At 68.6% G+C, this 56,116-nt stretch carries 60 protein-coding genes; 19 read left to right on the top strand and 41 right to left on the bottom strand.

Going from position 1 to position 56,116, the window contains the following annotated elements:
- Positions 1–144: 144 nt before the first annotated feature.
- The 5 genes from ABFX36_RS06520 to ABFX36_RS06500 form a co-directional block, all read right to left on the bottom strand.
- A complete protein-coding gene (locus ABFX36_RS06520) occupies positions 145–1,404 on the bottom strand; it encodes a deoxyguanosinetriphosphate triphosphohydrolase (protein WP_051999682.1) in 1,260 nt (419 codons plus the stop codon).
- Positions 1,405–1,447: 43 nt separating this feature from the next.
- The gene (locus ABFX36_RS06515) at positions 1,448–1,936 is read right to left on the bottom strand and encodes a cold-shock protein (RefSeq protein WP_346075492.1); all 489 of its coding nucleotides are present in this window, start codon (positions 1,934–1,936) and stop codon (positions 1,448–1,450) included.
- A 151-nt stretch (positions 1,937–2,087) separates the two neighbouring features.
- Entirely contained in the window at positions 2,088–2,918 is an 831-nt protein-coding gene (locus ABFX36_RS06510; protein WP_062367870.1) for a mycofactocin-coupled SDR family oxidoreductase, read from the bottom strand.
- Between the two features lie 84 nt (positions 2,919–3,002).
- Positions 3,003–3,758: a hypothetical protein gene (locus tag ABFX36_RS06505; RefSeq protein ID WP_062367871.1), complete on the bottom strand. Its 756-nt coding sequence runs from the start codon at positions 3,756–3,758 to the stop codon at positions 3,003–3,005.
- 163 nt (positions 3,759–3,921) lie between these two features.
- The gene (locus tag ABFX36_RS06500; RefSeq protein ID WP_006897664.1) at positions 3,922–4,230 is read right to left on the bottom strand and encodes a GlsB/YeaQ/YmgE family stress response membrane protein; all 309 of its coding nucleotides are present in this window, start codon (positions 4,228–4,230) and stop codon (positions 3,922–3,924) included.
- Positions 4,231–4,444: 214 nt separating this feature from the next.
- On the opposite strand from ABFX36_RS06500, the gene ABFX36_RS06495 reads away from it, so the two are divergent.
- The gene (locus ABFX36_RS06495; RefSeq protein WP_052692421.1) at positions 4,445–5,347 is read left to right on the top strand and encodes an alpha/beta fold hydrolase; all 903 of its coding nucleotides are present in this window, start codon (positions 4,445–4,447) and stop codon (positions 5,345–5,347) included.
- A gap of 30 nt (positions 5,348–5,377) precedes the next feature.
- On the opposite strand, the gene ABFX36_RS06490 is transcribed toward ABFX36_RS06495, so the two are convergent.
- Positions 5,378–6,787 carry a WS/DGAT/MGAT family O-acyltransferase gene (locus ABFX36_RS06490; protein WP_222111550.1) on the bottom strand — a complete coding sequence of 470 codons (1,410 nt, stop codon included), beginning with the start codon at positions 6,785–6,787 and terminating at the stop codon, positions 5,378–5,380.
- Between the two features lie 93 nt (positions 6,788–6,880).
- Between ABFX36_RS06490 and ABFX36_RS06485 the strand changes: the two genes are divergently transcribed.
- Both ABFX36_RS06485 and ABFX36_RS06480 read left to right on the top strand, forming a co-directional pair.
- Entirely contained in the window at positions 6,881–7,510 is a 630-nt protein-coding gene (locus ABFX36_RS06485; protein ID WP_062367872.1) for a pyridoxamine 5'-phosphate oxidase family protein, read from the top strand.
- Positions 7,504–8,172 (top strand): phosphoribosyltransferase, encoded by a 669-nt coding sequence (locus ABFX36_RS06480; RefSeq protein WP_006897660.1) that lies wholly within the window; start codon positions 7,504–7,506, stop codon positions 8,170–8,172. The genes ABFX36_RS06485 and ABFX36_RS06480 overlap by 7 nt, the downstream gene beginning before the upstream one ends.
- A 36-nt stretch (positions 8,173–8,208) precedes the next feature.
- On the opposite strand, the gene ABFX36_RS06475 is transcribed toward ABFX36_RS06480, so the two are convergent.
- On the bottom strand, positions 8,209–8,364 hold the full coding sequence (locus ABFX36_RS06475; RefSeq protein ID WP_006897658.1) for a hypothetical protein: 156 nt from the start codon (positions 8,362–8,364) through the stop codon (positions 8,209–8,211).
- Between the two features lie 142 nt (positions 8,365–8,506).
- Between ABFX36_RS06475 and ABFX36_RS06470 the strand changes: the two genes are divergently transcribed.
- Positions 8,507–9,049 (top strand): CG0192-related protein, encoded by a 543-nt coding sequence (locus ABFX36_RS06470; protein WP_006897657.1) that lies wholly within the window; start codon positions 8,507–8,509, stop codon positions 9,047–9,049.
- Positions 9,050–9,064: 15 nt separating this feature from the next.
- Here ABFX36_RS06470 and ABFX36_RS06465 read toward each other — a convergent pair whose 3' ends face one another.
- Positions 9,065–10,456 (bottom strand): glycine--tRNA ligase, encoded by a 1,392-nt coding sequence (locus tag ABFX36_RS06465; protein ID WP_006897656.1) that lies wholly within the window; start codon positions 10,454–10,456, stop codon positions 9,065–9,067.
- 259 nt (positions 10,457–10,715) lie between these two features.
- Between ABFX36_RS06465 and ABFX36_RS06460 the strand changes: the two genes are divergently transcribed.
- Positions 10,716–11,117 carry a hypothetical protein gene (locus ABFX36_RS06460; protein ID WP_045538848.1) on the top strand — a complete coding sequence of 134 codons (402 nt, stop codon included), beginning with the start codon at positions 10,716–10,718 and terminating at the stop codon, positions 11,115–11,117.
- 3 nt (positions 11,118–11,120) lie between these two features.
- Here the strand turns inward: ABFX36_RS06460 and ABFX36_RS06455 are convergent, their stop codons facing one another.
- Complete coding sequence (locus ABFX36_RS06455; RefSeq protein ID WP_045538845.1) at positions 11,121–11,570, bottom strand: nitroreductase family deazaflavin-dependent oxidoreductase; 450 nt, start codon at positions 11,568–11,570, stop codon at positions 11,121–11,123.
- Positions 11,571–11,666: 96 nt separating this feature from the next.
- Between ABFX36_RS06455 and ABFX36_RS06450 the strand changes: the two genes are divergently transcribed.
- The 3 genes from ABFX36_RS06450 to ABFX36_RS06440 are packed head-to-tail and all read left to right on the top strand — an operon-like array spanning position 11,667 to position 13,191.
- Positions 11,667–12,002 carry an ArsR/SmtB family transcription factor gene (locus ABFX36_RS06450; RefSeq protein ID WP_006897653.1) on the top strand — a complete coding sequence of 112 codons (336 nt, stop codon included), beginning with the start codon at positions 11,667–11,669 and terminating at the stop codon, positions 12,000–12,002.
- On the top strand, positions 11,999–12,424 hold the full coding sequence (locus ABFX36_RS06445; RefSeq protein WP_062367873.1) for a Fur family transcriptional regulator: 426 nt from the start codon (positions 11,999–12,001) through the stop codon (positions 12,422–12,424). Before ABFX36_RS06450 ends, ABFX36_RS06445 begins: the two co-directional genes overlap by 4 nt.
- 32 nt (positions 12,425–12,456) lie before the next feature.
- Positions 12,457–13,191 (top strand): Clp protease N-terminal domain-containing protein, encoded by a 735-nt coding sequence (locus tag ABFX36_RS06440; protein WP_045538843.1) that lies wholly within the window; start codon positions 12,457–12,459, stop codon positions 13,189–13,191.
- 10 nt (positions 13,192–13,201) lie between these two features.
- Here ABFX36_RS06440 and ABFX36_RS06435 read toward each other — a convergent pair whose 3' ends face one another.
- Genes ABFX36_RS06435 through ABFX36_RS06425 form a run of 3 tightly spaced genes read right to left on the bottom strand, consistent with a single transcriptional unit; the run spans position 13,202 to position 15,677 of the window.
- Complete coding sequence (locus ABFX36_RS06435) at positions 13,202–13,999, bottom strand: isoprenyl transferase (RefSeq protein ID WP_006897650.1); 798 nt, start codon at positions 13,997–13,999, stop codon at positions 13,202–13,204.
- 13 nt (positions 14,000–14,012) lie between these two features.
- The gene (gene recO / locus ABFX36_RS06430) at positions 14,013–14,834 is read right to left on the bottom strand and encodes a DNA repair protein RecO (RefSeq protein ID WP_006897649.1); all 822 of its coding nucleotides are present in this window, start codon (positions 14,832–14,834) and stop codon (positions 14,013–14,015) included.
- Between the two features lie 12 nt (positions 14,835–14,846).
- The gene (locus ABFX36_RS06425; RefSeq protein ID WP_006897648.1) at positions 14,847–15,677 is read right to left on the bottom strand and encodes an alpha/beta fold hydrolase; all 831 of its coding nucleotides are present in this window, start codon (positions 15,675–15,677) and stop codon (positions 14,847–14,849) included.
- Between the two features lie 104 nt (positions 15,678–15,781).
- Here ABFX36_RS06425 and ABFX36_RS06420 point away from each other — a divergent pair, with 104 nt between their 5' ends.
- Positions 15,782–16,666, top strand: coding sequence for a hypothetical protein (locus ABFX36_RS06420; RefSeq protein ID WP_062367874.1), 885 nt, complete (start codon positions 15,782–15,784; stop codon positions 16,664–16,666).
- 36 nt (positions 16,667–16,702) lie between these two features.
- Here ABFX36_RS06420 and era read toward each other — a convergent pair whose 3' ends face one another.
- The 8 genes from era to hrcA form a co-directional block, all read right to left on the bottom strand.
- On the bottom strand, positions 16,703–17,599 hold the full coding sequence (gene era, locus ABFX36_RS06415; protein ID WP_062367875.1) for a GTPase Era: 897 nt from the start codon (positions 17,597–17,599) through the stop codon (positions 16,703–16,705).
- Positions 17,600–17,601: 2 nt separating this feature from the next.
- A complete protein-coding gene (locus tag ABFX36_RS06410) occupies positions 17,602–18,942 on the bottom strand; it encodes a hemolysin family protein (protein ID WP_039867904.1) in 1,341 nt (446 codons plus the stop codon).
- Positions 18,943–18,954: 12 nt separating this feature from the next.
- Positions 18,955–19,497 (bottom strand): rRNA maturation RNase YbeY, encoded by a 543-nt coding sequence (gene ybeY, locus ABFX36_RS06405; RefSeq protein ID WP_006897644.1) that lies wholly within the window; start codon positions 19,495–19,497, stop codon positions 18,955–18,957.
- On the bottom strand, positions 19,494–20,540 hold the full coding sequence (locus tag ABFX36_RS06400; RefSeq protein ID WP_006897643.1) for a PhoH family protein: 1,047 nt from the start codon (positions 20,538–20,540) through the stop codon (positions 19,494–19,496). Before ABFX36_RS06400 ends, ybeY begins: the two co-directional genes overlap by 4 nt.
- Before the next feature lie 118 nt (positions 20,541–20,658).
- Positions 20,659–21,417 (bottom strand): alpha/beta hydrolase family protein, encoded by a 759-nt coding sequence (locus tag ABFX36_RS06395; protein ID WP_062367876.1) that lies wholly within the window; start codon positions 21,415–21,417, stop codon positions 20,659–20,661.
- Between the two features lie 10 nt (positions 21,418–21,427).
- Positions 21,428–22,180, bottom strand: coding sequence for a 16S rRNA (uracil(1498)-N(3))-methyltransferase (locus ABFX36_RS06390; RefSeq protein ID WP_045540252.1), 753 nt, complete (start codon positions 22,178–22,180; stop codon positions 21,428–21,430).
- Entirely contained in the window at positions 22,177–23,328 is a 1,152-nt protein-coding gene (dnaJ, locus tag ABFX36_RS06385) for a molecular chaperone DnaJ (protein ID WP_006897640.1), read from the bottom strand. The genes ABFX36_RS06390 and dnaJ overlap by 4 nt, the downstream gene beginning before the upstream one ends.
- 33 nt (positions 23,329–23,361) lie before the next feature.
- A complete protein-coding gene (hrcA, locus tag ABFX36_RS06380; protein ID WP_045540250.1) occupies positions 23,362–24,447 on the bottom strand; it encodes a heat-inducible transcriptional repressor HrcA in 1,086 nt (361 codons plus the stop codon).
- Positions 24,448–24,479: 32 nt separating this feature from the next.
- On the opposite strand from hrcA, the gene ABFX36_RS06375 reads away from it, so the two are divergent.
- Complete coding sequence (locus tag ABFX36_RS06375) at positions 24,480–24,890, top strand: type II toxin-antitoxin system VapB family antitoxin (protein WP_006897638.1); 411 nt, start codon at positions 24,480–24,482, stop codon at positions 24,888–24,890.
- A 29-nt stretch (positions 24,891–24,919) separates the two neighbouring features.
- Here the strand turns inward: ABFX36_RS06375 and ABFX36_RS06370 are convergent, their stop codons facing one another.
- Both ABFX36_RS06370 and ABFX36_RS06365 read right to left on the bottom strand, forming a co-directional pair.
- Positions 24,920–25,459: an HD domain-containing protein gene (locus tag ABFX36_RS06370; protein ID WP_231875768.1), complete on the bottom strand. Its 540-nt coding sequence runs from the start codon at positions 25,457–25,459 to the stop codon at positions 24,920–24,922.
- A 50-nt stretch (positions 25,460–25,509) separates the two neighbouring features.
- Positions 25,510–26,130, bottom strand: coding sequence for a TetR/AcrR family transcriptional regulator (locus ABFX36_RS06365; RefSeq protein WP_062367878.1), 621 nt, complete (start codon positions 26,128–26,130; stop codon positions 25,510–25,512).
- Positions 26,131–26,206: 76 nt separating this feature from the next.
- On the opposite strand from ABFX36_RS06365, the gene ABFX36_RS06360 reads away from it, so the two are divergent.
- A complete protein-coding gene (locus ABFX36_RS06360) occupies positions 26,207–26,644 on the top strand; it encodes a PaaI family thioesterase (RefSeq protein WP_006897635.1) in 438 nt (145 codons plus the stop codon).
- 37 nt (positions 26,645–26,681) lie between these two features.
- On the opposite strand, the gene hemW is transcribed toward ABFX36_RS06360, so the two are convergent.
- Positions 26,682–27,908 (bottom strand): radical SAM family heme chaperone HemW, encoded by a 1,227-nt coding sequence (hemW, locus tag ABFX36_RS06355; RefSeq protein WP_428832046.1) that lies wholly within the window; start codon positions 27,906–27,908, stop codon positions 26,682–26,684.
- 315 nt (positions 27,909–28,223) lie between these two features.
- On the opposite strand from hemW, the gene ABFX36_RS06350 reads away from it, so the two are divergent.
- Genes ABFX36_RS06350 through ABFX36_RS06330 form a run of 5 tightly spaced genes read left to right on the top strand, consistent with a single transcriptional unit; the run spans position 28,224 to position 33,689 of the window.
- Positions 28,224–29,945: a nitrite/sulfite reductase gene (locus ABFX36_RS06350; protein ID WP_045539104.1), complete on the top strand. Its 1,722-nt coding sequence runs from the start codon at positions 28,224–28,226 to the stop codon at positions 29,943–29,945.
- A 10-nt stretch (positions 29,946–29,955) separates the two neighbouring features.
- On the top strand, positions 29,956–30,684 hold the full coding sequence (locus tag ABFX36_RS06345; protein ID WP_062367879.1) for a phosphoadenylyl-sulfate reductase: 729 nt from the start codon (positions 29,956–29,958) through the stop codon (positions 30,682–30,684).
- Positions 30,681–31,655, top strand: a complete 975-nt coding sequence (gene cysD, locus ABFX36_RS06340; RefSeq protein ID WP_039867885.1) for a sulfate adenylyltransferase subunit CysD — start codon at positions 30,681–30,683, stop codon at positions 31,653–31,655. The genes ABFX36_RS06345 and cysD overlap by 4 nt, the downstream gene beginning before the upstream one ends.
- Positions 31,655–32,956, top strand: a complete 1,302-nt coding sequence (locus ABFX36_RS06335) for a sulfate adenylyltransferase subunit 1 (protein WP_006897630.1) — start codon at positions 31,655–31,657, stop codon at positions 32,954–32,956. Before cysD ends, ABFX36_RS06335 begins: the two co-directional genes overlap by 1 nt.
- A 13-nt stretch (positions 32,957–32,969) precedes the next feature.
- Complete coding sequence (locus ABFX36_RS06330; RefSeq protein ID WP_006897629.1) at positions 32,970–33,689, top strand: sirohydrochlorin chelatase; 720 nt, start codon at positions 32,970–32,972, stop codon at positions 33,687–33,689.
- Positions 33,690–34,121: 432 nt separating this feature from the next.
- Here the strand turns inward: ABFX36_RS06330 and ABFX36_RS06325 are convergent, their stop codons facing one another.
- From ABFX36_RS06325 to lepA, 8 genes are all read right to left on the bottom strand, one after another.
- Complete coding sequence (locus ABFX36_RS06325) at positions 34,122–35,750, bottom strand: AMP-binding protein (RefSeq protein ID WP_062367880.1); 1,629 nt, start codon at positions 35,748–35,750, stop codon at positions 34,122–34,124.
- 143 nt (positions 35,751–35,893) lie between these two features.
- Positions 35,894–36,889: a sulfate/molybdate ABC transporter ATP-binding protein gene (locus ABFX36_RS06320; RefSeq protein ID WP_006897627.1), complete on the bottom strand. Its 996-nt coding sequence runs from the start codon at positions 36,887–36,889 to the stop codon at positions 35,894–35,896.
- 1 nt (position 36,890) lies between these two features.
- Positions 36,891–37,802 (bottom strand): sulfate ABC transporter permease subunit CysW, encoded by a 912-nt coding sequence (gene cysW / locus ABFX36_RS06315; protein WP_062367881.1) that lies wholly within the window; start codon positions 37,800–37,802, stop codon positions 36,891–36,893.
- A complete protein-coding gene (cysT, locus tag ABFX36_RS06310) occupies positions 37,799–38,641 on the bottom strand; it encodes a sulfate ABC transporter permease subunit CysT (RefSeq protein WP_428832045.1) in 843 nt (280 codons plus the stop codon). The genes cysW and cysT overlap by 4 nt, the downstream gene beginning before the upstream one ends.
- Positions 38,638–39,705, bottom strand: coding sequence for a sulfate ABC transporter substrate-binding protein (locus ABFX36_RS06305; RefSeq protein ID WP_346075470.1), 1,068 nt, complete (start codon positions 39,703–39,705; stop codon positions 38,638–38,640). The genes cysT and ABFX36_RS06305 overlap by 4 nt, the downstream gene beginning before the upstream one ends.
- 168 nt (positions 39,706–39,873) lie before the next feature.
- On the bottom strand, positions 39,874–40,074 hold the full coding sequence (locus tag ABFX36_RS06300; RefSeq protein ID WP_346075468.1) for a hypothetical protein: 201 nt from the start codon (positions 40,072–40,074) through the stop codon (positions 39,874–39,876).
- Positions 40,075–40,188: 114 nt separating this feature from the next.
- Positions 40,189–42,228 carry a M3 family metallopeptidase gene (locus ABFX36_RS06295; RefSeq protein WP_346075466.1) on the bottom strand — a complete coding sequence of 680 codons (2,040 nt, stop codon included), beginning with the start codon at positions 42,226–42,228 and terminating at the stop codon, positions 40,189–40,191.
- Positions 42,228–44,117 (bottom strand): translation elongation factor 4, encoded by a 1,890-nt coding sequence (gene lepA, locus ABFX36_RS06290; RefSeq protein ID WP_428832047.1) that lies wholly within the window; start codon positions 44,115–44,117, stop codon positions 42,228–42,230. The genes ABFX36_RS06295 and lepA overlap by 1 nt, the downstream gene beginning before the upstream one ends.
- A gap of 121 nt (positions 44,118–44,238) precedes the next feature.
- Here lepA and ABFX36_RS06285 point away from each other — a divergent pair, with 121 nt between their 5' ends.
- Positions 44,239–44,910: an alpha/beta hydrolase family protein gene (locus ABFX36_RS06285; protein WP_346075461.1), complete on the top strand. Its 672-nt coding sequence runs from the start codon at positions 44,239–44,241 to the stop codon at positions 44,908–44,910.
- 78 nt (positions 44,911–44,988) lie between these two features.
- On the opposite strand, the gene ABFX36_RS06280 is transcribed toward ABFX36_RS06285, so the two are convergent.
- On the bottom strand, positions 44,989–46,086 hold the full coding sequence (locus tag ABFX36_RS06280; protein ID WP_062367884.1) for a hypothetical protein: 1,098 nt from the start codon (positions 46,084–46,086) through the stop codon (positions 44,989–44,991).
- Between the two features lie 202 nt (positions 46,087–46,288).
- Between ABFX36_RS06280 and rpsT the strand changes: the two genes are divergently transcribed.
- Positions 46,289–46,549: a 30S ribosomal protein S20 gene (rpsT, locus tag ABFX36_RS06275; protein ID WP_006897618.1), complete on the top strand. Its 261-nt coding sequence runs from the start codon at positions 46,289–46,291 to the stop codon at positions 46,547–46,549.
- A gap of 170 nt (positions 46,550–46,719) precedes the next feature.
- On the opposite strand, the gene holA is transcribed toward rpsT, so the two are convergent.
- The 4 genes from holA to ABFX36_RS06255 all read right to left on the bottom strand — a co-directional run bounded on the left by holA (position 46,720) and on the right by ABFX36_RS06255 (position 51,214).
- Complete coding sequence (gene holA / locus ABFX36_RS06270; protein WP_082084083.1) at positions 46,720–47,661, bottom strand: DNA polymerase III subunit delta; 942 nt, start codon at positions 47,659–47,661, stop codon at positions 46,720–46,722.
- Positions 47,549–49,171, bottom strand: coding sequence for a ComEC/Rec2 family competence protein (locus ABFX36_RS06265; protein WP_222111538.1), 1,623 nt, complete (start codon positions 49,169–49,171; stop codon positions 47,549–47,551). Before ABFX36_RS06265 ends, holA begins: the two co-directional genes overlap by 113 nt.
- 4 nt (positions 49,172–49,175) lie before the next feature.
- Complete coding sequence (locus ABFX36_RS06260) at positions 49,176–50,231, bottom strand: helix-hairpin-helix domain-containing protein (protein ID WP_231875694.1); 1,056 nt, start codon at positions 50,229–50,231, stop codon at positions 49,176–49,178.
- 113 nt (positions 50,232–50,344) lie between these two features.
- Positions 50,345–51,214 (bottom strand): GntR family transcriptional regulator, encoded by an 870-nt coding sequence (locus ABFX36_RS06255; protein WP_045540212.1) that lies wholly within the window; start codon positions 51,212–51,214, stop codon positions 50,345–50,347.
- Positions 51,215–51,308: 94 nt separating this feature from the next.
- Between ABFX36_RS06255 and ABFX36_RS06250 the strand changes: the two genes are divergently transcribed.
- Positions 51,309–52,502, top strand: coding sequence for an FAD-dependent monooxygenase (locus ABFX36_RS06250; RefSeq protein ID WP_045540213.1), 1,194 nt, complete (start codon positions 51,309–51,311; stop codon positions 52,500–52,502).
- Here ABFX36_RS06250 and ABFX36_RS06245 read toward each other — a convergent pair whose 3' ends face one another.
- The 5 genes from ABFX36_RS06245 to nadD are packed head-to-tail and all read right to left on the bottom strand — an operon-like array spanning position 52,503 to position 55,902.
- Complete coding sequence (locus tag ABFX36_RS06245; RefSeq protein WP_045540214.1) at positions 52,503–53,351, bottom strand: DegV family protein; 849 nt, start codon at positions 53,349–53,351, stop codon at positions 52,503–52,505.
- A 42-nt stretch (positions 53,352–53,393) separates the two neighbouring features.
- Complete coding sequence (octT, locus tag ABFX36_RS06240; protein WP_006895979.1) at positions 53,394–54,104, bottom strand: diglucosylglycerate octanoyltransferase; 711 nt, start codon at positions 54,102–54,104, stop codon at positions 53,394–53,396.
- 6 nt (positions 54,105–54,110) lie between these two features.
- The gene (locus tag ABFX36_RS06235; protein WP_006895978.1) at positions 54,111–54,824 is read right to left on the bottom strand and encodes a histidine phosphatase family protein; all 714 of its coding nucleotides are present in this window, start codon (positions 54,822–54,824) and stop codon (positions 54,111–54,113) included.
- The gene (rsfS, locus tag ABFX36_RS06230; RefSeq protein ID WP_006895977.1) at positions 54,821–55,252 is read right to left on the bottom strand and encodes a ribosome silencing factor; all 432 of its coding nucleotides are present in this window, start codon (positions 55,250–55,252) and stop codon (positions 54,821–54,823) included. The genes ABFX36_RS06235 and rsfS overlap by 4 nt, the downstream gene beginning before the upstream one ends.
- On the bottom strand, positions 55,249–55,902 hold the full coding sequence (nadD, locus tag ABFX36_RS06225; protein WP_006895976.1) for a nicotinate-nucleotide adenylyltransferase: 654 nt from the start codon (positions 55,900–55,902) through the stop codon (positions 55,249–55,251). Before nadD ends, rsfS begins: the two co-directional genes overlap by 4 nt.
- Between the last annotated feature and the right edge of the window lie 214 nt (positions 55,903–56,116).

The raw sequence follows: 56,116 nt of genomic DNA, 5'->3' as shown, positions 1-56,116 counted from the left end.
CTCGACGAGCCTGCCCGGGTGGAGATCACTCGACGAGCCTGACAGGGAAGACGTGCGAGACTGCGGTCTCGATGCGCGGGGTCGCTGCGCTCCCCCGCTTACTCGACGAGCCTGACAGGAGAAGCGTGGCGGGAGTTCGACGGGCTAGCCCAGGTGTGCCTGGACTTCGGCGCTGGACTTGTCGAGGCGCTCGAGGCGGCCCTCGGTCATGGAGGCGATCTGGTCGATCACCACGCGCATCCGGGCGTCGTCGTCGGCCGCGGCATTCCACGCGGCGGCGAAGATCGGGTCGAGGCCGCCCGGGGCGGTCACCAGCAGCATCTCGGCGACGCGGTGGATGCGCTCGCGCTGACGGTCCTGCTTGGCGCGGTGACTCGGGTCGGAGAAGATGAACCGCAGGGCGAGCGTCTTCAGCACGGCGACCTCGGCCGCCACATCGGCCGGCACCGAGAGATCCGCGTCGTACCGGCGCAGCGGACGTGCGCCCTCCACCCTGCGCGTCCGGGTGATCGCGGCCGAAGCGAAACGCCCGATGAGCTCGCTCGTGAGTCGCTTGAGCCGCGTGTACGCCTCCAACGAACCGTCGAACTCGCCGAGCGAGGCGAAGATCTCCATCTCCGACAACCGCTGCGCCGCCCCGACCAGCGGATCGGCGGTGAGCCCGTCGAAGTACTGCATGCCTAGCTGCGCCAGATCGTGCTGATCGGTGGGCGAACTCAACTGGCGCAGATCGATCCGCCCGCCGATCACTCCGTCTTCGAGGTCGTGCACCGAGTACGCGACATCGTCGGACCAGTCCATCACCTGGGCCTCCAGACAGCGCCGGCCGTCGGGCGCACCGTCACGCACCCAGTCGAGCGCGGGGCGGTCTTCGACGTACGCGCCGTACTTGGTGCCGGGCGCCGTGCGCGACCACGGGTACTTGAGCGTTGCGTCGAGCGCCGCCCGGGTGAGGTTGAGACCGGCGCTGACCCCGTCCGGGCCGACGATCTTCGGTTCCAGCGCCGTCAGGATGCGCAAATTCTGCGCATTGCCTTCGAATCCGCCACGGTCGCGGGCCACTTCTTCAAGAGCCCGCTCGCCGTTGTGCCCGTAGGGCGGGTGGCCGATGTCGTGGGCGAGTCCGGCGAGTTCGACCAGATCCGGGTCGCAGCCCAGACCGACCGCGATACCGCGGCCGATCTGGCCGACCTCGAGCGAATGGGTCAGACGAGTCCGCGGGTTATCGCCCTCCCGCGGACCCACCACCTGCGTCTTGTCCGCGAGTCGCCGCAGGGCCGCGCTATGCAGCACCCGGGCGCGGTCGCGGGCGAAGTCGCTGCGATGGTCGGTCGCGGGATTCGCGCCCGCGGCGATCTTGGGCGCCTCGACGACCATCCGTTCCAGGTCGTGAGCGTCGTACATCGCCACGGGCGGGCCGCCCGCGGACCGATCGGCGTCGGTCAAACTACTCCGACCAGCCGCGCTGGGATGCCATGTCCAGAAGACCGGATCGGATCGCGACGATCTGACGAGCGGTCAGGTCCGGCGAGGCGTCGAGCAGCAGCTCGGTGATCTCGTTGAACAGACGGCCGCCGCCCCGATTGCCGAAGCGTCGCGGTCCGCGGTCATCACGGCCGCCGCGCCGGTCGTCACGGCGGTCGTCACGATCGTGCCGGTCGCCGAAGCGTCCGCGGCCCTCGTCACGGCGCTGAGCGCGCTCGGCGGCGGGCGACTCGCCCTCCGGAGCCTCCTTGGTCACCTTCACGTTCAGTGCCTTCGCGCCACGATCGGTGCTCTCGACGTCGAACTCGACCTCGGCGCCGGGGCGCAGCAGGGTCTCATCGATGCCCACGTCGTTGATGTGCAGGAAGACGTCGTCTCCGCCCTCCGCGGGCGCCAGGAATCCAAAACCACGATTGGTGTCGAAATGCACGACCTTGCCGTTGACAGCCACCACAAACTCTCTCTCCAAAGCACGCCCACACCGCGAACCCCTTGCCCGCGCGACGCACTCCCCTACTACTATGCCTCAAAATCGTCAGCCGACCGAGCTGAAATGCCTGGTAGTGATCGGAATGTCAACCGGTCGACGACCACCGCGGCTCCTACTGACGCGTCGCATTCGTCCCGAGGCTCACCTCGACCACCGTGCCGGTGATGACGCCGGGGTCGTCGACCAGATACATCACCGCGCGGGTGACGTCGGCCGGTGCCAGCCACGGCACGCCCAGCGGACTCCAACCGGCGAAGACCTGAGCGAGATCGTCCTGCGTCGGATGTTCGATCGTCGGACAGAATCTCTTCATCGTCGCGGTGTTCAGCACCATCGGCGTCGCCACCGACGCCGGGCACACCACGTTCGCGGTGATGCCGTACGCACCCACTTCCAGGGCCAACGACTTGATGAATCCGATGATCCCCCACTTGCTCGCGGCGTAATGACTCAGATGCAGCATGCCGCCGCGGCCGGCTCCCGAGGAGATCCCGACGATGCGACCGAACCGGTTCTCCTTCATCAGCGTGAGAACGGCCTGCGCGCAGTTGAACGTACCGGTGAGATTGGTGTCGATGACGTCGGCCCATTGTTGGTGGGTCAGCGACTCGACCGGTTCGAACGAGCAGACGCCGGCATTGCACACGAGGATGTCTAGGCGTCCGCGTTCGTCGCGGATCCGCGAGACGAGCCCGTTCACCGCGGCCCGGTCGCGAACGTCCACCTGCGCCGATGTCACCGAGCCGCCGGTCGACTTGATCTCTCTCGCCGTCTCCGCGAGGTCGTTCGGATCGCTCATCGGGTAGGCGATCGTGTCGACCGGCGCCGCGATGTCGGTGACGACGACGTGCGCGCCCGCCGCCGCCAGGGCCAGTGCGTGCGATCGTCCCTGCCCGCGCGCCGCACCGGTCACCCAGGCCACTTTTCCGGTGAGATCAGTCATTGCCCGCCTCCTCGAATCGTCGACTCCATTGTCTCGCTTCGGCGGAGGGGTGTGCACGCGATCGGGAGACCTTTTCCCGGCCGGCTACTTCACGGTCGCGATGCCCAGCGACGGGAAGAAGTAGCACGTGACCGGCGCGTCCTCACTGCCGCCGGCCTTCTGCATCGTGCCGTAGATCGCGGAGAGAACCGTGCCCGAGCCGGTCTTGACGATGCCGCCTCGAGCGCCGTTGGCCGGAATCGCCGCGACGACCGAGCCGAGCGTCTTCCGGGCGAGGGTCCGCACCAAGGCGCTGACATCCGCTTCCTTCAGGCGTGCGTCCACGGCGTCGACGATCGAGTCGCCGAGCCCCTTCATGGGCTCGCCGAACCCGCCGTCGAGGGTGTTGACGTTGAACCACGCGACACGCATGCCGCTCTTGTCCTTGGTGTCGGAGAACTTGTCGACCGGCACGAAGCCGTAGAGCACCTCACCCTTCTGAATCGCGTTGATGTCCTTGTCCTTGACGCGAAGCGACTTGTTCAGGTCACCGAGGAGCGGAGTGATCGATCCGGGCATCGCGCCGCCGACCGCCGACGGCATCGACAGATCGGTGCACAGTCCCTTGGTCGGCGTGAACGGAGTGATGCCGAGCTTCTTGAGGACCGCGTTGGCCTCGTCGATCGAGTCGATCACCGATGCGGCGTCGTTCGGCTGAGCGGCGACCTCGTGGAGTGCGGCACGGGCGGCAGCCGCGTCGCGGGAGGTGTCGGCGTGTGCGGCGGGTGCGGCGACCGCGCCTCCGACGAGTGCGGCCGACGCGGCGACCGACGCGATCGTGAAACGAAATGACCTGGACAATGTGACCTCCGGGGCTGAAGTGACTGGTGTTTCGACTGAGTATGGGGCCACTTCGCTCCGAAACAGCGCCCTGAGACCGAGTTGAGACCCGCAGATCAGCGCACGAGAACGGCGGCGGGTCCCCGACCGAAGCCGAGGACCCGCCGCCGTTGCGAACTGGCGTTCAACTGCCCGAACTGCCGCGCACCTTCTCCACGATCCACAGCAGGATCACCGAACCGAGCACTGCCGTTAGGAGGGTGAACCACCAGCCGCCGGACGCGGTGTCCAGGAAGAAACTCAAGAGAAAACCGCCGATCAGCGCGCCGATGACGCCGATGACGATGTTCATCAGGATCCCGGCACCGCCGCCCTTGACGATCTTTCCGGCGATCCAGCCCGCGATCGCGCCGATGACCAGATAGCCGATCCATCCGACATTGGTGGTCGTACTCGAGCGCGCCAGGATCTCGCTCACTGCAATTGCGTCCATTTGCCCATCCTTTGTCTCGACTGCTGTGCCTCCACGCTACGAGACAAGGGATAACGGCCGCTCCGATGACATGAAGCGTTATCAGTATGTCATCTGCGCACCACTTCCGAGAAGTGACGGCGCTCGGATGACCGGCCACCGACACCTCATGGCATAGTGATCGCAAATGCAACATGTTCTAGTTCCTGGGGCTCCGGGAACGAAGGGGCGACCGATGAATCCTGCTCGACGAGACCTGACTGCCACGCGCGCACCGCGAGTCCGGCTGCCGAGAGTCGACATACCCGCGGGCCGTCTGATCGAACTGCCCGGACGGGGCTCCACCTACGTCACCGACACCGCCGGTCCCACCGCCGACGCACCGGCGATCGTTCTTCTGCACGCGCTGACGACCACCGGCCTGCTGACCTGGTTTCCGAGCATCCCGGAACTGTCGAAGCGCTTCCGGGTGATCACTCTCGACCTGCGCTGGCACGGTCAGGGCATCAAATCACCCGAGTTCAGCCTCCGCGACTGCGCCGACGACGCCGTGGCACTGCTGGACGTCCTCGGAATCGATGAAGCGATGTTCGCCGGCTTCTCGATGGGATCGCTGGTTGCTCAGCGTGTCTGGCGGCAGCATCCCGACCGGGCGGGCGGGCTGGTGCTCTGCGCCTCCACCGACGCCTTTCAGATGACCGCGACCGAACGGGTCTTCCACAACGGGATGGCGGGCATCACCTCACGCGTTCCCGGATCCGGTTCCCCTCGCCGCGCCGGCCGAGTTCAGGCGTCGCAGGTCGACCCGGCCGTCGACATCAACCGGTGGGCGCTCAACGAGTTCCGCTCCACGTCGCCGATCGCCGTCGGCAAGGCGGTCGGCGCCATCGGCAGGCACCATACGCGACCGTGGATCAGCCAGATCGATGTGCCGACCGCCGTCGTGGTGCCCCTGCGCGACCGCGCGATACCGCCGGCCCGGCAGATCGCGATGGCCCGCCGCATCCCCGGCGCCACGGTGCACGAGGTGGACGGCGGTCACTCGTGCTGCGTGATCGATGCCGACAAATTCGTGCCGGTGTTCGCGCACGCCTGCAGCGTGGTGCGGGCGCGGTGGCGCGAGCGCGCCGAGTCGTGATGCCCGCCGCGCTATTCGCCCACTTCGCGTCTACCCCGCGGGCGCGACCTGTTCTTTGAGCCGCGCGAGTTCCTCCGGGAAGTGGGCGACGAGCTTCTCCGGGCTGCGCATGCTGTCCTCACACGCGATGACGCCCACGTGGACGACACCGTTGTTCGACAGCACCGTGATGTTGACGCCCGCTCCGTGGAAGACCGGGCCCAGCGGGTACATCCCGTCCATCCGTGCCCCCATGAAGTACAGCGGGATCGGCGGACCGGGGACGTTCGAGATGACCAGGTTGTGCACCACCGGATGCCGGTCGGCCAGGCGCAGTCCCGCATACGCGCGCACGGCGAGCCCGAACGTGCGCGGCGCGGCGAACTCGGCCCAGTCCTGCAGGGTGTCCGCGGAGATCGCGTTGTGATGGTCCTTCGCGTGCTTGTTCGCCTCGGTCATCGCGGTCAGCCGCTCGAGCGGGTCGGCGATGTCGGTCCCGAGCCGGGTGAACAGCGCCGAGACCTTGTTCGCCCCCTCGTCACGCTTGGACTCTCCGCGCACCGAGACCGGCACGGTGGCCAGCAGCGACGAGTCGGGCAGCTCGTCGCGTTCCAGGAGATAGTCGCGCAGAGCGCCGCCGGCGATGCTCAGCACGATGTCGTTGACCGTCGCACCGGTCGCGCGCCGGACCGCCTTGACGTCCTCGAGGTCCATATCGCCCACCGCGATGGTGCGGTGACCGGTGATGGTGCCGTTGAACGAGGTCCGCGGCGCGGTGAGCGGAGGCGCCATCGCGGTGCCGTGCTGGGCGCGGCTCACCGTCTCGGTGATCAGCCCCAGGGTCGGACTCAGCATCTTCGGGATCGACAGCGGTCGCGACAGCGTGCTCACGATGCCGCGGCCGAAGAGTTCGAGCGACCCCGGCGACCGTCCGTCCATGGGGATCTCGTCGGTGGCCAGCGGTGGCGCGTCCGGTTCGAGACTGCACAGGTATGAGATCAGATTGGCGCCCGACGCGCCGTCGACCGTGGCGTGATGCATCTTCGTGAAGACGACCAGTTTCTCCTCGCCGTCCTCGCCGCGGTATCCCTCGATGACGTTCATCTCCCACAGCGGGCGGCCGCGGTCCATCGGGAGTCCGGCCAGATGACCGCACATCTCCATGAGTTCGGCGTGGCCGGCGGGTGCGGGCAGTGCCATCCGGTGCAGGTGGTGGTCGATAGCGAAGTGCTCGTCCTTGACCCACACGGGGTGGCCGAGATCGAGCGGAACGCGTCGCACCCGCCGAGTGAACTGGGGAACTCGGCGCACACGCTCGTCGAGTGTGGCTCGGAAGGTCGCGAACGAATACCCGCCGGGAACCGTGGACTTGTCCATGACCATCACCGAGCAGACGTGCATCAACTGCTCGGGTGTCTCGAGGTAGAGGAAGCTGGCATCCAGGCCGCTCAATCGTTCCATGACCATGGAGAATAGCGGAGAATTAGAACCTGTTCTAATTACTGACGAGTATCGGATGACGCGGTTCCGGTGGCCCCGCCTAGCCTGGAGACCGTGGGAGATCGGTATCAGCACATCGCGTTCGGCGACGCAGCCGTTGCGCGGCAACGCATCACCGGCAGCGTGGTGGCCTACGGCGCGGGTCTCGACACACCCGATTCGGGCCCGCAGCAGGTGACGCCGCGGGAGGTTCGGATGCTCACCGGGGTGTTCGCCTTCCACATGGCGACGGTGACCCCCTCGGGGTGGCCTTACGTCCAGTACCGCAGCGGGCCGACCGGATTCGTCCACCACCTCGGCGGCAATCGCTTCGGATTCGCCGATTTCCGCGGCAATCAGCAGTTCGTGTCGGTCGGCAACCTGGAGACCGACGGTCGTGTCGCGCTCTTCGTCGCCGATCATCCGAAGAAGATGCGGCTCAAGGTCTTCGGGCGTGCCACTGTGATCGACGGCGACGCCGATCCCGAACTGCTCGAACGCCTGTCCCAGGTCGCGGACGGCCGGATCGCCGCACGATGCGAGCGCAGCATCGTCATCGACGTCGAGGCCTTCGACTGGAACTGTGCGCGGTCGATGGTGCCCTTGTACACCTCCGAACAGGTCCGTGAACGGGTGCAGCCGTATATCGATCAGATCCACCAGTTGCAGGACCGGGTCGACGAACTGGAACGGCGACTGTGGTGATATCGCGGAGGTTCTCGACTCGCCGGTACCGCGACCGCGCGCACGCCGGGCGGGTCCTGGCCGAGAGGCTGTCGTCCGATCTCCGCGGGCGCGACGACACGATCGTGCTCGCACTCCCCCGCGGCGGAGTGGACGTGGCCGCACCGATCGCCGAGGACCTGCGGGCGCCGTTGGACGTCTACCTGGTGCACAAGATCGGCGTGCCGTGGGAGCCGGAAGTGGCGGCCGGCGCCATCGGCGCCGACGATTCGGTGGTGATGAACGACGACGTCCTGCGCGCCACCGGCCTGACCCCGGCGAGGCTGGCCGAGGCCGTCGACGCGGCTCGCACCGAACTCCGGCGACGTGACGCCGCCTATCGGGACCGACGCCCGCAACCCGTCGTGGCCGGCCGCACCGTGGTGCTCGTCGACGACGGTGTCGCCACCGGCGCGACGATGAACGTGGCCGTCCGCGCGCTCCGAAGCCGCGGGGCCGGACGGATCGTGGTGGCAGTGCCCGCCGGCCCGGTCGGCACCGCGGACATGTTTCCCGAGGCCGACTCCGTCGTCTGTCCGTACACGCCGGAGGACTTCATCGGAGTCGGCGGCGCGTACGACGATTTCGCACAGCTCACCGACGCCCGCGTGCGTTCGGTTCTGGATCAGTTCACGGACCGCTGAGCCGGAAGCCCGGTGTGGGGTATGAGGATCGAGGCACTACCGACTCCGCTGGCGATGCCACCACACGCCGAGGATGATCAGCCAGATCGGCAGGACCACGGCGAGCATCACCCACTGCTTCTGCCCCACCATCAACCCCAACGCGATGATCATCAGGACACCGCTGAACAACATGATGAGCCTCGGGTTCACTGCGGTCCTCTCGTCGGGGGTTGCACTACAGATACCCGATGGCGCGGACATCCATCACGCGACCCACCGGAACAGGACTTCCCGCCCACGTCGATCGCCGACGGCGCGAGACAGTCCGCACATCGCGCACTAGGGTCGTCACATGGCACTCGTTCACCAGGCGACCCTCTCGCCCACCAAGCTCGAACTGGTCACCGCCTACCTCGACAGCGTCCCGTGGGGCGGGACCGGAGAGGTGGAGATGATCGGCGGCTACCGCTTCGACGATCCTGCGGGCGAGGTCGGTGTCGAAGCTCTGCTGGTCTCGCGCGACGACCGCAGCCTGCACATCCCGCTGACCTACCGTGGCGCTCCGCTGCCGGAGGCCGACGAGTTCCTCGTCTCCACGATGACTCACTCGGTGCTCGGCGATCGCTGGATCTACGAGGCCGCCGCCGATCCCGTCGCCGTCGACTGCTTCGTGCGGGCATTGCGCGGGCGACAGGAACAGGCACGTCTCGAGATCCAGAGCAGCGACGGGTCCGTGACGATCCAGGAACCGCCGGTGCGCATCCGCCTCGAAGGCGCACCGGCCGACGCGACGGCGCTCGCCCTCAGCGACGACCTCGCCTCCCCGGTGTCGGGTGCGGCGTGGCTCGTCGCCGAATGGGACGGCGGCGCCGGCGTCGTGGCGGCACTGCGGTAGCGCCGCCCGCGCCCGTCAGACGCCGATCAGTTTGCCGCCGAGGTACTCCACGACCTTGTCGAGCGCGACCCGCTCCTGGCTCATGCTGTCGCGCTCGCGGATGGTGACCGCCTGATCGTCGAGGGTGTCGAAATCGACCGTGACGCAGAACGGCGTGCCGATCTCGTCCTGGCGGCGGTAGCGCTTGCCGATACCCTGCGCGTCGTCGAACTCGATGTTCCAGTGCTTGCGCAGGTCCGCGGCGAGGTCGCGCGCCTTCGGGGACAGCTTCTCGTTGCGGGACAGCGGGAGCACCGCCGCCTTCACCGGCGCGAGCCGACGGTCGAGCTTGAGCATGGTTCGGGTGTCGGTGCCGCCCTTCGCGTTGGGCACCTCCTCCTCGGTGTAGGCATCGCACAGGAAGGCCATCATCGACCGGCCCAGTCCCGCCGCGGGCTCGATGACGTACGGGGTGTATCGCTCACCCGAGGCCTGGTCGAAGAACGACAGGTCCTCACCCGAAGCCTTGCTGTGGGTCGACAGATCGTAGTCCGTGCGGTTCGCGACGCCCTCGAGCTCACCCCACGGGTTGCCGCCGAAGCCGAACTTGTACTCGACGTCCACCGTGCTCTTGGAGTAGTGCGAGAGCTTCTCCTTGGGGTGCTCGTACAGCCGCAGGTTCTCGGGATCGATCCCGAGGTCGATGTACCAGTTGTGCCGCGCGTCGATCCAGTACTTGTGCCACTGCTCGTCCTCGCCGGGCTTGACGAAGAACTCCATCTCCATCTGCTCGAACTCGCGGGTGCGGAAGATGAAGTTGCCGGGCGTGATCTCGTTGCGGAAGCTCTTGCCGATCTGCGCGATGCCGAACGGGGGCTTGCGGCGCGCCGTGGTCATCACGTTCTTGAAGTTGATGAAGATGCCCTGCGCGGTCTCGGGACGGAGGTAGTGCAGCCCCTCCTGGTCGTCGACCGGCCCGAGGAAGGTCTTGAGCAGCCCGGAGAAGGCCTTGGGCTCGGTCCACTGCCCCTTCGCGCCGCACTCGGGGCACGCGATCTCCGACATCGGGACCGAGTCGGGATCGTCGATCCCCTTCTTGAGCGCGTACGCCTCCTGCAGGTGATCCTGGCGCTGACGCTTGTGGCAGTTGGTGCACTCCACCAGCGGATCGGTGAAGACCTCGACGTGCCCGGAGGCCTCCCACACCCGCCGCGGCAGGATCACCGACGAGTCCAGTCCGACGACGTCCTCGCGCGAGGTCACCATCGTCCGCCACCACTGCCTCTTGATGTTGTCCTTCAGCTCCACGCCGAGCGGACCGTAGTCCCATGCGGAGCGTGTTCCGCCGTAGATCTCACCGCAGGGATACACCAGACCCCGCCGCTTGGCGAGGTTGACGACGGCATCGACTTTGGACTGCACAGCCACGGTTTTCTGATCTCCACGACGTAGGGGGTCGGACTTCTGTCACGGTGCTCGACGGTGGTCGTGCACGTCGCAGTACAGCGTAGTCGGTGCCGGGACGAGTGCGCCGGTCACCCGCACGGGGAGGCTCGGCGCGGGACTGCGCCGGAACCACCGCGGTATCGCCGGGTCAGTCGCACTGGCCGGAATTGTCGTAGGTGCCGCGTACGTTCGCAGCACCCGATGAGGCGCAGCGCCTCATCGCCGACTACGAGGAGCAACCATGAAACTCACCAAGCGAAGCGCCGTCGCCGGAGCCGTCGTGGCCGCCGCGGCCACCGCCTGTGCGATCGCTGCCGGCCCGGCCGCCGCCGATTCGGCGGATCCGACCGTCGGCGACACCGTGAGGTACGTCTTCTTCAGCGACACGCAGGTGAATGAGTCGCTGGCCTGGTACGACGCCTACGACGACATGCAGACCATGTCGCGCCCGTCGCTCCCGACCCGATCCAAGGACCGGAAGACGTGGTCCGGGAGCATCACCGTCACGTCGCGGTCGACGTATCAGTTCACCGGCAGTTCTTTCCAGACCAGCGGCCACTACGCCGCCTGCCGCACCTATGTGAACGGGGTCCTCGTCTCCGAGGACAGCAGCACCGGCCGATACGCGATGGCCGTCTGCTGATCGTCAGCGATCCAGGGTCAGTTCGAGATAGGGGATCTGGTCGATCGGCAGACCGGTCGACTCCTCTATCACTCCCGCCAGTTCCGCGTACGCCTTCGGGTGCTCGCGGCGGTAGCGGTCCAGGACCGCGACCGACTCCTGCGGGGTGAGAACTCGCGCGGTCGCCGGTCGATCGCGGTCGAAACCGATCCAGACGCGGCACCGCGGATCGGCCTGAAGGTTGCGGAACCACTGGGAGCTACGACCGAAGCCCGACGCGATGATCACTCGGTTCCGGTCCGGCCGCTCCACTGTTTCCAGGGCGACGTATCGAGGCTCACCGGACTTGCGGCCCGTGTGCTGCAACAGCAGCAGCCGACCGCCGAAGAGGAACCCGAGTCCCGCGCGGAAGAGCGGTATCGGTGAACGCACGAACCACCGGGTCCGCAGCGCCCGCGCACCGATGCTGGTCATACCCAGGCACGCTACGCTGCGCCGGCCGAGGCCACAGGCAAATGAAAATCAGTTCCTTTAGGATGGAGGTGTTGAATCCCTTTCGAAGGAGCAGTCATGAGTCAGTCGGTGATGTCGCCGGCACTGACCGCCGACCGCCGGGCGCACGGCGCCGCCAGCGAGTTGCTGCGGGCGCTGGCCTCGCCCGCCCGGGTGTCGATCGTCATGACACTGCGCGACCGGCCGATGTGCGTCCACGAACTGGTCGACGCCCTCGCACTGAACCAGCCGCAGGTGAGCCAGCACCTCCGCGTCCTGAAGCAGTCGGGCGTGGTGGTCGGAAGCCGGCGCGGCCGGGAGGTCGAGTACTCGCTGGCCGACGATCACGTCGCACACATCGTGGTCGACGCAGTCCTGCACGCCGCTGAACATCGGACGGAGGCGCAGACATGAGCGACACGGCGAACAAGCCGGTCACCGGCCAGCGGTCCACCAAGCAGCGGGCGGCGATCGCCGATGTGCTGTCGGACACCGACGACTTCCTGTCGGCCCAGCAGCTCCACGACAAACTGCGTGAGCGGGGCGAGTCGATCGGACTGACCACGGTGTACCGCAACCTCCAGGCGCTCACCGCAGCCAGGCAGATCGACGCGATCTGGGACGGATCAGGCGAGACCCGCTATCGGCACTGCTCCACCGGACACCACCATCACCTGGTATGCCGCGAGTGCGGAACCACCGTGGAGATCAAAGCCGACAAGGTGGAGCGATGGGCCGACTCGGTGGCCTCGGAGAACGGCTTCGCCGACATCTCGCACACCGTCGAGATCTTCGGGACGTGCAGAGACTGCACACCAGCGTCAACCAACCGTTGACGAGAGCGCCTGCGTCAACTTAAGGTTGACTCATGGCTGAGAAGACCTCCCTGACTCCCACCGTCCGACTCGACGACCTGATCGACACGATCAAGAAGGTGCACGACGATCCGCTCGATCAACTGTCCGACGCGGTGCTGGCCGCCGACCACCTCGGCGAGGTGGCCGACCACCTGATCGGCCACTTCGTCGATCAGGCACGCCGCAGCGGTGCGTCCTGGACCCAGATCGGGACCAGCATGGGCGTCAGCAAACAGGCCGTGCAGAAGCGGTTCACACCGAAGGACCCGGGTACGGCGGCCGATCTGAACCCGGCTCAGGGGTTCAATCAGTTCACCCCTCGTGCGCGCAATGTCGCGGCCGCCGCACACAACGCCGCCGAAGCGGCGGGCAACAGCGAGGTATCCCCCGCGCATCTGCTGCTCGGGCTGCTCGACGACCGCGAGTCGCTGGCGGTGACGCTGCTGGCCGCGCTGCGCGTCGACGTCGACGCGCTGGCCGCCGGGGCGTCCGAGGCCCTGCCCGAACCGGGTGAGGCACCGGAGGTGATTCCGTACGACGCCGCCGCACGCAAGGTGCTGGAACTGACTTTCCGCCATGCGCTGCGTCTGGGGCACAACTACATCGGCACCGAGCACATCGTGCTCGCTCTGCTGGAGGTGGAGGACGGTCGCGGTCCGCTCAGCGACGCCGGTGTGACGCCCGAAGCCTTTGAAGAGCGGCTGACGGAGGCGCTCGCGCAGTTCACGTCGGCGACGCCGGACTGACGTCGCGGCCTCAGGCGCTCCCGAATCGTCGGTCGCGCTTGGCATACTCCAGGCAGGCGGCCCAGAGGTCCCGGCGGTCGAAGTCGGGAAACAACTTCTCCTGATAGACCATCTCGGCGTACGCGCTCTGCCACAGCAGGAAGTTCGACAGCCGCTGCTCCCCCGACGGACGAAGGAACAGGTCCACGTCGGGCATGTCGGGCTCGTCGAGGTACTTGGCGAAACTCGCCTCGGTGATCCGTTCGGGATCGATCTCCCCCCGCGCCGCCCGGCGGGCGATCTCTCTCGCCGCATCGGCGATCTCGGCCCGGCCGCCGTAATTGACGCACATGGTCAAGGTCATGACGGTGTTGTTCCGGGTGAGTTCCTCGGCGACCTCGAGTTCTTTGATCACGCTGCGCCACAGCTTCGGCCGTCGCCCGGCCCACCGCACGCGGACGCCCATCTCGTTCATCTCGTCGCGGCGGCGCCGGATCACGTCGCGGTTGAAACCCATGAGGAACTTGACCTCTTCCGGGCTGCGCGACCAGTTCTCTGTGGAGAACGCGTAGGCGGACAGATGGGTGACGCCCAGCTCGATGCAGCCGCAGACACTGTCCATCAACACGGCCTCACCGCGCTTGTGCCCCTCGGTGCGCGGCAGGCCGCGTTCCTTGGCCCACCGGCCGTTGCCGTCCATCACCAGCGCGATGTGTCTCGGTATCAGCTCGGCGGGGATCTCCGGCGGTGTGGCTCCGGACGGATGCGGATCGGGCGGGCGCACCTCGACGGGTGCGGACGCCTGGGCGCGGCGGGTGAGACGAGCCATCAGCTCCGGCCTTTCATGCGGTTTCGGTGACTGCGACGCCGGCGCCCGGGACGTCGGTCCGGGCGGCGCCTTCGCTCGCGGGTCGCTCGATCAGACTATGCGGCGCCTGCCGTTCGATGAGCGGCAAGGTGCGCAGTTGCCGTTCCAGATGCCACTGCAGATGCGCGGCGGTGAGACCGGTCGCCTGACGGCGCTGCGACGGCGTCGCGAGCAGGACGTGATCCCACTCTCCGCGCGCCAGCGCCTCCATCAGATCGAGCACCCCGACCGACGGGGTGGCCGCACCGGCCGGGCGGCAATGCACGCACACCGCGCCACCGGCCGCGACGTGGAACGCGCGGTGCGGTCCCGGTGAAGCGCACCGCGCACACACCGACAGCGCGGGCATCCAGCCGGCCGACGACATCGCACGCAGGAGGAAGGCGTCCAGAATGAGCTGACGGTCTCGGCGGTCCTCGGCGAGCGCTTCGAGGGCGCCGACGGTGAGCCGGTGCAGATGCTGTGCCGGCGCCCGCTCCTCACCGGCCAGACGCTCGGCGGTCTCCAGTACCGCGCACGCGGTGGTGTACCGGCCGTAATCGGCGACGATGAGATCGCTGAAAGCGTTCAGGCTGTGCACCTGGGTGATGACGTCGAGATTGCGACCGGGATAGAAATGGACGTCGACGTGTGCGAACGGCTCGAGCCGCGCACCGAATTTCGAGCGCGTGCGCCGCACGCCCTTCGCGACCGCGCGCACCAGACCATGCTCGGCGGTGAGAAAGGTGATGATGCGATCGGCTTCGCCCAGCTTGTGCTGGCGCAGCACGACGGCCTCATCCTGGTAGAACCTCACCCGACCATTGTGTCACCGGGCACCGACGAATTCGCGCAGCGCCGCGGCGACCTGCTCCGGCTGGTCCTCGGGCAGCAGAGTCCAGGAGTCGGCGATCTCCACCAGCCGCGCATCGGGGAACTCGTCGACCATCCGGCGGGCGTGCTCCACCGGCATCATCCGATCTTCGGTGGCCCAGAGCAGCAGCACGGGTCGATCGAAGGACACCACCTTGCGGTGCCAGTCGAGCAGTACTTGCTTGGGCGGTGTACCCGTGACGAACTTGCGCAGGTCACGGCGGACGCCGGGATCGGCCAGCGCATGGCCGAACCAGTCGTCCATCACCGCGTCGGGTATCCGGTTCTTGGCCAGCCCGCCGTAGCCCGCCCGCCCGTGCCGGAACACCGACAACTGAGTCAGTCGGGTCAGCAACCACGTCCCGCCGGGCACGCGGCACAGCTGGGCGGCCGGCCGGGCCGGCCGCGGCGGAAAGTTGTCGTACGCCTCGCACGAGGCGAGGACCAGCCGCGCCAGCCGTTCGTCGCGGCCCTCCGAGATGATGAACTGCCCACCGCCCCAGTCGTTCAGCACGAGGGTGACCGCGCGCAGATCGAGTGCTTCGAGGAAATCGGCGATGATGTTCGCCTGCCCCGACTGCGTCAGATCGGCGGAAGCGTTCATCGGCTGCCGCTGGGCGCCGAGCGGCCACGTCGGCGCGATGCACCGGAAGTCGTCGAGAAGGGGGATCACCCGGCGCCACTGAGTCCGGTTCATCAGGAGCCCGTGGCCGAAGAGCAGCACCGGCCCGTCACCTCCGGTGTCGAGGTAGTCGATGGGTCCGGCAGGCAGATCGATGCTCCCCATTCCTCGACGGTCCCGCAGCCCGCGCGGGATGTCAACGGCTCAGCCGCCAGCGGCGCCGGGATTCGGCGTCTACTCTCGGAACCGACCCGGCGAGAAGGAGACTCATGACCGCACTGCTGGCACTCGGACTCGCCACCCGCACCATCTTCCGCGTCGACGTCGCCGACGGCCGGACGAGCGTCGTCCACAAGGACACCGCGTACTCACCGGACGGCGTGGTCGTCGTCGGCGACACCGTCTACTGGACGACGATGGGCCGTCCCGAACGGATCCCCGGCGTCGACGGCGAGGCGGCGTTCGACTACACGGCACCGACCGGCGGCCTCCACGCCATGCGCCTCGACGGGACCGACCGACGCGACCTGCTGCCGCCCGGAGCGCTGACCACCGGGAAACAACTCGCGACCGACGGCCGCGAGCGGCTGTACTGGGGTGATCGGGAGGGGCTGCGCGTGTCCTCGTGCAGACTCGACGGCTCCGACCGGATCGACCTGGTGGTCAACGCGCAGACCGGGGACGGCACCGCCGAATGCGTCGGCGTCGCCGTCGACCGCGATCACCTGTACTGGACCCAGAAGGGGCCGTCGAAAGGCGGTCTCGGCCGGATCTTCCGGGCCGGACTGTCCGTTCCCGAGGGCGAGTCCGCCGACCGTCGCTCCGATGTCGAGACGCTGTGGAGCGGACTCCCCGAGCCCATCGATCTCGAGGTGGTCGACGGTGTCCTGTACTGGACCGACCGCGGCGCCGAACCCGACGGCAACACGCTCAACCGGGCGCCGCTGCCCGGTCCCGGCGAGCCCGGAACGCCTCCGGAGATCCTGGCCCGCGGACTGCACGAGGCGGTCGGCATCGCCGTCGACACGCGGGCCGGCCTGGCGTACGTGTCCGATCTGGGCGGCACCATCCTGGCCGTCGCCCTGGACGGCACGGGCGATCGCGTCGTGGCCGACATGGGGCAGATGATCACGGGTCTGGCACTGGTGCGGTGAGCCGGGCCGACTCGCGATCAACCGCCCGTGCGCTGCTCAGAAGCCGAGGCGTCCGAGCTGCTTCGGGTCGCGCTGCCAGTCCTTCGCGACCTTGACGTGCAGGTCGAGATAGATGCGGGTGCCGAGGAGCCGCTCGATCTGGGCGCGCGCGGTGATGCCGACCTCCTTCAGTCGGGACCCCTTGTGGCCGATCACGATCCCCTTCTGGGAATCGCGTTCGACGTAGAGGATGGCGTGCACGTCGACGACCTCGGAGTCCTCGCGGGGAATCACCTCTTCGATGACCACCGCCAGCGAATGCGGAAGCTCGTCCCGGACTCCTTCCAGCGCGGCCTCGCGGATGAACTCCGCCATCAGCACCTGCTCCGGTTCGTCGGTGAGCTCGCCGTCCGGGTAGAACGCCGGGCCCTCCTCGCAGAGCGAGACGAGGACGTCGCCCAGCACGTCGAGTTGCTTGCCCGACTTCGCCGAGCACGGCACCACCTCGGCGTCGGGGCCCATCAGCTTCGACAGCTCCATCAACTGCATGGCCACCTTCTCGGGCCCCACGCGGTCGATCTTGGTCACGATGCCGACCTTGCGCGTACGCGGCGAGGTCGCCTTGATCTCGTCGATGATGCGCCGGTCGCCGGGTCCGATCGCCTCGTCGGCGGGGATGCACACGCAGATGATGTCGACGTCGGCGTAGGTCTCCCGGACGAGGTCGTTGAGCCGCTGGCCGAGCAGGGTGCGAGGACGGTGCAGGCCGGGGGTGTCGACCAGGATCAGCTGCGCATCGGGCCGGTTCACGATGCCGCGGATGGTGTGCCGCGTGGTCTGCGGACGATTGGAGGTGATCGCCACCTTGTCACCGACGAGCGCGTTGGTGAGCGTCGACTTGCCGGTGTTCGGCCTTCCGACGAAACACACGAAGCCGGATCGGAATTCGGTCACTGTCAGTTCTCCTTCAGGTCGTTCGTCTCGCCGGACCCCTCGCTCGCCGGGACGGCGGGAGCTGACTTCTTGGACCGCCGTACGACGACGGAGGTGATGCGCTGGCGGCCGAGCCGGTTGGGACCGCCTTCGGCGATCATCCGCAGTCCGTCGACCTTCACCTTGGCGCCGGGCAGCGGCACCCGGCCCAGGCGCAGGGCCAGCAGCCCGCCCACGGTGTCGACGTCGTCGAGATCGAGGTCGATCTCGGTGCCGAACAGTTCTTCGAGATCCTCCACCGGCAGCCGCGAGGACACTCGGTACACGTCGTCGCCCAGCTTCTCGATGGGGGCGACCTCGTCCGTGTCGTACTCGTCGGTGATCTCGCCGACGATCTCCTCCAGGACGTCCTCGATCGTGACGAGCCCGGCGATGCCGCCGTACTCGTCCACCAGCAGCGCCATGTGATTACGGTTGGCCTGCATGTCCGAGAGGACGTCGTCGAGCGGTTTGGAGTCCGGCACGAACTCGGCGTCGCGCATCACCTCCTCGACGGAGACTCCGCGCGCCGCGCTCGACAGCTGCGGCAGCAGGCGTTCTACGACGTCCTTGAGATACACCACGCCGAGGACGTCGTCGGGGTTCTCACCGATCACCGGGATCCGCGAGTGGCCCGACCGGACCGCGAGACTCATCGCCTGAGCCGCCGACTTGTCGTGCTCGATCCACACCATCTCGGGCCGGGGGACCATCACCTCGCGGGCGTCGGTGTCGCCGAACTCGAACACGGACTGGATCATGCGTCGCTCGTCGGCGTCGACCACGCCCCGCTGCTGAGCCATGTCGACCACCTCGCGCACCTCGACCTCCGTCGCGAACGGCCCGTTCCGGTAGCCCTTGCCGGGGGTCAGCGCGTTGCCCATGAGGATCAGCAGCCGCGTCACCGGACGCAGCAGGACTCCGACCGCCGTCAGGATCGGTCCGGCGACGAGCGAGATGGAGTACGCGTTCTGACGGCCCAGGGTGCGGGGGCCCACGCCCACGGCCACGTACGAGACGACGGTCATCGCGGCGACGGTGACGGCGATGCCCCATCCGGTGCCGAGCGCGTCGACCGCGACCACCGCGACCATCGTCGTCGCGGCCACCTCGCAGAGAACGCGCAGCAGAACCGCGAGTCCCACGTAGGTGCCGCGCTGTTCCACCACGGTGTGCAGGCGCCGGGCCCCCGCCCGACCCTCTTTCACGAGGTCGTCGACGCGTGCGACCGAGACGGTCGCCAGCGCGGCGTCGGTGGCGGCGAAGCCGCCCGCGAGCACGGTCAGCAGCGCGGCAACGCACAGAAACACGATGTCGCTGAGCAGAGGAGACACCCGTCAGCGCCCTTCCGGGCCGGCGAATCCGATGTCGTTGAGCAGCCGGGCGTCGCGCTGCGCCTGCTGAAGCAGCCGCGCGCGGTCGTCGCGGGCCGAGTACCAATCGGTGATGATCTGGCCCTGCAGCCCGAACATCTCGCGCTCCTCGTCCGGCTCGGCGTGGTCGAATCCGAGCAGGTGCAGCACGCCGTGAACGGTGAGTACGGCGAGTTCGTGCTCGAAGCTGTGGTGCTGCGACTTGGCCTGCTCGGCGGCGAACTCCGGACACAGCACGATGTCGCCGAGCATCGCCGGGCCGGGCTCGTCCGCGTCGGGGCGCCCGCCGGGCGTCAGCTCATCCATCGGGAAGCTCATCACGTCGGTGGGCCCCGGCAGATCCATCCACTGCATGTGCAGTTCGGCCATCGAATCGGAGTCGATCAGCTGAATCGACAGTTCAGCACCCGGATGCACCTCCATCCGGCGCATCGCGAACCGTGCCGCCTCGATGATCAGCTGCTCGGGTACGTCGACGCCCGACTCATTGAACAGTTCGACGCTCACCGGCGACGCCCTCCGCTCGTGTGGCGCAGCCCTTCGCGTCGAGCCGCGCGATTGCCCTCGTGAGCCTCGGCCCTGCCGTACGCGTCGACGATGTCGGCCACCAACCGGTGCCGCACCACGTCCGCGCTGGTCAGGTTCGCGAAATGGATGTCGTCGATCCCGTCGAGGATGCGGGCCGCAGCGCGCAGGCCCGACTGGGCCCCGCCCGGGAGGTCGATCTGCGTCGTATCGCCGGTGACGACGATCTTGGCGCCGAAGCCCAGGCGGGTGAGGAACATCTTCATCTGCTCGCCCGTGGTGTTCTGAGCCTCGTCGAGAATGATGAAGGCGTCGTTGATCGTCCGGCCGCGCATGTAGGCCAGCGGCGCCACCTCGATGACGCCGGCCTCCATCAGCTTGGGGATGGCCTCCGGATCCATCATGTCGTGAAGCGCGTCGTAGAGCGGGCGCAGGTACGGGTCGATCTTCTGATGGAGCGTGCCGGGCAGGAAGCCGAGCCGTTCTCCCGCCTCCACCGCGGGACGGGTCAGGATGATGCGACTGACCTGCTTGGTCTGCAGTGCCTGCACCGCCTTGGCCATCGCGAGGTAGGTCTTGCCCGTGCCCGCGGGTCCGATTCCGAAGACGATCGTGTTCTCGTCGATCGCGTCGACGTACCGCTTCTGATTGAGCGTCTTGGGGCGGATCACCTTGCCGCGCCGCGAGATGATGTCGAGGCTCAGCACATCGGCGGGGGTCTCCGAATCGCTCGTGGCCAGGATCGACAGGCTCTGACGCACCAGGTCGGGGGTGAGTGTGGTCCCTCCGCGCACCACGCGGACCAGTTCGGCGATCACCCGTTCGGACGCGGCCACGTCGGCGGGTACGCCGGTGAGCGTGATCAGATTGCCGCGGACGTGGATGTCGGCGGGCAGCTGCACCTCCAGGGTGCGGAGGTTGACGTCGGCCGCGCCGAGCAGCCCCACCGCCAGGTCCTGGGGAACCTCGATATTCGAACTGGTCACCGCCGCGGCCGTCGGGTCGTCGCGGTTGTCGTCAGTCACTGAGTTTCGTCTCCCCGGGGTCGGTCGGCGGGCGGTCGCACGCTTGTGTGGATTCGCTCAAGTCTATCGCCGGTGATCGCCGGGTGCGAGCGAGTACGCCCGCGGCCGCCGTCGCCGGTCAGATGCCGAGCACCCGCAGGGTCTGCCTGTGCGCCGCGCTGCGCGGATCGACGAAGGCGTCGTGCCCCTCCCCCGGCACCTCGTAGAGCACCGCCCGCTGACCGCGCGCGGCGGCCCCCTCCACGTAGCGGCGGCTCAGCTCGATCGGCACCGAGGCGTCGTCGGCCGTGTGCACGGCGGCCACCAGCGCGTCGAAGGGCGGCTGGCAGGCGGGCGACGCCGCCGCGTAGCGGTCCGGCGCCTCCTCGAACGAGACGCCCATCAACCGACGGACCGACGTGCGGTCGGAGGCGCCGCCGGTGAAGTCGAGGACCGCGGACTGCGGAACCACCGTCGCGATGCGGAAGCCGCCCGCCCTCGCGTCGGTCTGCGCGACCGCCCAGACCGCGAGTTGTCCGCCCGCCGAGTGTCCGACGACGGCGACGTTCTTGCGATCGACCTTGACGCCGTCGATCGCCAGTTGTTCGGCGACCGGACCCTCGAGGGCACGGATCGCCGCGACCACATCGCGCCCGGTACCCGGCCAGCCGCCGCCGGTCTCTTCCACCCTGCGGTACTCGATGTTCCAGACCGCCGCCCCGCGCTGCGCCAGGTCGCGGGCGACCGGTGTGTTGATCACCAGCGAGTACTCGGTGGACCAGTATCCGCCGTGCACCAGGACGACGAGCGGCGCGCACTCGGCCGGCCCCCGTTCCGGAAGATACAGGTGGCCGAACTGGCTTGGCTGATCGCCATAGTGAATCTTCTTGCGACGCAACAGATGTCCTTTATCGAGTCCAGCGGTCGGTGACCGCGCCGAGGGCGCCGAGCGCCACCGCTCCGGCGGCGACGGTACGCAGCACCTCCGGACCCAGCACCACCGGCACCGCACCCAGGGCGGTGAGGTCGGCGATCTCCGCCTCCGCCAGTCCGCCTTCGGGCCCCACCACGAGAAGCACCTCGGGCACCTCGGCGAAATCCAGCGAACGGAACGCGACCGCGCCGGCCTCATGAAGCAGCGCGACGATCCCGCCGTCGGCGGCCACCCGTGCCGCCAGCTCGCGCACGTCGGTGGTGCCGGCCAGATCGGCGACCTCGGGGATCCACGCCCGGCGCGCCTGCTTGGCCGCGGTGGCCGCGGTGGCACGCCACTTCTCCACACCCTTGACGGCCTTCACGCCGCTCCAGCGGGCGATGGTGCGCGCCGACTGCCACGGCACGATCGCGTCGACCCCGGCCTCAGTCATCAGGTCGACGGCGAGATCGCTGCGTTCAGCCTTCGGCAGCGCCTGCACGACCGTCACCAGCGGCTTGGGACGGGGGTGGACCTGTACCCGGCCGACGCGGACGGTGAGCCGGTCCTTTCCGCCGACCTCGATCACCTCGCACTCGGCGGTGGTTCCGCGTCCGTCGCCGAGGGTCACCGTCTCACCGGCACCGATCCGCGTGACGGTCACCGCATGTCTGCCCTCCGGGCCGGACAGCACCGTGGTGTCGCCGGCGCGCGGCACCTCGTCGACCCAGAAGAGCGGCGGCGTCATCGGCCGGCGAAGGCGTTACGCAGCTTGGAGAAGAGTCCGCCGTTGGCGGCGGCCTTGGAGGTGGCGGTCACAAGTTCCACTTCCTCGCCGGAGACCTCGCGGAGTTCGCGGAGCAGGTCGCTCTGGCGTCCGTCGATCCGCTTCGGCACCACCACGTCCAGATGTGCGTGCAGGTCGCCGCGCACACCTGAGTTCAGATGCGGCAGACCCTGGCCGCGCACCCGGACGACGGTGCCGGGCTGGGTGCCGGGTTCGACGGTGAGGGTCGCGGAGCCGCCGAGCACGGTGTCGACGGTGAGTTCGGTGCCCAGCGCCGCGTCGACCATCGGCACCCGGACGGTGCAGTGCAGATCGTCGCCGTCACGGACGAAGACGTCGTCGGCCTGCTCGGAGACCTCCACGTAGAGATCGCCCGCCGGGCCTCCGCCGGGTCCCACCTCGCCCTGCCCGGCCAGTCGCACGCGCATCCCGTCCTGGACGCCGGCCGGGATCTTCACGGTCATCGTGCGGCGCGAACGGACGCGGCCGTCGCCGCCGCACTTGAGGCACGGATCGGGGATGGTCTCTCCGACGCCGTGGCACTCCGGGCATTCGCGCACCGTCATCACCTGGCCGAGGAAGGACCGCTGCACGGCCTGGATCTCACCGGCACCCTTGCACGTCGCGCAGGTCACCGGCTTCGAATCGTCGCGGGTGCCCGATCCCTTGCACGTATCGCACAGGACCGCGGTGTCGACCGTGATCTCCTTGCGTGCGCCCGCCGCGATCTCCTCCAGGGTCAGACTGACGCCCACCAGTGCGGGTTCACCGGGGCGCACCCGTCCCCGGGGACCGCGGCCGCCCCCGAAGCCGCCAGTGGCCCCACCGAAGAAAGTCTGGAAGATGTCGCCGAGCCCGCCCGCACCGAACGGATCGCCTCCGAAGCCGCCGCTCGGGCCCGCCAGGGGGTCGCCGCCCGCGTCGACGATGCGCCGGCGCTCGGGATCGGAGAGCACCTCGTAGGCGGTCGTGACCTCTTTGAACTTATCCTCGGCGTCGGGGTTGACATCGGGGTGCAGTTCGCGAGCCAGCTTGCGGTACGCACGCTTGATCTCCTGGTCCGACGCGCCTGCAGACACGCCCAGAATTCCGTAGTAGTCACGAGCCACGGTGAATTAGGTCCTTCGCAATCAAGACATCAACTAACGGTCGGCGAGGACTTCGCCGACGTATTTCGCAACCGCCGCCACCGATGCGATTGTTCCCGGATAGTCCATTCGGGTGGGTCCAACCACACCGACACTGCCGAAGACGGTGCCCGAAGCACCGTACCCGGTCGAGACCACCGAGGTGCTCCGGAGGTTCTCGGTGTTGGTCTCCTCGCCGATCTGGACGGTGACCTTTCCGGTTCGCTGCGTGTGCGCGAGCAGCTTGAGGACCACCACCTGCTCTTCGAGCGCGTCGAGCACGATGTCCATGCCGCCCATGTTCGAGGAGAAGTCGGCCGCCGACCGCGCCAGGTTCGACGTGCCGCCGAGGACGAGCCGGTCGTCTCCGCGTTCCACGAGGGTCTCGACCAACACGGTGGCGATGGTGATGACCGCCTCGCGCAGGTCCGCGGGCGCGGTGGTCGCCAGTTCGGCGACCGCCACCGAGGCGTCTTCGAGCCGCTTGCCGTCCAGGGCAGTGGAGAACATGTCGCGCACCCGCACCAGGTTGTCCTCGTCGATCTCCTCGGAGAGGGTCACCATCCGCTGCTCCACCCGGCCGGTGTCGGTGATGACCACCAGCAGCAATCGGGTGGGCGAGAGTGAGACCACTTCGAGGTGCCGCACGCGGGCGGTGGAGAGCACCGGGTACTGGATCACGGCGACCTGGCGAGTGAGTTGCGCGAGCAGGCGGACCGAGCGGCGCAGTACGTCGTCGAGGTCGACCCCGTTGTCGAGCACCGACAGGATCGCGCGGCGTTCGGCGGCCGACAGCGGTTTGATCTCGCTGATGCGGTCGACGAACATCCGGTAGCCCTTGTCGGTCGGGATCCGACCCGAGCTGGTGTGCGGCTGGGCGATGTACCCCTCGGCTTCGAGCGCCGCCATATCGTTGCGGACGGTGGCGCTCGAGACGCCCAGGTGGTGGCGCTCCACGAGCGCTTTCGACCCGATCGGCTCCTGCGTGGAGACGTAGTCGGTGACGATCGCACGCAAGATCTCGAAACGCCGGTCATCCGTCGACGACGACAAGTCCGTACCTCCCGATGCCACGACTTTGCCTACAGTGGATACGACCATTCTACGTAACCGACGGAAAGACCAGGACCGCGATGATCTTCAAGGGCGTGCGCGAGGGCAGACCCTACGTCGATCACGGTCTCACCGCGCGCGAGTGGGCGCAGATCCCGCCGCGCCAGTTCCGGCTCGATCAGCTCACCACCGTCACCACCGTCCTCGCACTCGACAAGCTGCTGTCGGAGGATTCGACTTTCTACGGCGACCTGTTCGCCCACGTGGTGCTGTTCGAAGGAAACCTGTATCTCGAGGACGGGCTGCACCGGGCCGTGCGCTCGGCGTTGCGGAACCGCACGATCATCCACGCCCGGATGCTCGATCTGGACGAGCGCATCGCCGCGGGCCGCGTCGCACCCGAGTCCGGCGAGCTGGAGATCACTGCGCCGATCGCCCCGGTCACCGGCAGGCGCCGCCGCTCGGTAGGCGCGCATCGGCTGCCCGACTGATCCGGCCGACGCGCCGGCGACCGGATCGATCAACGCGCGAGCGGGTTCAATGCCATCGGAACGCGCGCGCCGGCGCGCCACAGCACTGCCGCGCTCGAGTGCGGTCGCAGTCTCGCCTCGGTTCTCATCGCAGTCGTGAACACCTCGCCGAACCCGGCGCACGGATGCGCGCTCTCGGTGGCCGTGACGAGCCCTCCGTCGACCTCCCTCAGCCGGTATCCGACGACGTCGAGTTCGACCGCCGAGTGCAGGCATCGCGCGACCGGCTCCGCCGGAACGGCCGGGTGGAAGTGTCCGGCGATCGCCGCGCGCACCACCTCGGCCTGCGCCTGGCCTCGGTGTGCCGCGACGAGTCGGGCCGCATGATCGGCGCCGAGCGCGGCGAAACAGCCGTAGTCGGGGTGATCGGGCGCACCGAGCGCCAGATCGTGCAGCATCGTCGCCGCCCACAACTGCTCGGCATCGACGTCCAGGCCGTCGACCTCGGCGAACGCGATCGCCCACTGGCAGCATCGGAGGCTGTGCTGATGCACCGGGCCGGAGAGTTCGTCGGCTGCACGCTCAGCCACCTCGCGAGCGAACCGGGAGTCAGGCGGCGGGGTCAGGTGTTCGCCCGCCCTCATCGCGCGCCGATCCGGTGCGCGCCGTCGACGCGGTCGGCCAGCTCACCGCGGATCGACGCGAGCAAGTCGTCGAACTCGGCCGAGTCGGTGAACCCCTGTGCACGCAGGGAGATCATGCCGTTCGCCGTACCCCAGAGCCGCAGCGCCTCGAGTCTCGCCGCGCGGGGCGGCAGGGCCGACGCTCCGACCACCTGCTCGACGAGCCCGCCGAGCAGCCCGCGGATCATCGCCCGCGCCTGGTCGACGAGCTCGGAATCGTCCGGACCGACGTCGACCAGTCCCAGCGCCCGGAAGGCCAGCGGGTTGTCGGCGTGGAAGAGCAGGTACTCGTCGAAGACGGCGAGTTCCACGGCCTCTTCCGCGGAAGCGATCGCCGCCTCCATCCGCTCGACGTGGTCGCGGGCGATTCGGCATGCCAGCGCCACGTACACGTCGGCTTTGCCGCCCGGGAAGTTCGAGTAGATAGAACTCAGCGCCACGTCGGCCGCGTGGGCGAGCTGGTCGACGGACGTGCGGCGGAACCCCTGGTCGGCGAAGAGTTCTGCGGCTGCGTCGAGCACCGCGTCATGTGTTCGGCGGCGTCGCTTGTCGGACGGCGGGGTCAAGGGAACTGTCATATCAATAACGTAGTAACACTACGATTTCGTAGTCAAATTATGGTTTCATAGTATTACTACGAAAAGGAGCATTCAGATGACGACCACCGCCGACCGACAGCCGGCCACCGGCTCGGACGCCATGCGCGCGTTCTTCCCCACATCACCGTTCATCGACACACTCGGCGTCGAGTTGATCGACATCGGCGAGGGCACCGCACACCTGCGCCTCCCGTTCGCCGAGTCCAACACCACGGTCGGGCCGATGGTCCACGGCGGAGCCATCGGAGCATGCGTGGATCTGGGCATCATGGCGGCCGCATGGGCGGGTGACGACCCGGTACCCGAGAAGCTGCGCGGGGTCACCGTCAGCATGTCCGTCAGCTTCATCGCACCCGCCATGAACGACGACATCGAGATCGTCGCGACCCGGCTTCGCAAGGGCCGGAGACTCAACCATTGCGCGGTCGAGATCCGGACCCGGGCCGACGACGGGCTCGTCGCGACGGGCAGCGGGGTCTACCAGACGGGATGACCGCCCTTCTCAGCCGCGACCGCACGGCCGAGGTCCGCTACTGCGCGACGAGGATGTCGCGGACCACGCCGTCGGCGAGCAGGCGTCCGCGATCGGTCAGCACATAGGCGCCCGCGACCGTCCGCAGCAGCCCCTGGGCCACCGCGGCGTCGGCTCGAATCCGTTCCGCGCCCGAGAGCACGTTCACGTCGAGCCCCTGGTGCATGCGCAGACGCAGCATCACCGCCTCGGTGTGCCGGTCGTCCGCGGTGAGGATCTCGTGGCCGCCGATCGGGAGCGAGCCGGAGGCCAGCGACGCCGAATAGGTGGCCGGATGCTTCTGATTCCACCAGCGCACCCCGTCCACATGCGAGTGCGCACCCGGGCCGATCCCCCACCAGTCGTCGCTGCGCCAATACGCCTCGTTGTGGCGGCACACCGAATCCGGGTCGGGCGACGCATCCGGGCGAGCGCGCGCCCAGTTCGACACCTCGTACCAGGCCATTCCCGCGGCGCGCAGACGCGAGTCGATCATCTCGTAGCGCGCCGCGAGCACATCGTCGTCGGGCATGGGGATCTCCCCGCGGCGCACCTTGCGGGCGAACCGCGTTCCGTCCTCCACGATCAGCGCGTAGGCCGAGACGTGGTCGACGGGGACCGACAGGACGGCGTCGAGCGAGGCGTCGAGATCCTCGTCGCGCTCACCCGGTGTCCCGTAGATCAGATCCAGATTGAGGTGCTCGAAGCCCGCCGCCGCGGCCTCGCGCGCGGCGTCGAGGGCACAGCCGGGCGTGTGCGTGCGTTCGAGTACCGCGAGTACGTGCCGCGCGGCCGACTGCATCCCGAGCGAGACGCGGGTGAACCCCGCGGCCCGCAGCCCTTCGAAGAACTCCGGCGACGTCGACTCCGGATTCGACTCCGTCGTCACCTCGGCGCCGGGCGCGAGGACGAACGAGTCGCGCACGGCCCCCAGCAGGTCGGCGAGCCCGTCGGCGCCGAGCAGCGACGGGGTGCCGCCGCCGACGAACACGGTGCCGACGCGCCGGCCCGGGGCCAGGAGCGCGGCGGCCTGATCGAGTTCGGCGCGCACCCCCTCCATCCAGCTCTGCGGGGACGACGACGAACCGAGTTCACCGGCCGTATACGTGTTGAAATCGCAGTATCCGCAGCGCGTGGCGCAGAACGGCACATGGAGGTAGAGGCTCAGCGGCCGACTGGGGTCGGCGGTCGCCACTGTGGTGCGTGCCTGTGCGGAGAGCGCCTCCGGAGCACGTCGGTCAATCACCTATCCATCATGACTCACGCCGTGTCAAGGATATTAATCTCACGCTGAGGAAAAATAACCCCAAGTAGACTGACCTCGTCGGACGTGGCACTATGGCAGTCGTGACTTCCTCAGGAGTGTGGCTCGCCGAACGGCGGCACATCGATCTCAAGCGCGTCTGCAGCGCTTTCTGTCGGCACTAGCCGACGTCTCGGCCTTTCGAGAAGTCCCGACCCGCCAGCCCATCGCGGGTCTCTGAGGATGCCGATCTTCGTCACATTCTGATTTCAGCCCAATCGTCGTGCCGTGCTGTGCGCTGCACGCTCAGGAGAACTGATGACGCTCACGTCCCCCACCACCGCGGAGCCGACGGAGACGCCCACCGAGGCGCCCCGCAAGCGCGCGCGTCCCACCAAGCGCCGATCCGAAGGCCAGTGGGCCCTCGGCTATCGCACCCCGCTCAACGCGAACGAGCAGAGCAAGCGCGACGACAACCCGCTCAATGTGCGGCGTCGCATCATCGACAGCTACCAGTACGTCGGCTTCGACGGCATCGACAAGGCCGACCTGCGGGGCCGTTTCCGCTGGATGGGCCTCTACACCCAGCGGGCCGAAGGATTCGACGGAACGTACTCGGGCGAAGCCCACATCGACGAGATCGAGGCGCCGTACTTCATGATGCGGGTCCGCACCGACGGCGGACAGCTGAACCTGGCGCAGGTGCGCACGCTGGCGTCGATCTCTCGCGACTTCGCCCGCGGTACCGCCGACGTCACCGACCGCCAGAACCTGCAATACCACTGGATCGAGATCGAGAACGTCCCGGAGATCTGGCGCCGGCTCGAAGAGGTCGGCCTGGAGACCACCGAGGCCTGCGGCGACTGCCCGCGCGGCATGCTCGGCTCTCCCCTGGCAGGGCTCTCCACCGACGAGGTCCTCGACGCCAGTCCGGCCCTCGCCGAGATCAAGCGCCGCTACATCGGCAACCCCGAGTACTCGAACCTGCCGCGCAAGTTCAAGACCGCCGTCTCGGGTCTGCAGGACGTGGTGCACGAGATCAACGACGTCTCGTTCGTCGGCGTCGAGCACCCCGAACACGGCCCCGGACTGGACCTCTGGGTCGGCGGCGGGCTCTCGACCAACCCGATGCTGGCCAAGCGGCTCGGTGTCTGGGTGCCGCTCGACGAGGTCCCCGACGTCTGGGAGGGCGTAGTCGCGATCTTCCGCGACTACGGCTACCGGCGCCTGCGTTCCAAGGCCCGGCTGAAGTTCCTGATGAAGGACTGGGGGCCGGAGAAGTTCCGCCAGGTCCTCGAAGACGAGTACCTGCACCGCAAGCTCATCGACGGCCCGGCGCCGACTCCGCCGAAGCAGCCAATCGACCACGTCGGCGTCACCAAGCAGAAGAACGGCCTGTACGCGGTCGGGTTCTCCGCCGTCTCCGGCCGACTGTCGGACGACGTGCTGTACGCGATCGCCGATGCCGCGGAGAAGGCAGGCAGCGACAGCGTCCGCTTCACGCCGTACCAGAAGCTGGTCGTGGTGAACGTCCCCGAGGACCGGATCGCCCAACTCGACGCGGACCTGACCGCCGTCGGCCTGCAGTCGAAGCCGTCGGTGTGGCGCCGGAACCTGATCGCGTGCACCGGTCTGGAGTACTGCAAGCTCTCGTTCACCGAGACCCGCAGCCGGTCGCAGGCTCTGGTTCCGGAGTTGGAGAAGCGTCTGGCCGAACTCAACGAGCAGCTCGACGTGCCGATCACCATCAACTTCAACGGCTGCCCCAACTCCTGCGCCCGCGTGCAGGTCGCCGACATCGGCCTCAAGGGTCAGCTGATCGACGACGACGGCACCCCGGTGGAGGGCTTCCAGGTGCATCTCGGCGGAAGCCTGGGCTTCGACAGCGGCTTCGGCCGAAAGCTGCGCCAGCACAAGATCTACGCCAGTGAGGCCACCGAGTACATCGAACGTCTCGTCCGCAATTTCATCGCAGGCCGCAACCCCGGCGAACGCTTCGCCGAATGGGCGGTCCGCGCCGACGACGCCGAACTGCAGTGAGGGAAAGACGATGACCATCACCACAGATGATCTGGACGAACTGAAGGCGATCGCGGAGGCCGGTGCCGAGCAGCTCGGACCCGACGCCACCGCCGAGGAACTGCTGCGCTGGACCGCCGAGACCTTCGGCCCGCACTTCGTCATCGCGGCGAACATGCAGGACGCCGTACTGATCGACGTCGCCGACAAGGCGATCGAGGACAAGGAGGCCGTCGGCGGCAGGCTCAAGGCGCTGTTCCTCGACACCGGCTACCACTTCGCCGAGACCCTCGGCACCCGGGACGCCGTCGAGCAGGTCTACGACCTCGAACTGCTCAACATCACGCCCGAGCAGACGGTGCAGGAGCAGGACGAGCTGGTCGGCAGAAATCTGTTCGCCACCGACGCGGCCGAATGCTGCCGGCTGCGCAAGGTGGTCCCGCTGCGCGGTGCCCTGGCACCCTTCCGCGCATGGGTCACCGGTATCCGCCGAGTGGAGGCGCCCACCCGCGCGAACGCACCGTTGATCTCCTTCGACGAGGGCTTCGGCCTGGTCAAGATCAATCCGCTCGCCGCATGGAGCGACGAGCAGTTCCAGGACTACATCGACAGCCACGGCGTCCTGGTGAATCCGCTGGTCGACGAGGGCTATCCCTCGATCGGGTGCGAACCGTGCACCGTCAAACCAGCCGCCGGAGCCGATCCGCGCAGCGGCCGTTGGGCCGGCAGCGCCAAGACAGAATGCGGGTTGCACGCATGAGCATCATCGAATCGACAGACGTCCAGTCCGCCGTCGCGGACCGTGACGAACACCGTCCTGAGCGAGCGCAGCGAGACGAGGGATTCACCACGCTCGACGCCCTCGAGTCCGAGGCCATCCACATCTTCCGCGAGGTGGCGGGCGAGTTCGAGCGGCCGGTGATCCTGTTCTCCGGCGGCAAGGACTCGACGTTGCTGCTGCACCTGGCGCTCAAGGCCTTCTGGCCCGCGCCGCTGCCGTTCTCGCTGCTGCACGTGGACACCGGCCACAACCTGCCGGAGATCATCGAGTTCCGCGACGAGATCGTCGAACGTCACGGCCTGCGCCTGCACGTCGCGAGCGTCGACGAGTATCTGGCCGACGGCCGTCTCACCGAGCGGCCGGACGGCATCCGCAACCCGCTGCAGACCATCCCGCTGCTGGACGGCATCAGCGAGAACCGCTTCGACGCCGTGTTCGGCGGCGCCCGGCGCGACGAAGAGCGGGCCCGCGCGAAGGAACGCATCTTCTCGCTGCGCAACGCCTTCGGCCAGTGGGACCCGAAGCGTCAGCGTCCCGAACTGTGGAACCTCTACAACGGCAGGCACGCTCCGGGCGAGCACGTGCGCGTGTTCCCGCTGAGCAACTGGACCGAGCTGGACGTGTGGCGTTACATCGCCCGCGAGCAGGTGCTGCTGGCGCCGCTGTACTACGCGCATGAGCGCGAGGTGTACCAGCGCGACGGCATGTGGATGACCGCCGGGCCGTGGGGAGGACCGCGCGAGGACGAGACCGTCGAGACCCGGATGGTGCGCTACCGCACCGTCGGCGACGGCTCCACCACCGGTGCGGTGCTGTCCGAGGCCACCGACAACGAAGCCGTTCTGGCCGAGGTCGCCGCATCGCGGCTGACCGAACGCGGAGCCACCCGCGGCGACGACCGCGTCTCCGAGGCCGCCATGGAAGACCGCAAGCGCGAAGGATATTTCTGATGAAGCACTCCCCCGACCTTCTGCGCATCGCCACGGCCGGTTCCGTGGACGACGGCAAGTCGACCCTCGTCGGCCGCCTGCTGTACGACACCAAGTCGGTGCTCGCCGACCAGATCGACGCCGTCACCAAGGCCTCGGTGGACCGCGGCATGGACACCCCGGACCTGTCGCTCCTGGTCGACGGCCTGCGCGCCGAGCGCGAGCAGGGCATCACCATCGACGTCGCGTACCGCTACTTCGCGACCCCCGCCCGGTCGTTCGTCCTCGCCGACACCCCCGGCCACGTGCAGTACACGCGCAACACCGTCTCCGGAGCGTCTACCGCGCAGCTGGTGATCCTGCTGGTCGACGCCCGCAGCGGCGTCGTCGCCCAGACGCGTCGGCACGCCGCCGTGATGGCCCTGCTCGGCGTTCCGCGGCTGGTGCTCGCAGTCAACAAGATCGACCTCGTGGAGAACGCCGCCGAGGTGTTCGCCGAGATCTCGGCCGAGTTCAACCAGATCACCGCTTCGCTCGGCTACTCGCCCGAGCAGGTCCAGGAGATCCCGGTCTCGGCGCTCCACGGCGACAATGTCGCGATCCGCTCGGAGAACACGCCGTACTACGACGGTCCGACTCTGATCGAGCATCTGGAGACGGTGCCGAACGAGCTCGACCGCGGGCAGGTCGGACTCCGGTTCCCCGTGCAGTACGTGATCCGGCCGCGCACCCCCGAGTACCCGGATTACCGCGGCTACGCCGGTCTGGTGGCCGCGGGAAGCGTGTCGGTCGGCGACGAGATCGTCGTCCAGCCGTCCGGTCTGCGCTCGACGATCGCGAAGATCGACACCCCCGACGGCGAGCTGGACACGGCGCACGCCGGCCGGAGCGTCACGCTGCTGTTGACCGACGACATCGACATCTCGCGCGGCGATCTGATCGCCTCGGCGGCCGATGCGCCGGAGCCCGCGCAGCAGTTCACCACCACGGTGTGCTGGCTGTCGGAGAAGCCGCTGCGTGCCGGTGCCCGCCTGCTGTTGAAGCACGGCGCCAAGACCACGCAGGTGATCGTCGGCGGCCTCGACGCGCTCTTCGACGAGCAGAACCTCGCCCTGGTCGAGGCACCGGAGTCGATCGAGTTGAACCAGATCGGACGGGTCTCGCTGATGACCGCCGAGCCGATCCCGGCCGACGACTACTCGCGCAGCCGCGAGTCGGGCAGCTTCCTGTTGATCGATCCGCAGGGCGGCAACACCCTCGGTGCCGGCCTGGTCGGCGACGCGCTGGCGGCGCTCGAGCTGCCGTCGCCGGCCTTGGCGTGACCGCCCGGTCCGGATGACCACGCTCGTTCTCGCCGCGCACGGCAGTCGTGATCCGCGCTTCAGCGTCACCGCGCGCCGGGTGGCCGATGCGGTGCGCATCGCGCTGCCCGGCGTGACGGTGGAGCTGGCATACCTCGACCTGACCGCTCCGCTGCTCACCGATGTTCTCGGGTCCGTGTCCGGCGAAGTGGTGGTCGTTCCGTTGCTGTTCGGCGACGGCTACCACAGCAAGGTGGATCTGCCCGCGCTGATCGACGCGGCCCACGCCGCGAATCCCGCCGCGACCATCGTCCAGACTCCGGTCGTGGGCCGGCACTCCCCGGTTCCGGCGCTGGTCGAGCGGCTGTCGGAGGCCGGTGCCGGCCCTCGCGACGGCGTGCTGATGCTCGCCGTCGGATCGTCGGACGCCGGCAGCGACGCTTCGGTGATCGGACGCGGCCGCGAGCTCTCCGCAGCGCTCGGCCGGCCGGTACGCACGCTCTTCGCCACCCGTCTGGGCCGTGACGGCGCCGCCGTTCGGGAGACGGTCGACGCACTCCTGGCCGACGGCGCCGACCGCGTCGCGGTCAGTCCGTTGTTCCTATCGGCGGGCCTGTTGACCGATCGGGTGGAGCGGTATCTCGACGCGATGGACGTACCGATGGTCGTGGCCGGTCCTGTCGCCGACCACCCGTGTCTGGTGGACGCAGTCGCTCGCCTGTACACAGCCGCCGCGGTCGTCGTCGCGAGCTGACTCCCGAGTTCGCTTCCTCCGGGCCCCGGGAGTCTCGACACGCACACTCACTGCGTTCGCGCGCTGCTCGACAACCCTGCGAAGCCCGAGGCAACCCTGCGAGACCAGCCCGAGACAACCCTGCCAAACCCAGCCCGAGGCCACCCTGCCAAACCCAGCCCAAGGCCCGTCGAGTCGCGAGGAACGAAGTGACGAAGCGAATCGAGACATACGCACACGTCTCGACACGCACACTCACTACGTTCGCGCGCTGCTCGACAACCCTGCGAGGCCCGAGGCCACCCTGCGAGACCCAGCCCGAGGCCCGTCGAGTCGCGAGGAACGAAGTGACGAAGCGAATCGAGACATACGCGCGTCTCGACACGCACACTCACTGCGTTCGCGCGCTGCTCGACAACCCTGCAGACCCAGCCCGAGACAACCCTCAAACGGTCAGCCTTGGATGCGCATGGTCGAGTCGCCCCAGGCGGCGTCGCGGAGTTCGTTCTTGCGGATCTTGCCGGTCGACGTCTTCGGCAGATCGTCGACGAACTCCACCTCGCGCGGAGCCTTGTAGCCCGCGATCCGGCTCTTCACGTGTGCGATCACCTCGGCCTCGGTGAGCTGTTCGCCCGGCTTGCGCACCGCGTAGGCCTTCGGGCGCTCGCCCCACTTGTCGTCCGGCACGCCGACCACCGCGACGTCGACGATCGCGGGATGGCTCACCACCGCCTGCTCCACCTCGATGGTCGAGATGTTCTCACCGCCGGAGATGATGACGTCCTTGGCCCGGTCGAGGAGCTGCACGTAGCCGTCGGGATGCATCACGCCGAGATCGCCCGAGTGGAACCAGCCTCCGGCGAAGGCCTCGGCGGTGCGCTCCGGATCCTCGAAGTAACCCTTCATCACCACATTGCCGCGCATCACGATCTCGCCCATCATCACACCGTCGGGCTCCACATCCACCAGGGTCCCGTCCTCGGCGGGCTCCGGGAGAACGACGCGGAGCCGATCGGCGGTGATCATCCCGACGCCCTGCCGTGCCATGCGCACGGCCAGTTCCTCGCCCGACAGCGACGACCAGCTCGCGCTGGGCTCGCACACCGAGTACGGGCCGTAGGTCTCGGTGAGACCGTAGACGTGCACGAGCTCGATCCCCAGATTGCGGATCGCGCGAATGATCGTGGGGCTCGGCGGCGCCCCCGCGGTCGCGATGGTCAGGGGCCGGTCCATCCGGTGGGCCTCGCCCGCGGTGGCGAGTGTGGTCAGCACCGTCGGCGCGCCACTCATCTGGGTCACCAGTTCGGTGTCGATGAGACGCCACATGTCGTCGCCGCGAACCGCCCGCAGGCACACGTGCGTGCCCGCGACCGCCGTCACCGACCAGGGGCCGCACCAGCCGTTGCAGTGGAACATCGGCAGGGTCCACAGGTAGCGGGTGTCGATGCCGAATCCTTGGGTGAGCACGTTGCCCAGCGAGGCCAGGTACGCACCGCGATGGGTGTACATCACGCCCTTGGGCTCGCCGGTGGTGCCCGAGGTGTAGTTGATGCTGATCAGCGAGTTCTCGTCGTCGACCTCCCACGGGATCGGGCTGTCGGAGCCGCGTGCCGTCAGCTCGTCGTACCGCAGATCGCCCGCACCGGTGTACTCGCCGTCGACGCTCGGGGTCTCGACCACCTCGCGCACGGTCTCGAATTCCACGCCCGCGAGCGCCTCGAGGAACGGCGCGTCGCCGACCAGCAGACGTGCTCCCGAGTGATTGCAGATGTAGCGGACCTCGGCGGGTGCGAGACGGGTGTTGACCGCCACCAGCACGCCGCCGGCGAGCGGCACCGCGAAGTGCGCGACCAGCATCTCCAGCGAATTGGTCGCCAGATACGCCACTCGGTCGCCCTCTCCGATCCCAGAGGCACGCAGGGCTTGGGCCAGACGGGTCACCTCAGCCGCCAGCTCGCGGTACGTGCGTCGCCGACCGCCGTCGACGGCCGCCTCCTTGTCCGGATGCACCTCGACGGCACGGTCGAGGAATCGCAGGGGCGTCAGCGGGCTGTCGAGTCCGGATCGGGCGGGAAGCGTCATGGTGTGACCCCTTCGGGGAGTGGTGGTGCAGTGTGACCCGACCACCATAGTCCAATGACACTCAGTGCCACCATAGGTCCGAAGTCTTTGCGCCGAACGGTCGAACCCCTGCGATCTACGGCACTTCGTGCCGTACCGAATCCCTAGTCGGCCGAGAGTTGCGGCACTTTCGTGGCGCGCGCGAAGATGTCCTCGCCGGCCACCAGACGCAGGGCGTTCTGGTCACCGCGCGTGATCTGCGCGACGAACTCCTCGCCCGACGCCGCCGAGACCAGTTCCACGCGGGTCTCGAAGCCGAGATTCACCACGCGCTTCACCCGCGCCTTGATCACGCCGGTGTCCAGCGCGGTCTCGGCGGGCGGATAGACCATCTCGGCCGAGCGGCCGAGCCGGATGTCGTGCGGACGCACCAGTTCGCCGTTCAACCGCGAAATCGATCCGAGGAACGACGCGACGAAGACGTTGTCCGGCCGGTCGTACAGATCGTCGGGCTTGCCGACCTGCTCGATGCGCCCCTTGTTCAGCACCGCGATCCGGTCGGAGACGTCGAGCGCCTCCTGCTGGTCGTGTGTCACGAGGACCGTCGTCACGTGCACTTCATCGTGCAGCTGACGCAGCCATTTGCGCAGGTCCTCACGCACTTTGGCGTCGAGGGCGCCGAAGGGCTCGTCGAGCAGGAGCACCTGCGGATCAACGGCCAGAGCGCGGGCCAACGCCATCCGCTGACGCTGACCGCCCGAGAGCTGAGCCGGATAGCGCTTCTGAAAGACGGTGAGTCCGACGATGTCGAGCAGCTCGTCGACCTTCGCCTTGATCTCGTGCTTGGGACGCTTGCGGATCTTCAGGCCGAAGGCGATGTTGTCGCGGACAGTGAGGTGCTTGAACGCGGCGTAGTGCTGGAAGACGAACCCGATGTCGCGCTGCTGCGGCGACGCACCCGAGACGTCGACGCCGTTGATCCGTACCGTTCCCGAATCGAGCCGATCCAGACCCGCGATGGCGCGCAGGAGCGTCGACTTGCCCGATCCCGACGGGCCGAGCAGGGAGGTCAGGGATCCCTCCGGGATGTCGATGGAGACGTCGTCGAGGGCCGCGAAGTCGCCGTAGCGCTTGTTGGCGCCGATCACCGAGATGGACATGTCAGTTGTTCTCCTCGCCCGCGCCGACGGCCGTCGGCGCGTGGGCAGCCTCGTGTTCGTTCCGGTCCGCGGACACGGCCTTCATCGTCTCCGCGCTCGCATCCGCGAGCTTGCCCTTGGCCCGGCGCTCGATGAGCGTCATCACGACCAGGACGAGAATGGCGACCATCATGAGCAGGGTCGCCGCGGCGTACGCCCCGTACTCGTTGTAGTCGTCGGTGTACCTCGAGTTCACCAGCAGCGTCAGCGTCTGCGAGACTCCCGGGAAGTTCGACGACACCATCGTGACCGCGCCGAATTCGCCGAGCGCGCGGGCGATCGTCAGGACCACACCGTAGGTGAGACCCCATCGGACGGCGGGCAGTGTGATCCGGCTGAACGTCTGCCAGCCGGTGGCGCCGAGCGTCGCGGCGGCCTCCTCCTGCTCGGTGCCGATCTCGCGCAGCACCGGCTCCACCTCGCGGACGACGAAAGGCAGGGTGACGAAGATCGTGGCGAGCACCATGCCCGGGATCCCGAAGATGACGCGGAATCCGAGCGACTCGATGCCGCCGAACCAGCCCTCGGCGCCCCACAGGGCGATCAGCGCCACGCCGACCACCACCGGCGACACCGCGAACGGCAGATCGACCACCGCCTGCAGCACGCCCTTGCCCCGGAACCGGCCGCGCGCGAGGGCGAGAGCGGTCAGGACTCCGAAGATCACGTTGAGCGGCACCACGATCGCCACGATGAGCAATGTGAGCTGGAGCGCCGAGATGGCCGCCGGCGTGGTGATCCACTCCCAGAACTGCCCCAGCCCGTGCTCGAACGATCGCCAGAAGATCAGTCCGACGGGTACGACGAGCAGCACCGTCAGGTACAGCAGTGCGATGGATCGCAGCGTCAATCTGGTGAGACGAGAGACGATCATTCCGAGCCCTCCCGGCGGGTCTGGATCTTGGCCACGACACGCAGCAGGAACAGGACGACGAAGGCGATGACCAGCAATGCCACGGACACTGCGGCCGCGTTCACCGGCTCGTCGACCTCGATCTGCTGCTGGATGTACTGCGAAGCGACCTGCGTCTTGCCCGGGATGTTGCCGCCGATCAGAACCACCGAACCGAACTCGCCGATCGCGCGGGTGAACGCCAGTCCGGCACCGCTGAGGATCGCGGGCAGCAGCGCGGGCAGCACGATCCGCGACCAGATCACCCGATTGCCGGCGCCCAGGACCGCGGCCGCCTCCTCCACCGAGGTGTCGAGTTCCATCAAGACCGGCTGCACCTGCCGGACGACGAAGGGCAGCGTCACGAAGGTCAGCGCGAGGACGACGCCCGGCTGAGTGGCCGCCAGGTGGATGTCGAAGGGACTGTTGGGCCCGTAGAGGGCGAGCAGCACCAGGCTGGCGACGATGGTGGGCAGCGCGAAGGGCAGATCGATGATGGCGTTGACGACACCCTTGCCTGGGAACTCGTCACGCACCAGCACCCAGGCGATGACGGTGCCGAACACCACGTTGACGACGCCGACGATCAGCGACACCACGACGGTGATGCCCAGCGCCTGCAGCGCCGCCGGATCGGTGATGCCGTCCCAGAATCCGCCCGCGCCGTCGTCGAAGGCCTGAGCGGCGATCGCGGCCAGCGGAAGCAGCACGATGATGCTGAGCCACAGCCCGGTGATCCCGAGCGAGAGCGGTCCGTCAGGCCGCCATCCGCGGCGCGGCGCGAAGTCCTGTGTCTCGTGAGAGACGCGCTCGGTGGTCACCGTCCGGCCTCCCTCGCGTAGATCTCACTGATGTCGCCGCCGTCGCCGAACAACTGCTTGTCGACCTTCTTCCAGCCGCCGAGATCGGCGACGGTCCACTCCTTGCGGATGTCTCCGGGGAAAAGGCGGGCGGTCTCCCGTGCGACGTCCGGATCCACCGGCCGGAATCCCGCCTCGGCCCACAGCTTCTGGCCCGGGGTCGAGAACAGGTACCTGACGAAGGCCCGCGCGGCGGCCGGATCGGTGCTCGTGTTGACCACCGCGACCGGATTCTCGATCTTGAAGGTGACCGAGGGCACGATGTAGTCGATGCGGTCGGCCGGCGGCGAACTCGCATTCTTGCGGGACAGCATGATGGCCTCGTTCTCATAGCTGATGAGGACGTCGCCCTGCCCCTGCTGGAAGGCCGAGGTGGCCTCACGTCCGGACTTCGGCAGCACCTTCACGTGATCGCGGACCAAGGCGCTGACGTAGTCCAGCCCGGCCTGCGGGTTCCGGCCGCCGTCGCTCTTGGCCGCGTACGGAGCGAGCAGGTTCCACTTCGCGGACCCGGAACTGCCCGGGTTCGGCGTCACCACTTCGATGCCTGGCCGCAGGAGATCGTCCCACGTATGGATGTTCTTGGGGTTGCCCTGGCGGACGACGAGCGCGACCACCGACCCGAAGGGAATCGAATCGTTCGGCGCTTGCTGCTGCCAGTCCTCATCGACGACACCGGCGTCGACCAGCCGGGTGATGTCGGGCTCCACGGAGAAGTTGACGACGTCGGCCGGCAGCCCGCGGGCCACCTTCCGCGACTGATCGCCGGACGCGCCGTACGACTGGGAGAAGCCGATGTCGTGACCTTCCGGCGTCGCGCGGAAACCGGGAATCACCACGTCGAAGCCCACTTTGGGGGTCGCGTAGGCCACCAGGTTGAGATGCCTGCTGCCCGAGGAGATGTCGATGCCGTCGGGACGGTCGGTGGATCCGCCGCTGCACCCGGCCAGCGCGGCGACGAGTGCCAGCGCGACCGTCACGCATGCCGCCTTGAGGGCTGCGCGCTGAAGAGTTCCCGTGCTCACCCGAAGAACCTAACCACCGCGCCGGGCCGCTCTCAACGCCGCGATTCGTGTCTCCGCAAGGGTGGTGACTCGGCGTCGAGGTTGTGCTAGCGGAGGATCAGCCAGGCGAGCAACACGAGAACGAGCAGTGCCACCAGAGCAATCGTGACCTTGGAACGAAACATCGCGTCAGATACCCAATCCGTGATCGTCGTCGGCCTCCGCGCGGCCGAGCTTCGAGAAGAGTCGTCCGACCAGGTAGTTCACCCCGGACGCGGCGAGCGTGGCCAACGGCACCAGCACCACGGCGGTGACGATGAGCTGCGGGACGAAGGGCAGACCGGTGAGCCACTCCTCGACCCCGTCCCACCAGGACAGAACGCCGTTCACCGCTCGATCACCTCATCTGCACTCGCACTCGCGCGGTTTCGCCCACACTGATTTGAAACCCTACTCGCCGGGTGCCTGCGACGGGGGTCACGCCACCGTCCCGGCACCGCCGCGCTAGGCGAGCCCACGTCGACGCAGCAGCGGTTCGATCCGGGCACTGTGGCCGATCATGGCGGCATGCGCGGCGACCGGATCGACGCTGTCGCCGCGCGACAGCACCGCCTCGGCGAACGCCGCTCCCAGTTCCGGCCTGAGACCGCCGCCCGCCAGGAACCACTGCTCGGTCTCGGCGTCGAGGATCTCCGCCCAGATGTACGAGTAGTACGCCGACGAGTAGCCGCCGCCGAAGACGTGGTTGAAGTACGTGCTGCGGTACCGGGGCGGGATCAGGTCGGCGGCCAGCCCGGCATCGGAGAGTGCGCGGCGTTCGAACTCCAGGACGTCGTCGGGGATCTCGTCCTCGGCGAGCCGGTGCCATGCGAGGTCGAGCGCAGCGGCGGCGAGGTACTCGACGGTGGAGTGCGCCGATTCGGTTCCGGTCGCGCCGCGGACGGCGTCGATGAGCTCGGCCGGCGCGGGTTCACCGGTGAGGTGGTGCCGCGCATAGCGTGCCACCACCTCCGGGTGCAGCGCCCACATCTCGTTGACCTGCGACGGGAATTCAACGAAGTCCCGCGGCACGCTGGTTCCAGACTGGGAGACGTAGTCGACCGCCGACAGCAACCCGTGGATCGCATGTCCGAACTCGTGGAACAGCGTCGTGAGCTGGTCGAGGGAGAGCAGACACGGACGGCCCGGCTCGGGACGGGTGAGGTTCAGGACGTTGACCACGATCGGCGCCGTGCCCAGTTGCCGGGACTGATCGACGATGTTGTTCATCCAAGCGCCGCCCCGCTTGGACGGCCGAGCGAAGTAGTCGCCGAGGAACAGCCCGATCCCGGTGCCGTTGCGGCTCACCTCCCACACCCGGACGTCGGGGTGGTAACCGGCGAGGTCGTCGCGCTCGGCGAAGCTCAACCCGTAGAGGCGTCCGGCCGCGGCGAAGACTCCGTCGGTGATGACGGTGTCCAGCTCGCAGTAGTCCGCGAAGCCGTCGATGTCGATCGACTCGGCGGAGCCGGCGGCACGGGCCCGCTGATCAGCGGCGAGCCAATAGGTCACATCGGCCGCACCGAGCGGACCGCCGGCGAGTGCGGCCAGACGCGCGAGCTCAGCGTCGGCGGCCTTCATCGCCGCGGCGCCGAGCCGAGCCAGGAGTTCGGCGACTGACTGCGGCGACGGTGCCGTCTCTTCGGCGATCACGTATTCGGCGTGGTTCGCGTAGCCGAGCAGGGCCGCGCGCCGAGCGCGCAGCCGGACGATCTCGAGGATCGACTCCCGGGTGTCGTGCGCGTTGCCGCGGGCACAGCGGACCGCGGAGGCGTCGAAGACGCGGCGACGCGCGGCGGGGTCGGTGAGCTTGGCGACCGTCGCCTGACTGGTCGGGAGTTCGAGGGCCACCAGGTAGCCGTCTCGACCGGCGTTCGCCGCAGCGCGGGCAGCCGCGGCGATCTCCGAGGGCGACAGCCCGTCGAGGTCCGCGGCGTCCTCGAAATGCACGGCCGAATCGTTGGTGTCGTCGAGCAGGTGCTGGCCGAAGTCGGTGGTCAGCGTCGCCAGTCGGGCGGAGATCTCCCGCATCTGTTCCTGACCCGACTCGTCGAGGGCCGCGCCGGACCGAATCGCGTCGCGGTACCGCTGCTCCAGCAGGCGCGTCTGCGCCTCGTCGAGGTCGAGTTCGGCGCGACGCTCGTACAGCTCGGCGATGCGCGCGAAGAGCGCGGGGTTCAGCGCGATCGCGTTGGCGTGCTCAGTAAGGCGCACCGCGAGGACCTGCGCGATCTTCGCGCGCTGCGGATTGCTGTCGGGCCCCTCGAGATTGAAGAAGATCCCGTTCACCCGGGCCAGCGACCGACCCGACGCCTCCAGCGCGGCCACCGTGTTGTCGAAGGTCGGGGCCTGCGTCGAGTCCGCGATCGCGTCCACCTCGGCGCGATGCTCGGCGAGCGCGATGTCGTACGCGGGCAGGAAGTCGTCGTCGGAGATCGACGCGAAATCCGGAAGCCCGTACGGCAGCGGCGAGTCGGCGAGAACCGGCGACGTCGTGGCCGCCACTACTTGCCCTTCGGCTTATCGCCGAGTTCGTCGGTGGACAGCGCCGCGACGAAGGCCTCCTGCGGAACCTCGACCCGCCCGATCGTCTTCATCCGCTTCTTGCCCTCCTTCTGCTTCTCGAGCAGTTTGCGCTTGCGGCTGATGTCGCCGCCGTAGCACTTGGCCAGCACGTCCTTGCGGATCGCGCGGATGTTCTCGCGGGCGATGACCTTCGACCCGATGGCGGCCTGAATCGGCACCTCGAACTGCTGGCGCGGGATCAGGTCCTTGAGCTTGAGCGCCATCCGGTTGCCGTAGGAGTACGCCGAGTCCTTGTGGACGATCGCGCTGAACGCGTCGACGGCTTCGCCCTGCAGCAGGATGTCGACCTTCACCAGATCGGCCTGCGCCTCTCCCGACTCCTCGTAGTCGAGGCTGGCGTAACCGCGGGTGCGCGACTTGAGCGAGTCGAAGAAGTCGAAGATGATCTCCGCCATCGGCATCGTGTAGCGCAGTTCGACGCGGGTCTCCGACAGGTAGTCCATGCCGCCGAGTTCGCCGCGGCGCGACTGGCACAGCTCCATGATCGCGCCGATGAACTCACTGGGCGCGATCACCGTCGTCTTGACCATCGGCTCGAAGATCTGGCTGGTCTTGCCGGTGGGCCAGTCGGACGGATTGGTCACGATGTGCTCGGTGCCGTCGTCCATCACCACGCGGTACACCACGTTGGGCGCAGTGGAGATCAGGTTGAGATCGAACTCCCGCTCCAGCCGCTCGCGGGTGATCTCCATATGCAGCAGGCCGAGGAAGCCGCAGCGGAAACCGAAGCCGAGCGCCACCGACGTCTCGGGCTCGTACGTCAGGGCCGCATCGTTGAGCTGAAGCTTCTCGAGTGCCTCGCGCAGGACCGGGTAGTCGGACCCGTCGACGGGATACAGACCCGAGTAGACCATCGGTCGCGGCTCGCGGTAACCGGTGAGCGGCTCGTCGGCGCCGCCCTTCGCAGTGGTGACGGTGTCACCGACCTTCGACTGCCGGACGTCCTTGACGCCGGTGATGAGATAGCCCACCTCGCCGACGCCGAGACCCGCGCTGGCCTTCGGCTCCGGCGAGACGATGCCGACTTCGAGCAGCTCGTGCGTCGCGCCGGTCGACATCATCGCGATCTTCTCGCGCGGGACGATGCGTCCGTCCACCACGCGGACGTACGTGACCACACCGCGGTAGGTGTCGTACACCGAGTCGAAGATCATCGCCCGGGCCGGCGCATCGGGGTCGCCGACGGGGGCGGGGATCAGACGGACCGCCTCGTCGAGCAGTTCCGGCACGCCCACACCGGTCTTGCCGGAGACGCGGAGCACCTCCTCGGGTTCGCAGCCGACGATGTGCGCGATCTCCGCCGCGTAGCGGTCGGGGTCGGCCGCGGGCAGGTCGATCTTGTTGAGCACCGGGATGATGGTGAGGTCGTTCTCCATCGCCAGGTACAGGTTCGCCAGCGTCTGCGCCTCGATCCCCTGGGCGGCGTCCACCAGCAGGATCGCACCCTCGCACGCTTCGAGCGCGCGGGAGACCTCGTAGGTGAAGTCGACGTGGCCGGGGGTGTCGATGAGGTGCAGCACGTACTCCTCGTCGCCCACCTTCCACGGCAGCCGGACGTTCTGCGCCTTGATGGTGATGCCGCGCTCGCGCTCGATGTCCATGCGGTCGAGGTACTGCGCGCGCATCTGCCGTTCCTCGACGACGCCCGTCAGCTGCAGCATCCGATCGGCGAGGGTGGACTTGCCGTGGTCGATGTGCGCGATGATGCAGAAGTTGCGAATCTTTGCGGGATCGGTGAACGTCTTGTCGGCGAAGCTGGGAATCTCACTCACTCCTTGCGCGGCGGGCCCGGGTGAAGCCCGGTGCAGATCACCCTCCAGTTTCGCACGACACCGGCCGGCAGTTCACCTCGCCGCCCCGCGCGAGGCGGGCCGCCGCAGGCCCGACGGCCCGCGGCGCGCCCGCACCACCGATTAGGCTCGACGCATCATGGGTAGGGACAGCGAGTTCACGGTGGAGACGGCGACGGTCGCGGCGGACGTGACGTGCCCGGACGAATCCCGCGGACTGGTGATCCTCGCGCACGGAGCGGGCGGCGACCGCCGGGCCGCGATCCTGCGGGCGGTCGGCGGCGCCCTGGCCGCCCGAGGACTGGCGGTCGCGCGCATCGATCTGCCGTACCGGCAGGACCGGCCCAAGGGGCCGCCGTCACCGTCGAAGGCGGCCCGAGACCGCGACGGCATCCGCGAGGCGGTGGCCGAGCTGCGGTCCGCGGCTCCCGGCCCGCTGATCGTCGGCGGACACTCGTACGGCGGACGTCAGGCGTCGATGGTGGCGGCCGAGGACCCGGATCTGTTCGACGGGCTGTTGCTCACTTCGTACCCACTGCATCCGCCCGGGAAACCCGACCGCATGCGGACCGACCATCTCCCCGCGATCACCGTGCCGACGCTGATCGTGCACGGCCGCAGCGACGCCTTCGGAACGTCGCAGGAGTTCGCCGAGGCGATAGACCTGTTCGGCGGTCCGGTGCGAGTGCTCGAAGTGGAGCGGGCCGATCACAGCCTCAAACCCGACCGGAGCGGCGTCGCCGACCTGACGGCCGATGCGGTCGACGCATGGCTCCTGCCCGCGGCCGCCGAGCGCGCGGAACGACGATGAGCAGCGCACCGCGGCACCCGGCCCGCTGCCGTCGACCGGACGTTCCCACTGCGCCGGCGAAGTCCGCTTCCTGACCGGTCAGCGCATCAGCCGGCGCCGCACCCGCCGCACGAGATCAGCCGCGCGGGTGGTCAACGCGGGACTGCGGTCGGGCACCGGACCGGTCTTCGCCCACAGTGCGATCGCATCGAGCGCGGCGTCGACGACGTCGCCGTCGGTGACAGCGGCGAACTCGTCCCCCGCGGTGGCGGTCACTCGAAGGTCCTGAACTGTTCCGGAGACCGGATGTCCGCGCCGGACGAGTTCGGCGACCATCTCCTCCGACTTCCTCGCGGCCCAGGCCGCCTGCGGCCCGGTCAGCCCCTCAGGCCGGCCGTCGCGCGTCGCGAACAGGTAGTCGCCGATCAGAACGCCTTTGACGAGACGCTCGTACCGGCGCCATTCGATGTCCTCGGGCTGCAGCCGGCCGTTCAGCCTGCGCAGCAGTTCGGTCTGCGCCGCCGACAGTGACTTGTTGCTGCTGGGCACCTCCTCGGGCAGGTCGGCCGGATCCATGCCGAGCGCGCGGACGAAGCGCTCCCACAGACCGTCGCCGTCGCTCGCGGTTCCGGGCGCCGGAACGGTGACGATGTGAACGCGTTCGGGACCGACCACCTCCGACCAGTCCGCAGTGATCCGCCGGTAGTCCTGGAACTCCCAGAACGGTTCCTGATCGGGGCCGGCGTGGTCGTCGGAGATCGACTCGACGAACTCGTCGAGCGTCGCCTGTCGCTGATTCTTGACGTTCTCCTGCCAGACCGATGGGACCTGTCTGGCCAGATCGCGCACCGTGAGCACGGCGTGCACCTCGTCTGCGAAGCTCAGGTCGGCCACCAGGCGCCGGATGTGCTCCGGACCGGCGTTGGCGAACAGCTCGTGCGAGACGAGGGACGAGCCGCGCCAGGCCCGCATCTGTGCGACCATCGACGGCCACACGCCGGCGTGTGCGGGATCGGCCCAGTCGAGGTAGCGCTCGGGCTGCAGGTGGGCCGCGGCGTGGAAGTGGTCGTCGATCCGGTTGCCCGGATAGAGCAGCCCGGCCCGGGCGAGGGCGTGGTCGCGGTTGCGCCACAGCCGATCCTGAACGTGCGTGGTTCCGGTCTTCGGCAGACCTACGTGGACATAGACGACTGACATAGTGCTTCCACTGTAGGCAGCGGTGCGGACCGCCGGATGACGCTCGCACCTCGGGTGCGGGCGATTTTGGCGCTTCCTGCGACGCTGGTATCGTTGACCGCTGTTGCGATGGACGCTGGCCGATGACCGGACCGCTCTGTCGCCGATGGGTACAAACGACAGTCGGCCGAGGGCCGCACAGGACGCCAGAAGAGGACATCGCGTGGCTAATATCAAGTCTCAGATCAAGCGGAACAAGACCAACGAGAAGGCACGTCAGCGCAACCAGTCGATCAAGTCGGCCCTGCGTACCGCCATCCGCAACTTCCGCGAGACGGTCGCCTCGGGCGACAAGGACAAGGCCGCCGAGCTGCTCGTCACGACCAGCCGTCAGCTGGACAAGGCTGCGTCGAAGGGCGTCATCCACAAGAACCAGGCCGCCAACAAGAAGTCGGCCATGGCTCTCGCGGTCAACAAGCTCTGACGCCGGGCGGCCTTCGGGCCGCTCCGCTTCGTTCTGCTGAGCGAGGCCACAACAGAATCACACTTTCGCAAACACCTCGATGACGGGCCACGGAGTCATCGAGGTGTTTGTCGTCGCACGCTTCCGGGTCCCGATCTCGCGCGACGGTGGCCGACGCGGAGACACACCGCCTATCGCCGGCGCGGACGCAGACGCGCCACAGTGGCGACCGCGTGCTCCAATGCGTAATCGGGATCGGCGGCCTGTCCCTTGACGGCACCGTTGAGGTCGGCGACCACGAGCACCGCCTCGCCGATCGACGCCGAATCCCAGGCTCGAGCCTGGGTCTGGATCTTCCCGACCCGGCCGGGCGACATCCCGAGCTCCGAGGCGAGGGAGTACTTGTCGCCGCCGCCCATCGACCGGACCCGCGCGATGGCGTGCACCGCCTCCGCGAGCGCGTCCGCGAGCAGAACACGCGCGGTGCCGTGGTGTTCGGCCCAGGCGAGCGATTCGAGCGCGCCGGCGAGGTCACCGGTCACGGCCTTGTCCGCGACCTCGAAGCCCGTCACCTCGGGACGCCCGGTGTAGTAGAGCCGAACGGCGGCGGCGTCGACCTTGTTGCCGGTGTCGGCGACCAACTGGTGGCAGGCGGCCGAGAGCTCCCGCAGATCCGACCCCACCATTTCGGTGACCAGTTCCACCACCTCGGCGCTGACCCGGGCGCCGAGCGCGCGGAACTCCGCGCGCACGAAGTCCATCCGCTCCGACGGCCACTTGGGCGCCGCGCACGCGAACTCCTGGGCCCCGGCCTTCTTCAGTTCACCCACCATCGACTTCTGCCTGCCGCCGCCGGTGTGCACCACCATCAGCGTGATGCCCTCGGGCAGCGCCTTGGCGGACGCGGTGATGAGCGCCGCGGGCTCCTTGCCCGCATCCGCGGCGGACTGCACCACGACGATGCGTTCCTCGGCGAACAGCGACGGACTCAACAGTTCAGCCAACTCCGGCGCGGTGACTTCACCGGCGCGGACGCGGGTGACCGGTACGTCGACCCCCGCCTCGCGACTGCGCTCGGCCGAGACCTTCGAGATGACGCGCCCGGTCAGGAAGTCGTCGTCTCCGAGTAGCAAGTACAGCCGATCGCTCACATCGAACATGGTGCCAGACACCCCGGACACGACCGCGGCTGCGCCACCCCAGCACGCCGGCCGCGCCGAGGACCAGCACCGTGACCGCGGTCGGTCCCGGCACGGTCAGCGTGGACCACCGCGGCCCTCCCAGCCAGTCGGCGACCGCGATCAACCACCTCGTCGGCGGACCCGCGGCGCGCACCAGCAGTTCGGCGAGAACGGTGGTCGGTCCGTAGCGCGGTCCGAGCCCGCCGATCACCGCCGCCGCCGTGCCCAGCAGTCCGGCGATGCCCACGACCGGCACCGCCAGCAGATTCGCCGGAACCGACAGGAGGTTCACCGTGTCGGTGACGGCGATCAGCAACGGCGTGGTGAGCACCTGTGCGGCGAGGGTCATCGACAACAGCGTCGCCGGCGCTTCGGGGACCCCGCGACGCACGAGCGCCGAGCGGATCGGCACCGACCACAGCACCAGCCCGAGCGTCGCGACCACCGACAGCGCGAACCCGGGAGCGAGCGCCATCTGAGGCCACAGCAGGGTCACCACGATCACCGCCGTCCCGAGAGCGGGGAGCGCCTGAGCCCGTCGCGAGCCCAGACCCGCAGCCAGGCCCACCGACCCCATCACCGCCGCTCGCAGCACACTGTCGGTGGGGCGGACCAGGATCACGAAACCGATGATCGCGAGGCCGCCCAGTATCGCCACCGTGCGCTCGGACGCTCCGCACGACCGGACGCCGAGAATCACGGCGCCGCACACGAGCGCGAAATTGCTGCCGGAGACAGCAATGAGATGTGCCAGACCGGCGGCCCGGAAGTCGGCGGCCGTGCGTTCGTCGAGTCCGCTCACATCGCCGAGGACGAGTCCCGGCAGCAATCCCGCCGACCGCTCGGGCAAGGCCCGCAGCGAGACATCTCGCAACCGCTCCCGGACGGTACCGGCAGCGCGCTGCCACCACGGCGGTCCCCGCAGCCCGGTCATCGGACCGGTCGCGGTCAACTGCGCGGCCTGCAACCGGTCGGCCGCACGGTCACGCGGTGGCCGGACGCGGACTCGTACGCGGTACCGCTCGCCGGGCAGCACATCCGGGCCGTCCACCGGCGCGGTCAGCTGTGCCGCGACCGGTCGCTGGCGGAGGCCGCTCAGCGCACGGACGGTGACCGGAACGCGCATGCGTCCGCCGGTGAGGAACACCGGGTCGCCGGTGGTCTCCACCTCGACGGTCGGCTTGCCCTCAGCGGTTCGGATCGGTGCGGAGTCGACGGCGATCACTCGCAGGACGACGGCCAGAGTGGACGCCGCGATCAATCCGCACGCCGCTGCGGCCGAGACGCCGATCGCGCGACGCAGGCCCGCGTTCCGCCTGCTCCACACCGCTGCGGCGATTCCGGCAGCCCCGAATCCGGCGCTTATCGACGCGCTCACCGCGACCGGCGCCGCGAGCGCCGTCGCCGCGGCCGCCCAGCATCCCGCGGCGGGTGCCGCGAGCCGCAGGTCGGACGTGCGCACCTCGCTAACCGACCGTCACCAGTGGCTTGAGCTTGGCCAGCCTGCCCGGTCCGATGCCGTCCACCTCCGCGAGCCGGTCAACCGAGTCGAACCGGCCGTGAGCCTGCCGCCAGGCCAGAATCGAGGCTGCCGTCACCGGGCCCACTCCGGGCAGCGCGTCCAATTGCTCGGCGGTGGCCGTATTCAGATCGACGAGGCCGGTGCCCGCCGCCGGCGCACTGCCGCCGGGAACCGATGGCGACTCCCCCGCCGGCGCCGAACCCGCCGCCACCACCGCGCTGCGGACCGTCGCCTCCTCCCCGCCCCTGCCGATGAGGATCTGGTCTCCGTCGTGCAGCGGCTGCGCCATGTTCAGGCTCAGCAGATCGGCGCCGGGCCGGGCCCCGCCTGCTCGCTTCAGCGCGTCCGCCACTCGCGCCGCACCGGTCAGTTCCACCAGACCCGGCCGATTGACCAGACCCACGACGCTCACCACGATCCGCGGAGACGACGGCGGCGGTACCGACGCGGACTCGCCGCCGGATGCGGCCGCCGGCGCGCGCGGGCCGGCGCTCGACTCGAAGGCCACCAGCGGCGCCGTCGGCTCATTCTGTTTCAGCAGTGAGTACCCGGCGATCGCACACGCCACCAGACCGACGACGATCAGGCCGATCGCGGCCGGCGGCAGCATCGTGAACCGGCGACGCGGCGCATCCCACTCGTCGTCCCACGGCTCCTCGTCGTCACCGTGCCGGGATCGGTCGCCGTCACCGAGCGACTCGATGCCCGCCGGCTCGTAGCGCTCCGGCTCATAACCTTCCTGCTCGTAGCCTTCCGGCTCATAGCCTTCCTGCTCGTAGTCGTCGGGGCGGTCGGCGCCGTCCTCGTCCTCCGGTTCATCCGAGAGACAGTCGAATTCAGCCCGCTGCGACCACGCCCGTCGGCCCTGGGGCGTATCGAGCCAGTTCGGCATGCCCGTGACACCCCACGGCGTGTCGGCCCGCGAGGCCGGCCCCGCCAGGCGTGCCAGTGGATCGGCCCCGGTTGCGCGGTCGCGGGCCACCCGCTTGTTCCTCCCCATGCCGGGAAGAGTAGGCAGCGCGCCCGCCGCGCGGCGGTGCCGATCCGGCGATCCCGGTCATCTGTGGACCGCTTCGCCGAACTCCACAGACGCGGCGCACGCGTCGAGCCCGCTCAGCTCACGGACGACTCGATGCCGTCGAGGAATCTCCGCAGCGCCGACGTCAACAGCACCTCGGGATCGTACGGGTACCCCACCTCCATGATCCGGCGCATGTTCGGGAACCGATCCGGTGGCGTCAGTCTGCGCAGCTCCGCCACCTGGGTGTCCATCCACTCGTCGTTGCTCATCCCCGTCTCCGCGGCGTCGGCCAGCTCCGGCTCGAGAGTCAGACCCACCGCCCGGATCAGATTCAGCAGGCCGAGATAGTCGGTGAACGCCTGCACCGGATCGAGTCCGGCGGCGTGGAGCGCGGACAGCATCGATTCGGCGAGCGGCATCGCCTGGGGCATGGCCGCGGGCCGGGTCATCGAGAGCGCGCCCGCCAGCCACGGGTGACGGACCATCGTCGCCCACATCGACGTCGCGGCCGCCTCCAGATCGGCGCGCCACTGTCCCGACGCGTTCGGTGCCCGCACTTCGCCGAGGACCCGGTCCACCATCGCGAACTCGAGTTGTTCCCGGCTCGGCACGTACCGATAGACGGCCATCGTCGGAATCTCGAGCGCCGAGGCCAGCCGTCGCATCGACACCGCGGCGAGCGACTCGGCGTCGGCGATCGCGACGGCCGCGCTCACCACGCCGTCCGCAGTCAGCACGGCGGGGTCGCCGCCGTCCGGTGCGAGCACCACGCTGCCCCGTCCGGGCACCGACTCGATCAGACCGTCCGCCTGCAGCAGCGAGAGCACGCGGCTCGCCGTCGCCATCGCCACGTTGTGGTCGCGCATGATCGCCCGAGTGGATGGGACGGCGTCGCCCGGGCGCAATCGCCCGGTGACGATCCGCATTCGCAGCTCGTCCGCGATCTGCTCCGCTCGGCTCATCTGACCGCCCTTCCCCAGTGCTCTAGTGCACTTTTACGAAAAGTACACGTGAACACCGTATCTCAGTGCACTCGATACGGCGTACGGTCGCACCATGAAGAAGTTGGAGATCCTCATCAGCGGCGCATCGATCGCCGGCCCCGCATCCGCTCTGCTCCTGGCCCGGCAGGGGCACCGGGTCACCGTGGTCGAACGGGCTCCCCGGCTCCGCCCCGGCGGCCAGACCGTCGATCTGCGCGGGGCAGGACGGACCGTGATCGACCGAATGGGACTGACGCCGGCCACCGACGCACGACTGCTCGACCAGCGCGGGATCGCGACGGTCGACGCCCGCGGCCGACGACGCAGCGAACTGCCCGTGGAAGCCTTCGGCGGCAACGGCATCGTCTCGACTCACGAGATCCTGCGCGGCGATCTCGCCGAGGTGCTCGTCGGGGCCGTGCCGGAGTCCGTCGAGTACCTGTGGGACGACTCGGTACGCGCCATCGAACAGCACACCGGCTCGGTGACCGTCTCCTTCGAGCGCGCCCCAGACCGCTCGTTCGACCTGGTCGTCGGTGCCGACGGGCTGAGGTCCGCGGTGCGCCGCGCCGCCTTCGGCCCCGACGACCGCCATCTGCGGCCGATCGGGCTGCGGTACGCCTGGTTCACGGCGACCATCGATCAGCCGCTCGACGGCTGGTATCTGATGCACAACAGCCGCGGCGGCCGAGTGGTGTCGGCCCGCCCGTCACGCGTCGACGGGACGGTCAAGGCCTCGCTCGCCGTCCGCGGAAGCGACCCGGAGCCGCTGCACGACCGCGAGAGCCAGTGGCGCATGCTCGAGGAAGCGTTCGACGGCGTCGGATGGGTGGCGCCCCGATTGCTCGAGCAGATGCGCTCGGCGACCGACTGGGCGTACGCCGATCTCGCTCAGGTGCGGATGGAGCGTTTCGCCTCCGGGCGGGTGGCGCTGGTCGGCGACGCCGGTTACTGCCCGACACCGCTGACGGGTCTGGGCACCACCCTGGCTCTGGTCGGGGCATACGTCCTGGCCGGTGAGCTCGGGCGTTCCGGCGGCGAGGTCGCGCCCGCGCTCACCGAGTACCAGGCGGTGATGCGGCCGTTCATCGCGCGTACTCAGCAGCTGCCGCCCGGCGGCGCATCAGGATACGCGCCGTCGAGCCGTGCGGCCGTCGCCCTGAGCCGCTTCTCCTACTGGTCGATGAACAAGTGGCCGATGCGGTCGTTGCTCGCCGGCCAGTTCGCCAAGGCCGACGGCATCGATCTGCCCGACTACGGCGCGTGATCAGCGCAGGGGCCCCAGTCCGTGTCCGAGGCTGATGCCGACCGCCCCCGGCCCCACGTGGCTGCCGAGCACGGCGCCGAGATCGACGACGATGGTGGAGGTGATGTTCTCCAGCCGCCTGCTGATCTGCGCGAGCACCTCGGTCGCCAGGTCGGGGTTCTGACAATGCTGGATCCCGACTGTCACGGCGTCGTCGCCCGCGAGTTCCACGGCGGCGTCGAGCATCTTCGCGACCGCCTTGGTGGACGTGCGATGCCGTTCGCGCAGCGTCAGGAGCCCGTCGGACATGTGCAGGATCGGCTTGATCGCCAACGCCGAACCGAGCAGGTGTCCGGCGGCGCTGATCCGGCCGCTGCGCCGCAGATTGTCCAGCCCCTGCACGCAGAGCAGTGATTCGGCCGTCGCGGCCGCCCGGACCGCGGCCTCGTACACCTCGTCCCGAGACGCGCCGTTCTCGGCCGCCTGAACCGCGGCCATCGTCGTCAGGCCGAGCGAGATCCCGACCGAGCGCGAGTCGACGACGCGGACCTCACCGTCGGTCTGGTCCGCCGCCAGACGCGCGGCGCCCCACGTGCCCGACAGCCTGCGCGAGATGTGCACGGCCACCACCCCGTCGCCCTCGCTGGCCTCCCACGCCTGCGCGTACGCGCGCTTGAGATCGCCGAGGTTGGCACCGGACGTGGTGACCTTCTGGGAGCCGATGACGTCGGGCGGGATCTCGTCGACGCCTTCGGCGTACTGGGCACCGTCCTCGGTGTGCAAGTACAGCGGCACCTGGCCGATCCTGTGCTCGTCGAGGAGTGTCGCGGGCAACCGCGAGGACGAATCGGTGACGACGACGACTGGCACCCCTACACGGTAGCCGGTCGGTTTGGGTGATTCGACGGTGAGTCAGCCGAGAACGGCGCGGACCGCGGGCGTCATGAGCGCGGCGATCCGTCGGTGGGCCTCGAATCCCCAGTGGATGCCGTCCGGGTTCATCTCGACCGCCGGGTCGGCGAACGCCTCCGCCGTCACCGGATAGAAGTCCACGGTCGGCAGTCGGTGGCGTCGCGCCCACTCGCTGATCGCGGCCGTGGTCGGGATCCGGCCCGGGTGGACGTTTCCGTAGTACGGGCTGTCGTGGGTCGGAGGCAGCGCGACGACGACCGGCAGATCCGGACGCAGGTGCGCGAGCGCACCCCGGATCTTTTCGAAGTAGCGTGCGGTCTCCGCCGGCGGAATGGCCATGGGCCAGCCGATCGGCGACAACCGGGGCTGCAGCCAGCCGTAGGCGCCGCGCACCGCCTGGCGTAGCTTCGCCGGCCGCACGTATCGGATCTGCTCGCGCAGCGCGGTCGGCAGCGGCGACGGCAGCGAGTCCATCCCGCCGAACGCCAGCACGAGGACCTCGGCTTCCGGCACCGCGGCCCACACCCGCGGGTCCTGCGTGATCGCCCACCAGATGTCGCGGCTGGTCCAGCCGATACGCGCGAAGAGTTCGACGTCGCGGCCGGTGTCCGCACCCACCAGGTTGGGCCAGATCCGCGGATCGTCGGCGGCGAGCCCTCCAGTGGCTCCGTAGAAGGACAGGGAGTCGCCCAGCACCATGATCGAACCCATAGCGGTCTACTGCACCGTGCTCTCGGCCGACTCCGCGGAGGCGTTCCAGACGTCCAGACGCCACACCGGTTCCTCACCCGGCAGGGCGTGGCCGGACAACTGCACCCAGCTGGTGTTGGCGAGGCCTCCGAAAATGGGCCAGTTCTCCACCGGCAGCCCGAGCAGACCCGCGGTCAGCGCGGCGATCACCCCGCCGTGCGCCACCAGAACCACCGGCGCCTCGGCGTTCTCGCCCTGCCCCCAGTCGTCGAGACGGTCGACGAGTTCGGTGACCACCGGGACCGACCTGCCCGCCACCTCGACGCGTGACTCACCGTTCGGCGGCGCCCAGTGGGCGTCGTCGCGCCAGTGCCTGCGCGCACCGGGCGCGACGGTGTCCACCTCGGTGTGGGTCATACCCTGCCAGTCGCCCAGATGCGTCTCCCGCAACCGGACGTCGGTCTCTACCTCCTGGCCGGTCACCGCGGCCAGCGCGAGCGCCGTGTCGTAGGCGCGGCGCAGGTCGGAGGAGCGGATCAGCCGGGGTCCGCGAGTGGCGAGGGCCCGGCCGGCGACGGCCGCCTGCGCCACCCCGACCGGCGACAGCTCGGTGTCGAGTTGACCCTGCATCCGCCGTCCCGCGTTGTACTCGGTCTGTCCGTGGCGCAGCAGGATCAGCCTGCGGACGATCGGAGTCAGCCGTTCGACACTGGTGTCGCCGGCGTCGGGTTCACTTCTCATTCGCCCGTCGCGGATTCTGCGCCGGAGGGTTCGCCGTCGTCCTCGGCGGCGCGATCGCGCGACGGCGGCTCGATGCCGTCGATCTCGATCGCCGGGCAGTCCTTCCAGAGCCGTTCGAGCCCGTAGAAGTCGCGCTCGTCGTCGTGCTGGACGTGCACGACGAGATCGCCGTAGTCGAGCAGCGCCCAACGGCCCTCACGCGTCCCCTCCCGGCGCAACGCCTTGTATCCGGCTTCGCGCAGCTTGTCCTCGATCTCTTCGACGATCGAGTTAACCTGCCGTTCGTTGTCCGCAGACGCGATGAAGAAGGCGTCGGTGATGACGAGCGTGTCGGAGACGTCGAGGGCGACGATGTCGGTCGCCACCTTGTCGGCGGCGGCCAGAGCCGCGATCGTCACCATCTGGCGGGCTTCGGGAGAAGCGGTCACGCGAGGTCCTTTCGGTACAAACCGTGCTTGGCGATGTACTGGACCACTCCGTCCGGTACCAGGTACCAGACCGGGCGTCCCGCGGCGGCGCGTGCACGGCAATCGGTCGAGGAGATCGCCAGCGCGGGGATCTCCAGCATCTGCAGGGCATCGGCCGGTTTGGCCGCCAGATGCTCCATCAGATGTGTGGCATTCAGTTCGTATCCGGGTCGCGAGACTCCGATGAAGTTCGCGAGCTCGAAGAGGTCTTCCCAATCATGCCAGGAGAGGATCGTCTCCAAGGCGTCCGCACCGGTGATGAAGTACAGCTCGTCGTCCGGATAGGTCTTCCGGAGGTCGCGGAGGGTGTCGACGGTGTACGTCACGCCTTCGCGATCCACGTCCACCCGACTCACGGTGAACCGCGGGTTGGAGGCGGTGGCGATGACAGTCATCAGGTACCGGTGCTCGGCGGGCGAGACCAGCCGCGACGGGTCGGGCGCGTGGTCGCCCTCCTTCTGCCACGGTCGGCCTGTCGGGACGAAGACCACCTCGTCGAGTCCGAAGCGGTGGGCCACTTCGCTGCCCGCGACGAGGTGCCCGTTGTGGATCGGATCGAACGTCCCGCCCATCACGCCGATCCGGCGGGGCGCGCGTGCGGCCTGTGACATGCCGGTTGAGTCTACCGGGAGCGGTTCGGGCGGCGGTCGCGGGCCGGGGTGCGGGGTCGGGAGGGTTTCGACTCGCTCCGCTGTGAGTGTTTGGGGTGGTTGGCCTGGGGCTGACTGGCAGGGTGGTTATGGGTTCGTCGTTGTGTTCGTGACTCATCGCTCCGCTGGCCTCGTTGTGGGTGCCTTCAGCAAGACGTGTCCGTTCATCGATGGC

This window comes from Gordonia cholesterolivorans (genome assembly GCF_039531975.1).
In the GTDB taxonomy this organism is placed as follows: Bacteria; Actinomycetota; Actinomycetes; order Mycobacteriales; family Mycobacteriaceae; genus Gordonia; species Gordonia sihwensis.
This window is presented reverse-complemented; position numbering and strand designations above follow the sequence as displayed.

Bases quoted from the DNA above. Each gene is read 5' to 3' on its own strand.
- ABFX36_RS06520 (WP_051999682.1), bottom strand. From the start codon at position 1,404: ATGTACGACGCTCACGACCTGGAACGGATGGTCGTCGAGGCGCCCAAG.
- ABFX36_RS06510 (WP_062367870.1), bottom strand. From the start codon at position 2,918: ATGACTGATCTCACCGGAAAAGTGGCCTGGGTGACCGGTGCGGCGCGC.
- ABFX36_RS06500 (WP_006897664.1), bottom strand. From the start codon at position 4,230: ATGGACGCAATTGCAGTGAGCGAGATCCTGGCGCGCTCGAGTACGACC.
- ABFX36_RS06495 (WP_052692421.1), top strand. From the start codon at position 4,445: ATGAATCCTGCTCGACGAGACCTGACTGCCACGCGCGCACCGCGAGTC.
- ABFX36_RS06490 (WP_222111550.1), bottom strand. From the start codon at position 6,787: ATGGAACGATTGAGCGGCCTGGATGCCAGCTTCCTCTACCTCGAGACA.
- ABFX36_RS06470 (WP_006897657.1), top strand. From the start codon at position 8,507: ATGGCACTCGTTCACCAGGCGACCCTCTCGCCCACCAAGCTCGAACTG.
- ABFX36_RS06460 (WP_045538848.1), top strand. From the start codon at position 10,716: ATGAAACTCACCAAGCGAAGCGCCGTCGCCGGAGCCGTCGTGGCCGCC.
- ABFX36_RS06455 (WP_045538845.1), bottom strand. From the start codon at position 11,570: ATGACCAGCATCGGTGCGCGGGCGCTGCGGACCCGGTGGTTCGTGCGT.
- ABFX36_RS06450 (WP_006897653.1), top strand. From the start codon at position 11,667: ATGAGTCAGTCGGTGATGTCGCCGGCACTGACCGCCGACCGCCGGGCG.
- ABFX36_RS06445 (WP_062367873.1), top strand. From the start codon at position 11,999: ATGAGCGACACGGCGAACAAGCCGGTCACCGGCCAGCGGTCCACCAAG.
- ABFX36_RS06440 (WP_045538843.1), top strand. From the start codon at position 12,457: ATGGCTGAGAAGACCTCCCTGACTCCCACCGTCCGACTCGACGACCTG.
- ABFX36_RS06435 (WP_006897650.1), bottom strand. From the start codon at position 13,999: ATGGCTCGTCTCACCCGCCGCGCCCAGGCGTCCGCACCCGTCGAGGTG.
- ABFX36_RS06425 (WP_006897648.1), bottom strand. From the start codon at position 15,677: ATGGGGAGCATCGATCTGCCTGCCGGACCCATCGACTACCTCGACACC.
- ABFX36_RS06420 (WP_062367874.1), top strand. From the start codon at position 15,782: ATGACCGCACTGCTGGCACTCGGACTCGCCACCCGCACCATCTTCCGC.
- ABFX36_RS06390 (WP_045540252.1), bottom strand. From the start codon at position 22,180: ATGACGCCGCCGCTCTTCTGGGTCGACGAGGTGCCGCGCGCCGGCGAC.
- hrcA (WP_045540250.1), bottom strand. From the start codon at position 24,447: ATGGTCGTATCCACTGTAGGCAAAGTCGTGGCATCGGGAGGTACGGAC.
- ABFX36_RS06375 (WP_006897638.1), top strand. From the start codon at position 24,480: ATGATCTTCAAGGGCGTGCGCGAGGGCAGACCCTACGTCGATCACGGT.
- ABFX36_RS06365 (WP_062367878.1), bottom strand. From the start codon at position 26,130: ATGACAGTTCCCTTGACCCCGCCGTCCGACAAGCGACGCCGCCGAACA.
- ABFX36_RS06360 (WP_006897635.1), top strand. From the start codon at position 26,207: ATGACGACCACCGCCGACCGACAGCCGGCCACCGGCTCGGACGCCATG.
- ABFX36_RS06350 (WP_045539104.1), top strand. From the start codon at position 28,224: ATGACGCTCACGTCCCCCACCACCGCGGAGCCGACGGAGACGCCCACC.
- ABFX36_RS06345 (WP_062367879.1), top strand. From the start codon at position 29,956: ATGACCATCACCACAGATGATCTGGACGAACTGAAGGCGATCGCGGAG.
- cysD (WP_039867885.1), top strand. From the start codon at position 30,681: ATGAGCATCATCGAATCGACAGACGTCCAGTCCGCCGTCGCGGACCGT.
- ABFX36_RS06335 (WP_006897630.1), top strand. From the start codon at position 31,655: ATGAAGCACTCCCCCGACCTTCTGCGCATCGCCACGGCCGGTTCCGTG.
- ABFX36_RS06330 (WP_006897629.1), top strand. From the start codon at position 32,970: ATGACCACGCTCGTTCTCGCCGCGCACGGCAGTCGTGATCCGCGCTTC.
- ABFX36_RS06325 (WP_062367880.1), bottom strand. From the start codon at position 35,750: ATGACGCTTCCCGCCCGATCCGGACTCGACAGCCCGCTGACGCCCCTG.
- ABFX36_RS06320 (WP_006897627.1), bottom strand. From the start codon at position 36,889: ATGTCCATCTCGGTGATCGGCGCCAACAAGCGCTACGGCGACTTCGCG.
- cysW (WP_062367881.1), bottom strand. From the start codon at position 37,802: ATGATCGTCTCTCGTCTCACCAGATTGACGCTGCGATCCATCGCACTG.
- ABFX36_RS06285 (WP_346075461.1), top strand. From the start codon at position 44,239: ATGGGTAGGGACAGCGAGTTCACGGTGGAGACGGCGACGGTCGCGGCG.
- ABFX36_RS06280 (WP_062367884.1), bottom strand. From the start codon at position 46,086: ATGTCAGTCGTCTATGTCCACGTAGGTCTGCCGAAGACCGGAACCACG.
- ABFX36_RS06260 (WP_231875694.1), bottom strand. From the start codon at position 50,231: ATGGGGAGGAACAAGCGGGTGGCCCGCGACCGCGCAACCGGGGCCGAT.
- ABFX36_RS06255 (WP_045540212.1), bottom strand. From the start codon at position 51,214: ATGAGCCGAGCGGAGCAGATCGCGGACGAGCTGCGAATGCGGATCGTC.
- ABFX36_RS06250 (WP_045540213.1), top strand. From the start codon at position 51,309: ATGAAGAAGTTGGAGATCCTCATCAGCGGCGCATCGATCGCCGGCCCC.
- octT (WP_006895979.1), bottom strand. From the start codon at position 54,104: ATGGGTTCGATCATGGTGCTGGGCGACTCCCTGTCCTTCTACGGAGCC.
- ABFX36_RS06235 (WP_006895978.1), bottom strand. From the start codon at position 54,824: ATGAGAAGTGAACCCGACGCCGGCGACACCAGTGTCGAACGGCTGACT.
- nadD (WP_006895976.1), bottom strand. From the start codon at position 55,902: ATGTCACAGGCCGCACGCGCGCCCCGCCGGATCGGCGTGATGGGCGGG.